Consider the following 57,671-nt stretch of genomic DNA (forward strand, 5'->3'; position numbering starts at 1 on the left):
AGGCAACAACATCAGGGTTTTAGAGGATAAAAACCTGAGCTATGAATGAATTATTTGTTGATAGATACCTTGGTTGTGACAAGAATGGATACCATAGCCCTTTTTTACAAGCACCTAGTTCGCACCCAGTATTAACCAGTTTCTTCACCCCTTATTTATACACCTAAGAATCCACCTATCATCATACATCCAATAACACCAGCACAAATAACAGTCTATAACTTTTGGATTTTTATAGTTATTTCCCCTTTGATTCCTCTAAATAGAACCATTCCTCAATTGGTTCATCGTTTTTAACTTTTAATGAAAATTCTAAACTATTGATTATAGATGAGGTAAAAGATTACTATGCATTCAATAAAGAATTTATAGAAGGAAATGGCGTTGTGAAAAGTGAATTTAAATAATAACTAAAAAGCCTACGATCCTTGCTGATCAAGGATGTAGGTTAGAGAGAAGCTTTAATGCAATTACAGGCTATAAAACATTTAGAAAGATGTAATATTTCAAAAAAGCTGATTGGCGTTAGTTGCCAATCAGCTTTTTATATATGAATGATTCTTAGTATTTCAGCTTCTTTCCCCTTGAAAAAGGCGGCTATTTTATCAGCCGTTTCTTTTGTCTTGATTCTAGAAATCGCTGTTCAGCTTCCACTTTCCTTGATATTTCTTTCCATCCATCTTGAAGTCAGCAAACACTTCCTAAAACAGTTCAGACTTGAGCTCAAAGCGAGGGTATGCGTCTGAATCCTGCCGGCTGTAAATACATCCGACACGCGCCTTTGTTTCTATAAAATACTATACGCTCTTGATGCATTCATACCACAACCCAGTCTGCACAAGCTCTCGCATAGAAGTAAATTCTTTAACCCATATATTAATGGGAACTTCTGATATACCCTATTCGCTGCTTAGTTCTCGTACCGAATTACCCGAGTGATAAAGATTTACTATGATTTTCTTGAATTTATTATTATATTTTTCACCTGTATTCTTTCGTTCCATGACGATCAACTTAACTAAAATGTGCCCATGAAACTATACAAACTCCAATTATCATTCTACAAAATTGATTAACTCTCTTATCTTTTCTAAAAATTGTTATTTTCTATGTTTAACTTATCGAAAAAACTTTATTGAAGTTAGCTGAATAAGAAAGAAGATTATGCAATTTACCCAATACCACTCGTTTATTAAAATAAATTTATCTTCCATTGTGTTTTACTTTACAATTTCTTAAACATTTTAGCCTCGGTTTTAAACTGTATTCCATTATCCACATTTGTAATTTCATTCAATTTGTTTAAACTTTTTTTAAAAAAATATTTGTTAGTCTTCTTTTTAACAACCTGTCCAAACCAATTAATACTTTCCTCATAGAATGATTAAAAGTACTTATATCGAAATGGAGGAAACAAACCATTGAGTGACACAGATTTATTACATGATTCTCCCAAGGGCCCAAAAGGAAGACTAATTACTGGCCATTCAAAGGAGTTTATTTCAGATACACTTGGCTTTCTTACCCACTTAGCAAAAGAATATGGAGATGTTGCTAAAATTCGTTTTGGACCTTTCCAAAATGTTTACTTCATTTCAAATCCAGATTTAATTAAGCAGGTACTTGTAACAAAACAAAAATCCTTCTTGAAATCTAAGGACTTCCATGCTTTAAAACCATTACTTGGAGAAGGCCTTCTTACAAGTGAAAAAGAAATTCACATGCGCCAAAGAAGGCTTATTCAACCTGCTTTCAAAAAGTCTCATATTAGCAATTATGCACAGGATATGATTGATATAACAATGAACTATATTTCCACTTGGAAAAACAGGGAAGAACGGATTATGACGGAGGATATGATGAGCCTTGCTCTCGGTATTATCAGCAAGACCATGTTCAGTATGAACCTCAAAGAAGGATATGACGAGCTCGGGGAACCTATAGAATCATCTATGAGAATTGCTGTTAAAAGGATGAGAACACTTCTTCAATTGCCACTATGGGTTCCAACTAAAAATAACCGTGAATTTAAAAATTCGATACACAGACTTGATACAGTGATTTATAACTTTATTGAAAAACGTAGGGCAGATGCAGAGAGACATGAGGATATGCTTGGGATTCTAATGGATGCTCGAGATGATGAGGATGGTTTAGCTATGACAAACCAGCAGGTACGTGATGAGCTAATGACCATTTTCCTTGCCGGTCACGAAACAACTGCAAACGTACTTTCCTGGACCTTATACTTGCTTTCACAACATCCTGATGTGGAAACTAAACTTTTCAATGAAATAGATAGCGTAATCGGTAATCGTAACCCTACACCTGGCGATTATATGAAATTAACGTACACACAAAATATTATCATGGAATCAATGCGTATATACCCGCCTGGCTATATCGTATCACGGAAAGCGGAGGAGGATGTAGTAATAGGAGGATATCATTTTAAAAAAGGCGATATGATCTTGATAAGTCAGTATGTTATGCACCACAAGCCTGAGTATTTTGATAATCCAGATTCTTTTAATCCTGAGCGATTTGAAAACAACTTTGTGAAAACTCTACCTCAGTTCGCTTACTTTCCGTTTGGCGGAGGTGCGAGAGTTTGTATCGGTAATCATTTCGCAATGATGGAAGCTGTGCTTGTCCTAGCGTGCATTGCTCAACGATATCGGATAAGGCTTGCGCCGGACCATCATGAAGTAAAACCACTTCCGTCTATTACACTTAGACCAAGGCGTGGATTGCGCATGGTAGTCGAAGATAGAAAAGAGTCTTTTCGTGAACCCTTAGTTGATGAATAGTAATATAGATTTAAATGACTTGAGGCGGCCATTTGACTTTGGAGTATTTGGGTGTGTTGGCCATTTTAGAAGATCCTATTCTTTCAGTAACCATTTTTAGCAGATTTTTCGTAGGAGACATAATATCACGTTATAGATTTCTAAGAAAACACTATTTATTTTCACCTCTGAAACAAAGAAACAAAAGGCTGCAATGTTCTTCTTCAAGAAAGCATTGCGGTCTTTTCATGTTTCTAGGCATTATGCCAAAATGATAGATACATAAGCTACAGGATAGCTATTAAATTATTGGACACATGAATTTATATTACCGGCATGAAAGATTGTATGGCTATTTTTTACACTTGCTGGTTTTGAAACAAGGATCATTTCGAATCTAGTAAATTATGTTGTTAGCTTAATTGCATGGGGTTCCACCAACATTTTGACACAAAACCTAGGCTACGACATTTTATGTCAATAAAAGCCAATTCTCTTACAAGAAAAAGAGAGAGAACATTAATTGTCTCTCTTCCTTTTTACTAAATTTCACTTAACTATTAAAGGTATATAATCTGCAGTTGCCCAATTGTTCATAGGTACTACTTTATATATTACACCAGTCTTCAATGTGTTATTTGTAACATCGAAAATACCAACCGAACCTTTACGAGAAGAGAAACGATATTGTGCTTGTACCGTGCTTCCATCTTCGCCTTGCAATTGTATGCTTCTGCCTGCAAATAACTCCATGCCTGGGTCTTTATCTAATACAATTTTAATAGTCTTGTTATCAATAGCTTCTGCCGCTTGAAGTTTAAGTGGAGCGATGTATTGTGCCTTAAACCTTTTATTTTCAAGATCTGCCCATTTTGATTTCACTGTATAGGTTACACCTGGTTTCAATTGTTGTCCTGCTGGTAATCGAAATTTTGGAGCTTGTCTTCCATCTGTTGCTTGTGTAAAAGGAACGTAATTCGCAACAAAACGTTCTCCGTTTCTGCCTGTAATCGTTACAACACGATCACGTAAGGACGAAATAATTTCGAAACGTTTCCCATTTTCGTCTTTGTTTCTGTTATCTAATTCAAATGCTAAATCACCTCGACCTGCCCGATACGCTTCGATAATATTTGCGTAGTCTGTTACACCATCTTCTAAAAATGATTCCAATTCAAATGTGTCATTTGTTACTTGTTGGGTGTTACGAATATTTATTTTCTCATCTGTTCCTTCAAAGGTTTTTACTCGTTGCCCTTTGTAGCTTATTGAGTATTTGGTGTCATCCTTTTGAATTTCAACTGGCACGATGTATGTGCTTTTTGCTCCTGTTTTCAAACGTGGTACATTGACTATGCTCATGCCATGATTAAATTCGAATTGTTTCTTAATATTCTCCAAATTGTTTGGATCCACATCTTCTGCAACTAACGGTTTATTAAAAGTGACCTATAAAGTCATCGTATTCAATTCGTTTATGTTCGTAATCCTTGCTTCTTGTTGTTTCTTCTCTTGTTCTACTAGGTGGTTACTTGAAGCCTCTACGTTTAATGTTTGGTTATATGTCGCTATTCCAGACGATATTACAGATACAACTAATACAGCTGGTACTATACGTTTTTTTATATTCATTTTTCTCTATCTCCTTTATTTTGTTATTTGTTATAAAATTTATAATACAAGTAACATCTAAACTGGCTATAAAAAAATTCTTAATAAAATATTAAATTTATTAATTTCTTTTACTATGAAAACTACATAAAATAGGGAACTCTGGACGAATAGGATCCCTCTTTTCAACCTGATATATTATTGAGTTCTTATAGATTCTCTTCTTATTTTGCTGTTAAAGTGACTGTATCTGGGTTTGCCCAGTTACCCATAGTTACTACTGAGTATTTGACGCCTGATTGAAATGTATTATCGTTTAACACATCAACGATTCCATATGGTCCTTTGCAGGGGGAGAAGCGGTATTGAGCTTCTATATTTCTGCAGTCATCACCCTTTAATTCCACTTTACGACCGGAAATAGCTCCATACCCAGAGATCTTTATCAAAAGTTATCTGGAACGATTTGTTGTCGATTGCTTCTGCAGACTTGAGTGGAGGTGAGGCAATCGCTTCAGTAATAAAGCGTGGATTTTTGATTTTTGCCCAATCAAACATTACGGTATATGTCGTATAAGATGTTAAATTTTGACCTACTGGTAAACGCAACAGTTTGATTTCACCAGTAGGAAGGCTTAGAACATCTGGTTATTTTGCCCCTTCTTTTGTCAAAATCTGTTCAATCTCTTTAAAGCCTTTCTCGCGGGCATGTTGCAAAGGGGTCACATTATTATGATCAGCTATGTTCACATCTGCCCCATGATCTATCAGTAATTGTACTGTTTGCTGCTGTTTTTCATCTCCATTACTCAATATAATTGCCTCCATTAGAGCCGTCCAACCTAGGTTATTAACATGATTTATATCAATATCAGTATTGGTAAGAAGTTCTTTTATCACATTCACATAGCCATGTTCCGAAGCAGGGATCAAAGCAGTTCCTCCATAACGATTGGTAATCTTGGGATCCACACCTACATTAATTGTAAGCTTCAGGATTTCAAGGTAACCTTCTGCACCCGCATATAGGAAGGGATTGTTTTTCATGTCATCTTGGATATTAACATCTGCACCTGCTGTAATTAGGATTTTTGCAGTCTCAACATCATTGTTATAAGTCGCAATCATAGTGGCAGTTCGCCCTTCGGAGTCCTGTGTATTAATATCTGCACCTACCTCAATCAACCTGCTTATCGTTTCTGTTTCTTTCCGTTCTGCTGCTTGAATTAGTTGTTCATTCACTCCTTCTCTCTCCTTTCCCTGTATTTTCAGGTCTTCCTTGTCATCTGAGACACACCTTTGAAGCAAGAGAATGCATCCTATGATTACTGCCAGCCACTTCCACATAAAATACACGTTCCTTTAAAATTTGTTATTATCACTGTTTTTCTTGACCCATAAATCAAAGGCCTAGATGCACTTTTCATCTCAATATTATGAAAGCGTCCTTCTTTCTAATCTCTCCAAGACACATACGGCAAGGTTCACCACTGGCTTAAATCTCTCAAACGGAGAGAAATTCGCTTCCCGAATTGCTTTCATTTCGGTGTGAATTGTCGGTTTCCTTGTTTCCAATGCATCATTAATACCAATAGCAATGATTTTCCCGTTTTGTACAATAACAGCCCCAAAGGGAAGTTCTCCTTTTTCAGGTACATTCTGATGTGCCTGAAAAATGTCTTATTCTAGTAATTATTGAGGTTCCATGAAATATTCCTCCCTTATAAATTTTCAGTTAAACTTTTTTATTCCGTCTTAAATTATGTTAGTACTTAATCCTAAACTCCCTCTAAACAATTTCTTAAAAAAAGATAAACTTATTAATAAAAATTTATTAATGTTTATAAAAAATACCCGCCACCTATGTGACGGGTCAAAACACATTATTTAAACATTAAAGCGATATCCGGCTCCCCAAACGGTTTCCAAGAATTTTGGATGTGCAGGATCTCTTTCGATTTTTTCACGTAATTTTCTGATATGGACGGTCACAGTTGAAACATCCGCAGCTGACTCCATCCCCCAAATTCTTTCATAAAGTTGCTCTTTGCTCAACACTTGGTTCGGGTGCATCACAAGAAACAGTAACAAATCGAATTCCTTTGTAGTAAACGGAATTTCCTCTCCATTAACATGAACTTTTCGCGCCGACTTATCGATCGAAATTCCATGAACGAAAACTGTATTTGTTTTGGCTTGACTTCCTGCTAAACGTTCATAACGGGCTAAATGCGCTTTCACTCTAGCAACCAGTTCATTTGGACTAAAAGGCTTTGTAATATAATCGTCTGCCCCTAAACCAAGACCTCGAATTTTATCAATATCTTCATTTTTGGCGGACACAAGCAAAATTGGAATGTCTTTGACAGCACGTATTTGTTTGCATATCTCAAATCCATTTACTCCTGGAAGCATGATATCTAGAATAATTAAATCATTATTTTCTTGAAGTGCCTGTTGAAGTCCAGCATCACCTGTATGTTGAATATTGACACTAAAATCATTAATTTCTAAATAATCTCTCTGCAATTCTGCAATGCTAACATCGTCTTCAATAAGTAATATTTTTTTCATATTTCCTCACCTTTCTTTAGGGAAAAGAAGACACTTGTGCCTTTTCCTATTTCGCTAGTAGCCCAAATATCCCCTCCATGCTCGTGAATAATTTGTTTTGCAATCGCAAGTCCTAAGCCACTTCCGCCTGTCTGAGAATTTCTTGATTGTTCTGCACGGTAAAAGCGATCAAAAATGTAAGGTAAAGCAGATGGTTCTATTCCTTGCCCGTTATCTGCTACTTGAACGACTACATCATATGGTCCTTCATGCAGAGAAATGGCAATGTTCTTTTTTTCTTTATTCGTATACTTCACACAATTACTGATCAGGTTAGCCAATACGCGTTTTAATTTCTCTCTATCTGCTGTCACGTTTATCAGTTTATACATAATATGAAGTTCAATCTGGATCCCTTGTTGAAGTAAATCCAAATGAAGCTCGTCTACGTAGTCTCTCATATATTTATCCAGTTCGACAGTTTCAAAAGTGAATGGTTCTTTTTTTAAATCCAGCTTAGAAAATAAGAACAGTTCATCTATCAATGAATCCATATCTTTAGCTTTTAAGTATACAGTTGATAAATACTTTTCCATTTTCTGCGGGGTGTTTGCTACACCGTCTTTTATACCCTCAACATATCCAATAATCGAAGTAATTGGCGTTTTCAAATCATGTGAAATATTTGATAGAAGTTCTTTTCGATTTTCCTCATACTGAAGCTGGATAGTAACGGACTCTTTTAATTTTATTCTCATTTCATCAAACGTTCTATTTAATTGTCCGATTTCATCATTCGAAGTAGCTTTGATTTCAAAGTTTAAATCTCCTGATTTTATTCGTTTGGCACCTTCTTTAAGAACTGAGATGGGCTTGATGATGCTTCGTGAAACTAAATAGTTTAAAAGCCCAATAATCATAATAAACAAAAATAGCAATAGACCAAATAAAATTGGAAACAACTCTCGAGCCAACTCGGCATAGGAACTCGCCTTTCTCAATACAAAAATACTTCCTTTGCTTTTATCCAAAAAATAAAAATCAAACTTCACATACGTGAAAAAAAGTCTTCGATTTTAATCGTATCTCGCGTATTGATGTTTGTTTCTTCAAATCCAGGAAGCGACTTAACCAATACCTGCTTATCCAAAGAGGGGGAAGCATACTCGATGTTCGTATCTTTTCTAACGACAATCTCGATATCCTTCTGTTCAATTTTCTTCAGCTGCTCTTCGTTTAGAAGCTGTGTAGGATTATTTTTAGCCAATAGCTTTAAATCGAGAAACGCACTTTCTTCTATTGTAGTCAATGGTTTTTGGACATAAGATTTTTTGTAAAAATACTCTATAGATTTTATATCGCCCGTTATCGCAATAATAATTAAAAACCCAGCCGCTAACAATAAAGTGATAGAAAAAAGTATCACTCCAACGTAAGACAACAGAAATCTCGTTTTAATTGACATGTTAATCACCTCAGTACTTACTTTCACTCTGCTTCTTAAAAGTATATTTGGCACCATATAAACCATTTTCCTTAGAATTTTTGTTTTTTATTCAGTATGGTGTATTAAACACCTTATCACTAGCTTGTGCTTAACATGGAGATTTACCATTTACAAAGAAACTAAAAGAACAATAACATACAAACCTTAAAACTTTCTAAAATATGTATGAAATATCCCTAAACATCTTAAAATATTTTGTTGAAATATCACATCAGACCGAACTTGGTCGATTTCAAAATGGGATAATTCCAACCGATTGACTGCGCTAGGTCTTCTTATTTTTTCATGAAAAGGCAGAAGTATTTTTTCAGGGAATTAAAAAGGATGAATAGGATGAGTCAGGTAAATGCCACTTCTCTAAAATTTTCTAAAAAACGGGATATTATCAGTGAGCTTACCCTATCAGGATTACACTCTGCAAGAATGGGTCGATATAGAAGAACACCTTCCAAAGACCATAAGATGGTAGAAGGTGCTTTAAAACTACATACTTCTCATCAATATAACATCAAAGAAATTACGGATATGACGGGTGTTAGTAGATTAGTATTATATCGAGATTAGGAAAAAATTTAACCTTGGGGTTAGAATAGAGGGATTATCCTGTGGACATAAGAGCAACGGAACTACTTGCAACTGATAAAAGAAAGGATTTCTTGACAATCCCTTCTACTTTAAGCAATTGAGAATCAGCATACGACTATACCCTTACACAAGATGATATGGAAGAAATACGAAAACACTACGGTTTTTCTAACTTTTCTGTCCACTCAGATCGGGTTATTTAACAATCATTACTAACATGCTGACACACGAAAAGGCGATCCTTCTTAATATAGAATCGCCCTCTTTATATTTGATTTTCAGGAATCAAATATATCACTTACAAATTATTGTACCTATTCATTTTTCACTAACAATTTTTATTAGGCTTGAGAAAATAATTAAGCGATTATCGTCAACGAGTTTATTCTATAGCTGGCACCTTTGATAATTAAGGGTATCCCCTTAATTGGTTGTTATAGGAAGTTATATGATTGACTATCAAACTACTTAATTCGTCGTATTTTCACTCCCAAACTTCCCCAAAACAAATTAACACTATTTTTTGAGAAGTACGTTTTAGGATAACTACTTAGAGTCCATATCATCCTTTTTAATACTAAAAAGAATTAGCGTGGATTTAAATGTACCCAATTAGAGGTGAAGACAACATACCTGTTAATATCGTAGTCCTCTCACTTTTTGCTTCTATCGCCTTTTACTAATTATGATAGTCGCTCCATATTCATTGTGAATTTATATCGATCTGCACGGTAGACGGATCTTACAACCTCAAGTGGTTTTTTTGTATCAAGCGTGCTTATTCGTTCAATTAGCAATACCGGGGCCCCTTCAGCTATCTCTAGCATTTCCGCCTCTTTTTTTTGAGCAATTGATGCTTCAATCACCTGTCTGCCATGCTGAATTTTTAGGCCAAACGTTTTTTCTACATAGCTATAAATGGAGGTTACGGCTATTTCTTTCGTTAGACCCAGGGCAAGATTTTTTGAAATATATAGCATCTCATATGCCATCGGCTGCTGATCAGCAAGCCTTACACGTTTCAGCTCGAAAATAGGAGTTCCTGCTTCAACCTCAAGCTTTGCAGCGAGATCATGATCTGCGTTGACCTCTGTAAAACTGATAACACGTGTACTTGGTTCAAGTCCTCTTGAACGCATATCCTCTGAAAAGCTTGTTAATCCTTGCAGGGGTTGCTCGATTTTCTTGTGGGCAACGAATGTTCCTTTTCCGCGCTGCCTGTATAAAAAACCCTCATTCACAAGATTAGAAATGGCTTGTCTCACCGTCATCCTGCTTATTTCATATTTTTCAGTGTATTCTCTTTCTGAAGGTATCATCTCGCCTGGCTCTAATTCATGGTTTTGAATCGCTTCTTTAATCGCCTCTTCAAGTTGATAATAAATCGGAAGCGGAGAATTCTTTTGGATCATTTAGCGTACATCTTCCTTTCATCGTGATGTAATTTTGAAAAGGCATCCTGATCGGGATCATCTCAAGCTAAAATAGCGTAAAATCATTCCTGATCCTACCAATGCTTTTTGAAAGTAAAAAACACACGATAAAAAATTTCGGCAGATTAGATTCACTTTTCTAAAGTATCTAGATTTCTTTTTGTGAATTTTAATACAGATTCTCTTGAACGTTCAATTTCATTTTTATTCTCATTATAGAACTTTGAAACATACGCATAGAAAATAATACTAACCGTTAGAAATTGTGCAAACAGGGAACTTGTTGCTGCGCTTCGAAATTTAGCCTCTGGTGCACGTACATGGTGTAAAGACATATCGACTTTTTTAGTTAATCCATTGTTCCCCAATCGCGATAAACCAATTGTTTTAATACCATATGCTTTAGCAATATCAACAAGTTGCAGAACTTCTTCAGTTTCGCCACTATTAGATATACAGAAAAAAACGGTATTCTTTGATGATGCAGCAAGCGCTGTGGCAGTAATATGAGGGTCTTGATTTGCACTTACAATCTTTCCTAACCGTAACCATTTCTGTGTAATATCTTCAGCAATGAGCCATGAAGCTCCTATTCCATAGACGTAAATTACATCTGCACTTTTCATGGTTTCAATTATATTGTCTAGAATGGCTTCATCCAAATAATGTGCGGTTTCTTGTATAGCTTGTACAGAGTTAGAAACTATTTTATCTTTAATGGACGCTATTGTTTCATTAGGTTCAATGTCATAGAAACCTTTTTTCTCTGGTTGCGAAATAAGAGATGATAAAGATACCTTTAGTTCTGAAAAGCTGTTAACTTTTATAGAACGACAAAATCTTGTTACAGCCGAACTGCTGGCATTGGCTTGAGCAGCTAATTCATGTATAGTCATTCTTATAATATCATTTGGATTTTCTAAGATATATTGTGCAATTTTTCTTTCTGATTTAGGCAATTGATTTAATAAACTTTCAATTCTCAATAAAACATTTTCAACGTGCATATTATTTTCTCCCTTGATCTTTAATTAACTTATATGCTTCAATGCTATGTAATAACAACCTAATGTAGAAGATACATCTTCTAAAACAAGTTTTACTTCCGGTTTTTCAAGTTTAATATGATTAATAAAAGAGCTTTGCACCAATGGTATATTAGTCAATATACTTCCTTTAATTGCAATTGTAACATTCTCACTAAAATTCAACTTCTTGCAAACATCAAGGGTATTCTTAGAAAGGTGATATCCTGCCTGTCTAAGAATATTTTGCGAGAAATCATCGCCAGTTTCTGCATGTTGGACAATTAGTGGAACAAATGCAGCAATCTCGGCTTTCGTTGCGGTATAAATAAATTTCTTCAGTTCTAATACACTGTGATAGCCAAGTTTTGTAAGTATTAACTTAGTTAAATGGCTATAATTTAATCCCTCATCTTCTTCTTTCGTCATTTTTATAAAAGTCTGCATGGCAATCCAATAGCCGCTTCCTTCATCCCCAAGAATGTGTCCCCATCCACCAGCCAATTTCTCAATACTATTATGAATTCCAATACTTACAGAACCTGTTCCTGAAATTGTCAAAATGCCATCTTTTCCTTTTAGTAAAGCAGCATGAGCAATAATTCCATCATTTACAATTGTAAATGGGGTATTAAATGCCTTGCTTAATGCACTTTTTATCCCCTGTGGATTTTCAACTCCTCCATACCCTGCTAATCCTAAGCAAATGTAGTGACAATTTCCATTATTAATAGGAGCTACGCATTGTTCAATTGCCTGAATAATGTTAGCAATGGCTTGTTTTTCATTTATAAGCAAATTTCCATATCCCGATTTGCCTTCACTTAATTTATTACCCTCTAAATCATAAGCAACTGCTTCGGTTTTAGAGCCACCACCGTCAACACCAATAATATAACTCATATCATTCTCCTATTCAGTAAAAAAGGAAGGAGTATCACTGTTCCTTCCCTTTATCTTCTTTGAAGATTCTAATTAATATTGAATTGGAATTTCCCCCATGGTTCCAAATGATCTAGCAGAAAAATTTCCTCTTCTGCTAATCGGCCAACTACATTTGTTTTCCCTGAGTTCTTCATTTCTTTCAATGCAATCTGCAATTCACCTTTATATTGTCCATAGAGCTCATTTTCAATTAAAATATCACCACGTCTAATATCAGGGGTGAATGTTGGTTTAAAATCTTCATTCTTATATTTTACGCGTGATTGTGTGGAGCGAATAAGATAATCAGATACGTCTCCACGGTAAAAATGAAATTCTTCCAATACTATTTTTTTCTCTAAATCTGTTATAGTGTCGTGAAGATTAACATTAAATGTTATCAAGCCACTGTTTAACATACTAAGATGTTTTAATTCATCTTCAGATGCGTAGGCATTTGCAATAATTACATCATCAATTAATCCAGTTGCAAATAAGTGCTTCGCTTGTGTAGTAATGGGTAATTCCCGGTGCATTTCTAATGTACATAATCCTTCAATTATAGGCCAAGGTCCATACGTCGCTGCATGTGAGCTAATGAAAGCTGCCGTGTGAATATTATGCTTTTTGAATTGTTCACAGCATTTTATAAAATGTGGATAGCTCAATCCTGCATAGCGATGAGGATAGAAGTTATGTGATCCAACTAAATTTTCTTTTTTAGGTTTGTAATCCATGATATTTTCTAAATATTTTGTTGCATTGCTCATGTTTATTTCAATTTTTAAATCATATGGATTATGTGTCATAATGGACTCTTCATTTCCTGTAAAACCCATGTCTAGCCTAATTCCATACGCACCTAACTCTGCAAAGAATGATAAATCATTATAAGATATACCTAGCGCCCCAAATACTCGAGGAGCAATATCGACCATCACTTCCATATTCAATTGATTTGCAAACAAAATCGTTTCTTTAAATTCTTTTAAAATCTTCTCTTTATCGCCTTCAACTGAAAGCAAGCAAGTAAAAATTTTTCTGAATCCATATTTGTGTGCAAGCGCAATGTATTCTATGTCTTTATCAACGGTTGAATGTTCTGGATAGATAGAAATACCAAGTTTCCCCATAGTTTAATCACCTCTATTTTTTTACTGTTGTGGGGCTAGTTTTTTTATAATACGAATCATATGTTCAATTAGTTTTTGTTCACTCATTGCCGTCATTAAGTGATCCTGAGCATGAATCATTAATAAAGTTTTTTCACTGGGAACTCCATTCAATTCAGCTTGAATTAACTTGGTTTGTGTCTTATGGGCCAAATTTAATTCTTCCTCAGCTTGTTTAATTAGGTCTACAGCTTTTTCAAAATTAAATTCTTCCGCTTCTGCCAATGCTTCAAATGCTAATCCTCTCGCATTTCCACTATGTGATATTATTTCAAAAATTTCCATTTCGTTATTGTTAATTTCAGATGACATATAATTACACTCCTATTTAAATATATTATGAAGTAATATTCTCATTAAAAAGATTGGATTATAGTATTCCAGTTTGAATTACTGGAGAAAATTCACTAAATGTTAGGTAGACCATTTTGATTGAAGAATTGTGGTAAGTATTCTTCATGCGCTTTTAACAGTTTTTGTAAAACCAATTCAGCTAGATCATCACTTGGAATAAGGGGGTTAATAGTTAAAGCTAATAATGCTTTATCATAAGAACCTGTAACTGCTGCTTCTGCACCTATTCTTTCAAATGATTTAATTTGTTGAATTAAGCCATGTACTTGTACGGGTAATTTACCCATTGTCATAGGAATTGGTCCATTTTTGGTGACGATACAGCTTACTTCGACTGCTGAATCATAATCAATTTCAGTAAGCGATCCTTTGTTTTGTACATTTAAAACTTGAATGTCTTTTTTATCATTATAAATAGAAGAAATTACATTACACGCTGCATCGCTATAGTAAGCACCGCCGCGTTGCTCTAATTGTGGAGGCTTGATGTCAAGAGTTTCATCTTTGTATAGGTCAAACAAACCTACTTCTAATTTTTTCACAATTTCAGCTCGAGTTTCTCCTGATTTGAATGCTTCTAACTCATCATCTAAAATAGTTTGTGTTTTGTAATAATAGCGATGGTAAGGACAAGGTACAACTCCTAATGATTTCAAAAATCTTCGGTTCCAAGCCAGAGGAGCAATATTCTTCATCGTCATCTGAATTTCTGGATTACCCAGCATTTCAAGCACTTTATCTGTTACTTCTTGATCATCAACGAACACATGCATCCCGAATACCATATGATTTAACCCAGCGAAATCTATGTGTACTCTCTCCATTTCAACACCCAACATTTTAGAAATAGACATATGCATATTAAATGGAACATTGCATACCCCAATTACCTTTTTATGCTTGCTGTAACGGAGAAGAGCTTCCGTTACCATTCCAGCTGGGTTTGTGAAGTTAATTAACCATGCATTGGGGCAAAGCTCTTGCATTTCTTCTGCGATTTCTAGAAGAACAGGTATGGTTCGTAGTGCCTTAAACAAACCACCTGCACCATTGGTTTCTTGACCAATTAATCCTAATTCTAATGGGATACGCTCGTCTTTGACTCGTGCATCAAGTAAACCAATTCTCATTTGCGTTGTGACAAAATCAGCATTATGCAATGCTTGACGGCGGTCTAATGTTAGATGAATTTCCATTGGAACTCCTGCTTTTTCTACCATTCTCCTTGCTAAGGTTCCTACAATCTCAAGTTTTTCTCTTCCTGCTTCAATATCCACTAACCAAAGTTCTCTAATAGGTAACTCATCAAAACGTTTAATAAAACCTTCTATTAATTCTGGTGTATAACTAGAGCCGCCTCCAATTGTGGCAATTTTTAATCCTTTTTTCATTTCCATTTTCCTAACACCTCATAGTAAGCATTTATTTAACAAAAAAAGCCTGCAATTTTTCATTTACGCATAGATAATTGCATAACAAACCAGTGCGCTTACTGCTAATAAAGACAAGAACAAAAGTGTCGCTTGTTTCTTGTTTTTAAACTTACCTTCAACCAAAATAATAACAATCGTCAATCCTGCGCTTATGGCAAAGGTATTTCCTAAGTACAGTGATAATTGTTTATCTATCCCAAAGGCATTCATTAATGTGTTAAAGATAAAATTAAAAACAAGAATAAAACTAAAAAATAGAAAGGCACTTTTGTAACTAAAAAAGTGAATTCTGGTTGTTGAATTCATGTTTATTCTCCCTCTCTCTATTATATTAAAAGGAGTTTGGAGCTTTTAGTCCCAAACTCCCTTTCAGATATTCCTTATAAAGCGATATTTTTATTATCTGTTGTTTCTACCATGTTTTCCTGTGCCAAAAGCTTTTTATCGTACATTTTAAAGAATGGCAGATAAATAACAACTGAGATTGTTAAATTCACCAGCACGAGAATAATTGCTCTCCAATCACCGCCTGTTGAAAGATAGGCACCTATTGGCGCTGGTAATGTCCAGGGAACCATTACATATGTGGGGTTTACTAGCCCAATAGACGTTGCTATATATGCAAGTGTCGCACCAATTAGTGGTGTTATTATAAATGGAATAATCAATATTGGGTTTAATACAATTGGCATCCCAAAGATAACTGGTTCATTGATGTTAAAAATGCTTGGAACAATTGTTGCTTTCCCCATGGCTTTACTATAAGTAGATTTTGCAGTTAAGAGCATAGCAATTACTAACCCCAAGGTTGCACCAGACCCACCAATCCAAATAAACCATTGGAAGAATGTTTCAGGAGCTACGTGAGGAATTGCCGTCCCAGCTGCGACTGCTGCTGAGTTATTAGCTAAGTAAACTTCCCAAACTGGACGAGCAACGGCACCTACTACTGATACGCCATGAATACCAAATGACCAGAAGAATGTAATCAAAAACACTGGGATTAATACACCTGGCAATGTATCGCCTGCACTAATAAGTGGTGCAACCGCTTTATCAACAAGTGAATGTAAATCAACAGCAAACACGACTGTAATTAAGGTCATAACAAGCAGAACAATTGTAACCGGTATTAATGCTTCAAATGATCGGGCTACTGAAGTTGGAACAGAATCCGGCATTTTTATTGTAATATTTTTGGTCTTACATAGACGTAAAGTTTCAACAGCAAAAATGGATACAAGCATTCCTACAAAAAGGCCATGGCCTCCGAGATTTGTCATTGGCAAAACAAACCCTACACCATCCATCATTTTTACACCTATTGTGAACAAAAAGGCCGCTAATGATAGTAAACCTCCTGATAGTGGATCCAATTTATAGCTTTGAGATAAACTGTACCCTATACCAAAAGTAATATATAGCGTCATAATAAACATCGTTAATCGATATGGTATTAAAATTTCAGCTATATGTTTTGCCGCCCATTCACCTAATGCAGTGTCTGCTGCAACTGGTGGAAATGCAATGATAAGGAATAAACTCCCAAAGATGATGAATGGTAAAGCAGAAACCACACCATCACGAATTGCGCGTAAATGTTTTTGTTCAGACAATTTAGCCATGGGTGTTGAAAGATTGTTTTCTAAAAAAGCAACAAACTTGTCCATTCGTGTTATCCCCTTTTAATTTTTAATAGTTAAGACATACTTGTTAGATTATTTTTTTACTAGTTCGGTTATTAGTTTTAATAGCGTAGGGCCACCAAGTGGACTGTATGCTTGAGCTGGAATGACTTGACATGGGACTCCAGCTTCATCCGCAGAAGCCTTAAAGCCATCAAAACGATGTTTGACTTGAGGAGCTACCATTGCAACATCCCAACCGTTTCGAACCTCTGAATCAAATTCTTGAGTGCCAACTGCTAATACATCTATATTTACACCCTGTTTTTCCCCTTCTTTTTTAAAGCGTTTACAACAATTGCACTTGACATTCCACCTGAACATACGAATAATACTCTCATTTTTTGTTCCTCCTATTATTTTTTTATAAAAAAGCTTTAAATAGCTTTTCTTATGAATCCTTGTGCCATTTTTAAACGATTTGATGCTTCTTCATATGAAACATTCGTTAAAATCATGACAATTGCAATTTTGGGCTGGGAATGTGCCTTTTCTAAAAATTTATTTGCAACTTCATAACTGCAGTCAGTAGCGTCCATAATAATACGTTTTGCACGTTCAACTAGCTTTTCATTAGTCAGTTGTAAATCTACCATTAAATTCCCATAAACTTTTCCAACTCCCACCATTGAAGCTGTAGAAAGCATGTTGCATACTAACTTTTGCGATGTTCCAGCTTTTAACCGTGTAGAACCAGTCAGTACTTCAGGCCCGTTTACAACTTCAATAGCAACATTGGCAATTTTCCCTATCTCTGAACCTTTGTTGCAGCTTATCGATACTGTTCCTGCTCCAACTTGATTGGCATATTCCAAACCGGCAATAACATATGGAGTGCGTCCACTAGCCGCAATGCCTACTACAACGTCTTTGTTTGTTAATTGAATCTTCTTTAAATCTTCAGGACCTAATTCAAAACTGTCTTCAGCACCTTCAACTGCTTTAATGAATGCGCTTTCTCCTCCAGCAATCAGACCTACTACTTCACTAGGAGCAGTATTAAATGTTGGCGGGCATTCTACGGCATCCAATAAACCAATTCGTCCACTTGTTCCAGCACCCATGTAGATTAATCTTCCGTTCTTATTCATTGCTGCAACGATCATCTCCACAGCTTTTGAAATTTGCGGAAGTTCTTTTTTTACACAATGAGCAACTTTTATGTCTTCATCGTTCATCACCTCTAAAAATTCAATCGTTTTCATTTCATCTAAGCACATAGTCTTTTCATTACGACACTCTGTCGTTAAATGCTCTAGCATACATATCATCCTTTTTTATCATTAGTGAAAGTTTCGAAATTTCTTAATCTATAGAGAATATAACACTATTAAAAATTAATTTCAATAATGTGTATACTTTTCTAAAAATTAATTTTAAAATAAACATAATATAAATTAATAATTTTTAATATTCTACTAAATATGTTGTTCTATCCTAAAAGCTACTAGCTATTTCATTAATCAAACCTTTGTATTTTTAAATGACCTTTTTATAGTTTAGAAATTATCCTCTATTCATTTAGATGACAAGTAAGTATATTCATCATTTGTTACCGCTTACAAATGATCATATATAAATAAATATTAAGAAATGAGGTTGTACTATTGATGAATGAAAGAATTTCAAAGAGAAAATTAGGTTCATTGGCAATAGCTGCTTTTGTGGGGGGATCGCTTCTCCTGCCATCTAATTTGATTGTAAGTGCAGAATCCGAGTCTATCCCTCAACAAACGGCTTATATAAAACAGGAACTGCGCGCAACTTGGATTGCAAGTGTGTTAAACATTGACTGGCCCTCAAAGCCCGGTTTATCAGTTTCAACTCAGAAAGAAGAATTTATAAAATATTTGGATGAACAAAAAGCAATGGGTATGAACGCTGTCGTTATGCAAATCAAACCCACTGCTGATGCTTTTTATCCTTCTGAATATGGTCTTTGGTCACAATATTTAACAGGAGTTCAGGGGAAAAATCCAGGATACAATCCTCTTTCATTCATGATTGAAGAAGCCCACAAACGAAATATGGAATTTCACGCCTGGTTCAACCCGTATCGTATTACTATGCCTTTAGGAAAAACGGCTGAACTCTCAGACCTTGATAAACTACCAGAATCTCATCCTGCTAGAGAGCACCCAGATTGGGTCATACCATATGGACAACAATTGTACTTTAACCCGGGTATTCCTGAGGTACAGCAATTTGTGATTGACGGTATTATGGAAGTTGTTGAGAATTATGATATAGATGCAGTTCACATGGACGATTATTTCTACCCTTATAAAATTGAGGGTGTCCCTTTCCCTGATCAAGCTTCATACAAAAAATATGGTGCAAGTAAATTTACAAATGTAGAAGATTGGCGGAGGGATAATGTAAACAATCTTGTTAAGCATATTAATGAAGAAATCAAAGCAGAAAAATCATATGTGAAGTTTGGTATTAGTCCATTTGGAGTTTGGCGTAACAAAGCAGTAGATCCCACTGGATCTGACACTGCTGCTGGACAAACAAATTACGATGATTTATATGCGGATACAAGAACATGGATTAATAATGGATACATTGATTATATTGCCCCACAATTATATTGGAATATTGGATTGCCAGTAGCTGACTATGCAAAGCTACTTAATTGGTGGACAAAAGAAGTCAAAGGTAAAAATGTTCAGCTCTATATTGGACAAGCTGATTATAAAATAAATACAGAGTCTAACGGTGTACAAAACTGGTTTAATCCAGAAGAAATGCCAAACCAGTTAAAATTAAATCGAACATATAAAGAATTTGATGGAAGCATGCATTTCAGTGCAAAAGATTTACGTAAAAATCCCCTTGGAGTAGCAGATCGTTTAAGCAACGACATTTATAAATATCCCGCATTAGTTCCACCAATGCCTTGGATAGATAATAATGCTCCAAAGGCTCCAAATGTTAGCAGGTCAAAACAAACAGGTGCTGGAATCCAATTTGAAATTCAAGATCACAAGCATTCAGATGCATCATATTATGCAATTTATCGTTTTGATGGGAAGAAAAAAGGAAACATAGAAGATTCAACGAACTTACTGGCTACAGTTCATAAAGAAAAGAAAAGTCAATTATTTATTGATCACACTGTACAAAAAGGAAAGACTTACACATATGTTGTGACTGCCTTAGACCGTACTCACAATGAAAGCAAACAAACAAAACAGATTAAAATAAGAATAAAATAATCATCAAAATATATTTTAAGTGTGAAATAAATGAAAAAAATCTTGTAAGCGTTTTAGAATAAGTATAAATCCTTGAGGACATTACAAAAGACGAAATTTATACATTTAAAACCATGCTAGAAGGGGCCTCAACTTTAGTATAATTTTATTCTTGAAAATTATTGATTAACTAGGATTTTAATAGACAATTAAAAGTAGGTGGAATGACAATGTACATAGTAGGATTAATGTCTGGAACATCATTAGATGGAATTGATGCAGCACTTGTTCGTGTGAATAATACTGGACTAAAAACTGAAATAGAAATGATTGAGTTCATAACATATCCTTTTCCAAAAGATATTGAAAAAGAAATTATGCAGTCTTTGTCTGTAGAAACATCAAATGTGCAGTTAATTTGTAGTTTGAATTTTAAGCTAGGAAAATTATTTTCAGATGCAACAAAGGAAGTTTGCGAGAAAGCTGGACTCCCTATTGAACAGTTGGATCTTATAGGATCCCACGGACAAACTATTTACCATCAGCCTTTGCAAGAACAAAACTGGGTACCTTCAACTTTACAAATTGGGGAACCTGCAGTAATTGCCCACGATACAAACACAATTGTAATATCTAATTTTCGTACGATGGACATGGCTGCAGGAGGACAAGGAGCTCCTCTCGTTCCTTTTACTGAATATATTCTTTATAGAAGTGAAACGAAGGGAAGATTGCTTCAAAATATAGGAGGCATTGGAAATGTAACTGTTTTACCCAAGCAAGCTTCTCTGAATGACATGTATGCTTTTGATACAGGACCTGGAAATATGATTATTGATGAAGTATGCCGCCAACTTTTTAATTTAAGATATGATGAAGGTGGTAAAATCGCTAAACAAGGACTAATTAATGAAGAGCTTTTATCATATTGTTTCAGCCACCCATATATTATGAGCCCTCCACCAAAATCAACAGGTAGAGAATTGTTTGGTAGGCAATATGTAGTAAAGCTATTAAAAATGTTTGAATCACTTCCCAGCCAAGATATTTTAGCAACTGTAACGATGTTTACAGCAAAGTCTATTGTGGAGAACTATCGCGCTTACATCTTTCCAATAACCAAAATAGAAGAAGTAATTATTGGTGGTGGTGGCAGCTACAATAAAACGTTATTGGAAATGATCCAGTCATTACTTGGAAATTCTATTCAAGTCTTGACTCAAGAAGAATTGGGATACTCTTCTGAAGCAAAAGAAGCTGTGGCATTTGCTCTCCTTGCAAATGAGACTTTTCATGGTAACCCTAGTAACGTTCCTAAGGCTACCGGTGCTAAAAATGATGTCATTCTTGGAAACATAACCTTCCCTCCTTCTAAATCATTGAATTAAGAAGAAAGCATCCTATAAAAAATGTAAAATAGTTAGATGTGATGTTTCATATTCCCCTTCGATGATATATCTTAGGGGAATTTTCATTATGATTTCCATAAGTAAACATAGAAAAAAACCGTTTTATTATGATACTTTTTGCAAAGGTCAAAGAATGGACGGAACTATGAATACACCAGATGATGATCTTATGATTCCCGCTAAGATAATGGAGAAAAAGAAAGTAATGATTAAAATAATCCAGTCCTCACCTACAATCTTTAAAACTCATTATCCGGATACCGAACTTCTATTGAGAACAAGATCATCCTTCTTATTCATATACTACGTATATTTATTCCTTCAATAAAAAAAGGACTTACTTCCAAATAGCAAATAAATTCTCCTTTGGAAATAAGCCTGATATTAGAAATTACCTATTCACGTCTTCCATAAAGGACTGCAAATCTGCTTTTGTTGCTTTAGAGAACTGTTTGATTTTTTCTACGTTTTTAACCGGGTTTCCAGATTCACCAATTAAAGGATAAAGGTTTTTCTCAATTCTCTCATACCAATCGGGGTACTGATCTTCTACTTGCTTTTCAATCGTATCCCAGCTAGAACTAATTTCTTTGCCAATTTCCTGAATTTTAGCTGAGTCAGCCCTCGCATTTACTTCTTGATCCAAGGTACTTATCGATTTAAGTACAGTATTGACTCCATTTTTAATAGCCTTGTTTGTCCCATTATTTTCTTTCATATTAGTAACTGGATTTGCTTCCTCTAATTGTTGTTTCGGCGTACTCCCAGTTTCTTCCGGTTCGACTGTATTATTGCATCCAGCCAAAAAGAGCGTTCCGAAAATGAATCCAACTACATATAAACGAAAAATTTTCAATGTTTTTCCTCCCTTATACTGTAAAATAACAGGTACCTCCCACAACGGTATACAAAATGAACCCTTCATTCAATCCATTTTGATTTACGCGGGCCAATAGCAACCTCTCCATCAGTTGGTATTTCCATCTTCCCCATTTTATAAACACCTCTTCATTAGGGAGGTAATATCTTTATGAAAAATTCAATTCTTTAAAAAAAGTTTTAACAAACGCCTTATTGAGCTTTATTGCCCGTTTGATGAATATTTGGTATGAACTTATAATCTTTCATCCTGCCGTGTATTTTTTTGTAAAAGGTCGCGGATTTCCTTTGAATATTGATCGGATGCTGGTACCTCTTCCACGTTCACTTATTTTTTTACAAAATAGAATTCGCCATCTTCATAAACAGGAAAATCACATAGAATTCCTCCTTAGTTTTGAGTTAGATTATACTCATACCTTACTAAGGAGCCCTATTTTTTTCAAAGTCGAAAAATAACGATCTATAGGAATGCTAACCTGCCAAATTAGCACAATAAGAAAAAGCTGCCACATATACAGCTCCGATTGTTAATGAATCTTTTCTCATTGATTCAGGAACTAGTTCGTGAAAGAAGATGAAATATAATCCATCTAATAAAGTATTGGATTTTATTTTGGAACAATTGTTCATACTAATATAAAATACCTGTTAAAAAAGGAGAATATATGCCAAATCAAGAAAATAATAGCCTTAATCCAGTCCCACATAAAAATCAAGTTAATCGATTAAATAAAGAGATTGATACATACGACATACTTAAACAAGCAATGGAAGTGGATACAGATGTCAATGAAGACCCAAATCGGGAAAGATTATTGGATGAATCAGTCGATTCTTTTCTAGAATCGAAAGAAGAATGGGAATATTAGAGCAGGAAATGTCGTCACACATGTCCTTTTAGGAGCACCTAATGCTTTTATATTCAATTATCCTTCCATTAATTGAATAAGAAAAAACGATACTTTAATTATCACGCCCTTTAATACAACAAATTATTGCGTAAAAAGCCCTCTTGCACGTACAAAGAGGGTTAACTATATAGGTTGAATTATTAAGAATCGTTCTTTAATTGAAAACCTGATTTTTCAAATGGTGTTCCATATGTTCAAGATAGTCTTGAATAAGCCACTCGAGAGTCTTCATTTGATTATTACCAATATCACATTGATACGCTAATTTTTCATAAGGCGTCTTAGCAATAATTTTTATTATTTTTTTATTTAAGCCACACCATAGATTTATTATTTCTTCAATTGATATATCTTGATAATCCTGTATATCCACCCACTGATCTTGATTATATGGGGTAAGGGCAAATGGTTGTTCTTCATATTGAATTTTGATAAATCTTTCAAGATTATTAATAGCAGAATCACATAAATGGCCCAAAATCTCTTTTTTTGACCATTTATCTGGCATAGGTCTTTGTGACACCTCTAATTCAGACATCCCACTGAACTCATTCGGGACCTTAATTATCCAATTATTTATTTTATCAACTACGCTCTGCATACTCTTCTCCTCTCATTGTTTAAAGTATTTCTTCATTTTATCAAGCCTCTTTAATAAAAAGAATAAACATTTAAATCATTCAGAATATATGCATTACCTTCTTCAAGTATCCTGACCCATTAGATCCCCTAGATAAAGGGTGCTGCAGCAACCTCCCTTTTCGCATTCAAGTGGAAATACCTAATATTGATTCCAATTATTTACCTGGATATTATTATAGTGGAATATAAAAAACGACTATCTTTATAAAATAGTCGTTTCAGACTGTAGACAAACTCGATGAAAATCGAGTTTGTCTACAGTTTTTTGAGGGGTTGTAAAAATTCGACGTTGATTTCCACTCCAGGCACTCGCTTTCCGCGGGCGGTCAGGGAGCCTCCTCGGCGCCTTTGCGCCTGTGGGGTCTCCCTTGGACACGCATTTTCCCGCAGGAGTCTCGCACCTTCCGTTCCAATCAACTTTGTTTTAACAATTAGATATAGCCACTTTTGCCTACAGTCCTTTTTGTTTTAATATAGAAGTATTAAAACTTGAGGTGATGACGATGCTTTCGAAACATAATTCTATTCAGCGAGATCAACTTGAAATGATTACTTTGGATCAACTGGTGCCAGCGAACCATTTGGTTCGTAAAATTGAGGGAGCCATTGACTTCACTTTCATTTATGACTTGGTGAAAGATATGTATTCAGAGATAGGGCGCCCAAGTATTGATCCAGTTATTTTAGTTAAATTGACATTCATTCAATATACCTTCGGTATTCGTTCGATGCGTAAAACGATTGAAGAAGTTGAAACGAATATGGCTTACCGTTGGTTTTTAGGTTACGGTTTCCATGATAAAGTACCTCACTTCTCAACGTTCGGGAAAAATTATGAGCGTCGCTTTAAAGATACAGACCTGTTTGAACGGATTTTTTATCGTATCTTAATGACAGCTTCAGAAAGAAAGTTAATAAGTGCCGAGCACGTATTCGTTGATTCAACACATGTGAAAGCCAGTGCGAATAAGCGAAAATTCGAAAAGAAAATCGTTCGTAAGGAAACACGAGCATATCAAGGACGCCTTCAAGAAGAAATAAATCAAGATCGTGAAAACAATGGAAAGAAGCCTTTTCCACCGGATAAATTTGATAAAGAAGAAACCAAAGAAATTAAAGAAAGTACAACTGACCCTGAGAGTGGCTACTATGTAAAAGATGAACGAACAAAACAGTTTGCCTATTCATTTCATGCGGCTGCGGACCGCAACGGTTTTGTGCTGGGGACGATTGTAACACCGGGAAATACGCATGATAGTCATATCTTAGAGCCTCTTGTTGAACAAGTGATTGAGAAAGTTGGAAAACCTGAAGCTGTTGCCGCAGATGCAGCTTACAAAACACCAGCCATTACAAGCTACCTTTTTGGGAAAGAAATCACACCAGCTTTACCCTATACACGTCCACGAACAAAAGAAGGGTTCTTTCGCAAGCATGACTATGTTTACGATGAACATTTTGATTGTTATCTCTGCCCATCGGGCGAGATTTTAAAGTACTCAACAACAAATAAAGAGGGCTATCGCGAGTACAAATCACCCAAACACACTTGTGCGACATGCTCATTTTTATCACAGTGTACAGTAAGCAAAGACCATCAAAAAGTGGTGACACGCCATATCCGGCAAAATTATATGGAAGAAGCAGATCATCTGCGTCATCACAAGGATGTAAAACCTATATATGCGAAACGTAAAGAAACAATAGAGCGTGTATTCGCAGATGCAAAAGAAAAGCATGGTATGCGTTGGACTACTTTAAGGGGACTTAAAAAATTGTCGATGCAGGCGATGCTTACTTTCGCTGCCATGAATTTAAAGAAGATAGCCAATTGGACATGGCAAGGTCCAAGAATGGCTTAATAAAGTGGGCTCGTAGAGGCCCAATCTCTTAATCTTGAGCAAAATTCAAAGGGAATTTCAAAAGGGGTCCGGAATTAAAACATTCCGAACCCCTTTTGTCTACAAACTGAAACGACTATCTTTATAAAATAGTCGTTTTTTATGAAAATATTGCATTTAAAATTTGTTCATTTAAAAATGGTAGAGATAATTTTTTCTGTCGTCATCTCACTATCTACCACATATGTTCCAGGACGTAATCCGTTGGCCTTACCTTTCTTTTCAACTTCATCAGAAAAATCCTTTGCATTCTTAATGACTTTTGCTCGTTGAAGGGTTTTACCAACGTCAATACTTGTCGAACCTTTAGACACTTTTAGAACTGTACGGTATACGACCTTTTCTGTTGTTTCTGTTTTCGCTTTATCTTTAATGGATTTCGTTTCAGCAATCTGATCTTCCCACTCTTTTTCTGAATGTATGACATATCCTTCAGAAGATAGCAAATCTTTCATATCATCTTCTGACAACTTCTCTGAAGTCTGTGTTCCGGTCGCTTCACTGGGACCAAAGAAGTATACTGCACCGCACAAACCCGCCGCAACAATAAGACCTCCTGCAAAGCTGCGCATTGATTTAGATGTCATTGGCAACGTTACTCCTTTCATTATTTGTTTTTATGTAAGGAGTAAGCAAGCGTTCTATCTCATTTTCTGACTGTTGTGTTTTCAATGCGATGCTTTCAAATGAATACCCGCGCTTATGTAAGTCGAGAACCTCACGTAACAAGAGCCGCTGTTCAGAAGAACCTGCAAAAATGCCTGTCTCTTGTGCTGTAATTTCAGCATCTATCTCGATTTTTCGTATTTTTTCTTGTAGTTGATTTACTTCATCTCCAAAAGTACTAGCAAACTGTTCTAATTGTTTATCCACTTTTATTGAATCCGTTTTAATAAACGACAAAATGAACAGTAAAACTGCTACACCAAACAAAATGACTAACGCCCATTCCATCATTCTATGTCCCTCCTTAATCTTTGAATCTAATTTCTCGCTTTCTAATTATATATTGATTCGTACGAAAACTCGATTTAAATGAATAAAATACCACAATAGTCTCGTAGTTTATACAGAAAAATACATAATTAGCCTATTTCCAAGTTTATCAACAACCAACACACTCATATCTATCATACCATATAAGGACAATGTTACCATAAAAAAAAGACTTGATGCCTATCAGAATAATAGGATGAAGATTTTTTATCATGTTAGTTTTTAGCCCACTCTAATATGAGGTAAACTCTGACAAAAAGAACAAATTGTATTAGCTCTACTTGCAACAGCTAATCAAGATGAAAACGTATTTGAACGAGCTCATTAATTTGATATTCACCGTAATCTAAATCCTCATATTGTTTTTGGACACGGTAATCATTTCTGTATCGTTGCGCCTTTTAAGCTAACATTGCCTTAACGGAATTGGTGAAAAAGTTTACTTCACTCACGGTTCCCGGAGCCATTTACTGATGCAATCGAGAAAAGTGAGGTAAAGCTTTGGAGCTATATATAAAAAGAAAATTTACTAATTAATCGAGATTAGAGGGCACGAATCTCATTTATGTACTAGATTTAAATATGGATTTTATTCTTCTACTGCAAGCAAAAAAGAACGATTCCTTTAAAAGGAATCGTTCTTTTGTTTGTGTTTAATTTTCAGTAGTTTCGCTTACTCCTGAATAGCTTTTCTTATGCTTCACGACAAAGTAAAGCAGTGTCAATATCATAAAACCAATTGTAAAGCCAAGTAAAACATAGACGTTTTGCCACATTAAACCAAAGTTACCACTTGATATTACTTCTTTAAATCCTCTTACTGAGAAAGTCATCGGTAACCAATTATTGAATATTTGTAATGGTTCTGGTATCAATTCAAGTGGGAATGTTCCAGCACTTGTCGTTAACTGCAAGATCAAGATAACTATCGCGATGAAACGACCTGGATCTCCCATTGTTGTTACAAGCAACTGAATCAATGTAATGAATACCAAACTCGTTATAATCGAGAATATTACGAATAACGGTACACTTTTCACTTCCATATCAAGCAGTACTAAAGTTAATCCTGAGGCAATAATTGCTTGGATAATACCTACTGAAGCAATAATGCCAAATTTACTTAAGAACCAAGTGAACCCGTTTTTCGGAATTCCAATCGGATCTCTTAATGGAAAGACAATTGAAAGTAATAGGGCACCAACGAACAAACCTAATGATAGGAAGTAAGGGGCAAAACCAGTTCCGTAATTTGGAACTTTATTGATACTCTCTTTTTCAACCTTAACAGGTTCTGCAACCATGTTATACGTTTCTTCACCAGCATTAATATCTGCAGAATCTTTTGCAGCTTTATTAATTTTATCCTTAAACTCTGTCGACCCTTCTGCCAACTTACTTGTTCCACTTACAATTTTACTAGATCCATCAGCTAATTGACTAGATCCTTCAGCTAATGCTGCCGATCCTGCTGTAAGTTGATTGACTCCATCTGCAAGTGTCGTTGAACCTGCAGCGAGGTTTTGGCTACCAGTTTTTGCTTCTGATAATTTCTCACCGAAAGTTACTAGTCCTACTCTTAATTGAGATTGACCTTCTTTTAATTGAGCTGCCCCTGTTGCTAATTGAACTGCTCCTTCATTTAATTGAGAAACACCTGTTTGAAGAGCTTTTTGCCCATTATTCAGTGTGGCAATATTTTCAGAAAGACTAGCTGAACCTGCTTCAATTTGACCTGCAGAACTTGCAAGCTCTTTATTCCCAGCTTCAAGCTTTGTTGCACCTTCTGACAGTTGTGCAAATGCTTGCTTCAAAGCTGCTTGCTGTTCTTCAGGTAATGCTCCCATATACGGTTCTAATTGCGATTGAAGGGTAGAAACTCCTTCTTTCAATCCTGATGCCCCATTAGCTGCGCTATTTGCACCTGTTTCAAGCTTTTGTAAGTAACCAGTAAGCTGCTTACTTCCATCATGGATTTTTTCAGTACCCGAAACAACCTCATTCATCTTCGCTTCAACTGTACCAATGCCAGAATGAGCTTTTTCTATACCTGCTTGAAGGCTTCCTGCCCCATCTTCTGCCTTTTTCGCTCCGTCAATCAATTGATTTTGAGCGTTAGATAACTGCCCTAAACCATCAGCAAGTGATTGTGCTCCTTTTTGTAACTCAACGGTACCGTCCTGAACTTTCTTAGTTCCACCTGTAAATTCAACTTGTTTCTCAGCTAATGATGTTAATTTTTCTTCTAAAGTTTTTACACCATTATCAACGTCCAGGATTCCATCTTTCAGTTTCCCAGCTGCTTCATCCGTTGACTGAAACCCTTCGCCCATTTCTGTTATGATGTCAAACATCGTTTCTGCATATGTCTCAGTTACTTTTTCTGCTAGAGCCATTTGGATTTTTTGAACAGCTGTTTCTCCTATTTGAGCTGATAAGAAGTTAAAGCTTTCATTTGGAACATACTTTAATTCAAGTTTTTGCGGCTTATCATCCATTAACGTCGTCGCGTTTTTCGAAAAATTCTCTGGAACTTCTACTAGTAAGTAATATTTTTGATCCTCTAAGTTTTTGTAGCCCGTTTTACGATCAACAAACTGAAAATTAAAATCCTTACTTTTCTTCAGTTTTTCTACAAATTCATCACCGAGTTTTAATTCTTCTCCCTCTAACTTAGCACCAGTGTCGTTATTTACAATGGCAACTGGTAAATCTTCTAGGCGATCATATGGATCCCAAAAAGCCCATAAAAACATACCACTATACAAGATAGGAATAAATAGAATTGCGATAATTGGGATAAGCAGTTTTTTATTTTTAAACAGGCCAAGTAACTCCTGTTTTATTAAACTAGATTTCAAAGAATTTCCCCCTAAGAATAATTGACCGATTAATTCATTTGGTCATTTTTTTGTAAATAATAAGGACTATCAGGAGTGACAGCCAATCCGTTAAACAAATATAACTGAAATAGTTCTGCTATTTCTTCTTTTTCAAGTGGTTTATGATTTCTTTCCCAATCGAATATAAGTGCTAAATAAATCTTCAACATGATAAAAGCTGTTATTTCAGGATTACATGGAGAAATATCTTTCTTTTCGATAGCTATTTTAATTTTCCCCTTAATATAGGAAATGATTTCTATTTCTAATTCATTTAACATTTGTAAAACTGCTGGCGTTCCCATTTCTTTTTCTTCCTGAAATAGCTTCAGTGATAATTGATGCTCCTTTCTGAATTCTAAGATTCGATATAGTGCACTATGCAGGTTTTCATAAAAGGTTAAGTTTGGTTTAATTGACTGCTCAGCCTCATATTTCATTTCTTCAATCATTCGTAACACAATTTCTTTAAACAATTGCTCTTTATTGGCATAAAAAGTATAGATGGTCCCCTTGCCGACATTTGCTATTTTCGCTACTTGTTCCATAGTTGTAGCTTTATAACCAAAGAGTGAAAAAGACTTTGTCGCAGCCTCTAATATTAACTTTTTCCTGTCAATTGACATATATCACCTCGAACTGACCGTTTGAACAAATCGGTCATTAAGTTATTTTATGATATTAACAAATTTTTTTTATAATAACAAGACTTCTTTTTTAAAGTTTAGGAACATCATATCTTTCTATCATCTCTTTTTGCTTTATTACCCATATTGATTACTTACTATTAAAGTATAATAAATGACAAATAAGGATCTAAGCGATAAGATATAGACAATTAGGTTCCTTTTCCTGATTTCTTAAATAGGTTGGTGTAAAGATAAAGACCATGAAATTAAACAAAAGGTAACCAATACAAATATGCATAGTATGCATATTAAGGAGGACACCATGATTATTAAGATAAATAATATACCGCGTTTCATGCAGGCCGAAATCGAAAAACTTCAATCAAAACTGTCTCCATTATTGAAGAAAAATATGAAATACGGTTTTTTTTCAACCGTGATGATAGGGTTTTCCATCATAAATCTATTTTTTCTTCTATTTAAAAATGACTCATATCCAATCTCTAAAATTGCCCTTGCAATATATGCATTAGTGGGTGCTATAGGATTTGCCCTTTTAAAGGAAAACAAACACAACCAAAAAGAAATAGTGAAAATGAGCCAAAAATATATGCTGGAGAGAATGAAAGAAAGCAACTATTTAACCGATGCCAGGAAAAGTAATTACTATAAAAAGGTAAATGAGCAGCCGCTATCTGCAATGAATGTCTTTTTGGAGTTTCTCGCAGAAGAGGAACAAAGGAAGAACCAACCCTTCCAAAATGAATAAATATAAAATGGAAGTTCGCAAATTTTTATAACTTTATCGGTCGTTGAAATAAGTCAACAAACGATTAGCGCTTTTAAAAAATATAAGGTTAAAAAAACAACTCAACCAGTATGCTCCGGTAGACTACCGATTCATACTGGTTGTTTGCTTAGGCTTTTAAACTGTCTACTTAACGAGGTAAGACCACTTTACGATAGATCTATTCCAAAAAAGGTTGAATAAAATTTCTTGGCATTCACAAATTCTTTGTATTCTCGTTTCTTTTTAATGCTGTGTATTTCTATTAGCAGAAAAGTAATTAGTCATGGAGGGCCTTATCAATTAGTTCATGAAAATAGACTGCTGCATGTTCTGTTGGAGAAAAGATACCATTTGTAAACGCCTGGGAATTTAATCCTTTTTGCAATTTTTCCACCAGTTCAAAATCTTCCTGCCGTACTTGATCAACAAATTTAAAATAGTCTTCTTTTTCTATTGTTGTTTTTTCATTGAGGGAGTAATCACGATAAATACCTAGCGACGTCTCTGCATCAACAGGAATTACTTGAATGGTATTCACATTCCCGTCTCCTGGATATACGTTAATCATCATATTGGGCCAAATCCAATAAAAACGTGCTTGGTCACCTTCAGCATTCTTACTTGCTGACATATATTGATAGGTAAATTTATCGTGTGTCGTTGTGCAAAAGTTCGATATATCAAAAGATTTTGCAAAGCCAGGATGAGCAATGGAACAATGATCACATTCAAGGTAGTTGTCAACAACAGCTTTCCAATTAGCTTTAACTACTCGACGAGTTTCCCTAACTAGTTTTAGAGAATCAAAGAAGGGATACTCTTTCATTTCCTCTAAAAATTCCTGATATGCTTCTGCCAGAGAAGGAGCATTTTTGTCTAGATTGACAAAAATCATAGCATTCTGAACTTCTAAGCGAATGGATTTCATACAGCTGTGTGCTCCCAGTTCATTCGTTTTAAAATTAGGAGCTCTATTAACATTTCCATCTAATTTAAATGTCCATCCATGGTATCCACATTGTAAAACTTTTTTATTTCCTTTATCAGATTGTTCTACTTTCATTCCGCGATGCGGACAAATATTGTAAAAAGCACGCAGTTCACCATCAGTACCGTGAGAAACGATAATAGGCTCCCCAGCGACATCTAATGTCAAGAAATCGCCTACTTTTTCAACTTGGCTGGCATGCCCCACCAATATCCAACTTTTTCTAAATATCTTATTTCTTTCTTCATTAAATACCTCTGGATCGACATACCGTGAATAAGGTAGTGTTGGGCTAAACTGTACATTTTCTTTCGTACTCATATTGAAAATCCCTCCTGATAATCATCTAATTTTAAAGTTCAAAAAACAGCTTAGTACAATTTTTATTTTCTAGTTATACCCGATCCATATATACTGTCTTGATTTCAGTATAAAATTCAACAGCACTCTTCCCTTGTTCACGGCTGCCTGCACTTGAATTTTTACATCCGCCAAATGGCATTTGCGGTTCGGTTCCTGCTGTTTCCGAATTGACATGGACAAGACCCACTTCGACATCTTCAATAAACCGTTGAGCCGCCGTTAAATTATTCGTGCAAATTGCTGCGCTCAATCCATACTCTGTATCATTCGCCATCTTAACTGCTTCCTCATAATTTCCGGCCTTAAAAAGGGCGATGACTGGTCCAAAGATTTCTTCACGTGCAATGCGGGCATGTTGAGGAACATTTTCAAAGATAGCCGGTTGGACATAAAAACCGTTCGCCAATTCCTCTTCAGTCGGAATCTCTCCTCCACACAAAAGCGTTGCTTCTGATTTCCCAGCATCAATCATTTCAAGCACGCCATCGCGTTGTGATCTAGATACAGCGGGACCGATATATGTTTCTTCGTTAAGCGGGTCGCCCACTTTTAATTCTTTCGTACGCGCGACAAGACGTTCACGGAACGCTTCGTAAATTCCTTCTTCGACAATCACCCTGCTAGTGGCTGTGCATTTTTGCCCTGTGGATTTAAAAGCTCCGCCTACAGCGATTTCCACTGCTTTTTCAAGATCAGCATCTGCGAGAACGACGAGCGGGTTTTTCCCTCCCATTTCCACTTGCACTTTCTTCCCATGTTCAATGGCTTGTTTTTGAATTTGCTGACCTACTTGATTCGAACCTGTAAAAGATATAGCCTTTACATCCGGATGTTCCACTAATTCAGCACCAATGACAGAACCCCTTCCGAATACACAATTAATGACACCAGCCGGAAGACCCGCTTCATCTAATGCTTTTATCACATGATAGACCGACTTAGGTGTAAGATCAGCCGGTTTAATCACGACTGTATTTCCATAAATAAGGGCTGGCGCCAATTTCCACACAGGGATAGCAATTGGAAAGTTCCATGGTGTAATCAACCCCACCGGACCGAGCGGAGTACGAGTAGTGTACAAAAATGTATTTGCATTCGCTGAAGGAATTACTTCTCCAAGTGGCTGCCGAGCTTCAGCAGCATAATATTCAAGTATGCTAGCAGCACGATTGGCTTCCCCCATCCCTTCCAAGAATGTTTTCCCTTCTTCCTTTATCAAATCCTGACCTACTTCCTGCACATTCATTTTCAAAATATCAGCTGCTTTCTGCAAATATGAAGCCCGTTGCTGAAACGAAAGTTTTTTCCAAGCAGGAAATGAATTTTTTGCGGCTGCCACTGCATCATGTAAATCAGCCGCAGCACTAGATGGAAATTCCCCTAAATTTTCTCCATTATGGGGACTAAGATTTTCCCTATACTCCCCTGTAGTTGGTTCTTTCCATTTTCCATTAATATAATTTAAGTAACGCATATGATTTCCTCCCGTATTCTATTTTTCTACTTCTAGATGATAGATTTGCTTATTACTGGAAACTTCTAAAATAGATTCTTCCACCATTCGTGTATACTCGAATGGTTGCACGTTTTCATTTGTCGGCATATTAAGAATAATTTCTATTGAACGAAATCATTAGGCTGTTCATTTGTAAAGGTAGGCACATCTACCTTCCTTCTCGTATACCTAAAATAGTAAAATATATAGCAAGCAGCGACGAAACCTAATCCCCAATACAACGAAGTGCGCTGTGTCGAATCATAAGCGGTGAACACGAAAATACCTAGACACATAAGGATGCAGAGAATCGGGGCAAACGGGAAGAAAGGTACTCTATACTTCAGATCTTCAACCTTTCCTCCTTCTCTGATATACTGCTTACGGAATCTGTACTGTGCGAACGCAATCGCCATCCAAGTAAGTACACCTCCAACCCCGCTTATAGAAAGTAACACCACAAATAGCGTTTCTTCTGCTACTACACTTGTAAGTAACGACAGCAAGGCAAAGACCAAGGTGACGAGTAAGGCATTAATAGGTACACCGCGCCGATTTAGCTTTCCAAATGAAGGATGCGCCATTCCGTTTTGAGAAAGGGAGAAAAGGACCCTTGTACAAGCAAACAGACCCGTGTTCCCTACAGAGAGGACCGCCGTCAAAATTACGAAATTCATAATGTCAGCGGCATAAGGAATACCTACCATTTCAAACACGGTAACAAATGGGCTTTCCAGCACCCCAACTTCTTGCCACGGAACGATAGCCGACAAGATAAAGATTGCTAGAACATAGAAAAGCAGCACACGTATTACGATGTTTCGAATCGCTCTCGGAATACTTTGTTGGGGGTTTTCCGTCTCGCCTGCTGCAACCCCCATGATTTCTGATCCCTGAAATGCGTATACGACCGTCATCATCGATATAAACACACCCGTGAATCCTGTAGGAAATAGTCCATCACCCATAAAATTAGAAAAAAACGGAGCAGGTTGTGCATCCATACGAATCAATCCAAACATCGCTGCCGCACCGATAATTATGAACAGAATAACAGCAAGTACTTTAATCCCTGAGAACCAATACTCAGTCTCAGCAAAACTTCTCGTTGTTAAGGCATTTATAGTGAACAAAAGTACGGTAAATATCATACACCATACCCATACTGGTATATCAGGAAACCATCTAGTCATAAGCAAACCAGCCGCTACAAATTCTAAGCCTACGTAAAGAGCCCAACTCAGCCAGTAAATCCATCCAATGACAAATCCAGTAGCGGGTCCAATAAATTTCGTTGCATGGACCTGAAAGGAACCGGACACCGGCATCACTACCGATAATTCACCGAGACAAATCATCGCCAAGTACATTAATAAACCACCGAACAAATAGGCAATAATCGCTCCTGCGGGTCCGGCTTCACCGATCGCATAACCTGATCCCAGGAAAAGACCTGTTCCAATAACCCCACCTAAGGAGAGCATAAATAAATGTCTGCTCTTCATCGAACGCTGTAATTCTTTTGGCTGATTTTCATGTCCTGTTTGCATTAATTCCCCCCCGTTTCTAATCGATAAACTGCTCTATACACTTTTATGATTAACACAAGATAACGAGAGTTCCCATTATTCTGAAATTAAACCACATTATTGTGCAGGTAACGCTTCGGAGGGTTCTGCATATTCTAGCAAGTCGCTGATTGTCGGTTTAAATATTTCATAAGCTACTTCTCTTTGATATTTATTTTGGTTTTTTGCTTCTGTAAACAACTGATACGTATTTTTCCTACAAAGTTTTTCAATATCATCAACTACAGCTTGCGGATTTGGTTTAACTAGTCCGAAAATAACCACTTCATAAAATCTTATCGCCCCCAGGTTGGCAACGAAATCATTGACAACATCAATTCCTCTTTGTTTTATGATTTCGTCTCCCTCAGAAGAAAGGGGAATGTTTGCCGCTTCCACAATTAAGCTTGCTTTTACACTTTTAGCATTAGATTTGTGGATGACATCCTCTAGTGCGCACGGAATTAAAATATCGCAATCTATATCGAGCCATTCCGTGTTTGACCTTACATTATAATGCGGTTCAAAAAAGTCTTTATCCATTTCTCCGTACAAATTCTTATGATCAATAAGCTTTTGGACATCTAATCCTTCTTCACACGTTACTAAAAGGGTTGCATCAGAAATTCCAACAACTTTATAACCTAACTGGGACATTTTCAATGCGCAGCTTGCTCCTACACAGCCGAATCCCTGAATGACAACTCTCGCTCCATCTTTTCCGCTTTTAAATTTCCAGGCCTCATCAGCCGAAAATGCTACACCATAGCCTGTTACGACATCGTTTAAATACAACCCGTCAATTTTTGTTTTCAACAATTCTTCAAAGTCCTTTATCCCTTGTAGAACATTCGGATTCTGCTTCATTGATTTCGTAAGAGGGATATCAATACCAAATTCATTAAATATTTTGAGGACATCTTCATATTTGGTACCTAAATCACTGCCTAAAGATACCCCGATGTCTATATAAGGCATCATCGCAATTAGAAATCTTCTTAATACTGCATACGCGTCTGGCGCTTTATAGTCATAGGCAATGCCTGCTTTACATCCGCCAGTCGTCTCAGATTCACCGGCTACATACTTATAAGCCATCGCCTCAGCTAACCTTTGGACCTCTTCTTTTGTGACCGTTGGATGCATTCTTGTACCGCCGCCTGCGTAGCCTTTGACAAAGTTATGCACGACCAGCCAACCTTTTGCATCTGTTTCCGTATCATTCCATTCCACAACTAAATATGGTTTGAACATCTGTGAAACCTCCCCAAAATCTTTTATTATTCCTACTAACTTCTAATGCAAAAACAATGCCACAGCATATATGCCCCGCAACTATTTGTTGGACAATAGCTTTTGGTGCACTTCCTTCTTGTCTTGGCCAACAGATAGAATCTTTGGATTGACTGCAACTTCAATTACAGCCGGAAGCCCTGAAGCAATCGCCCTTTGCAGTGCTGGCGCAAAATCACTATTTTTTTCAACCTTTTCACCATGCGCTCCAAATAAGCGGGCCAATTCGGCAAAATTAGGATTGGACAAGTCAGTTCCAACGACCCGATTTGGAAAATGCCTTTCTTGATGTACACGGATTGTTCCGTAAATATTGTTGTTCACCACAATTGATATGGTCGGAATTTTATATCGTACAGCCGTTTCAATCTCTTGGAGAGTCATCATAAAGCCGCCATCTCCTGAAAAAGAAACAACATGTTTGTGAGGCTGTGCCAGCTTTGCCCCAATTGCCGCAGGCAGTCCATATCCCATGGCTCCCGACGTTGGCCCCACGTATGTGTTTTCATGTTCAAAACGATAATATCTGGATAGCCATCCAAAAAAGTTGCCGGCATCATTTGTAATAATGGCATCTTTCGGAAGACAGACAGTAATGTCATGCATTAATCCGTCCATATCCACGAAATTTTCTGTGTAGTCGGCCTTTGGTTCAGAAAATTCCATATATTTATCGTGCAATTCTTTCATATTATCTTCGCTTGAAATAGAAGAATTTGATCCTGACGCTTGCAGCGCTTGTTCTAAGAAACTCTTGACATCTGATTCTATGGCTAGAGAAGGAGCATACACTTTACCAAAAATATCGGGACAAATATCCACATGGATCAGTTTTGTATTTTCAGAAAGCAAGGTGTAATCTTGTGTTCCTACTTGAGAGAATCGCGTCCCTATCGCCAAAACTACATCTGCATCTCGAATTGCATCAAGTAAATATTGAGGTGTCCCAAACCCAAGCCATCCTGCATAGCAAGGGTGTGAGTTCGGAAACGCGTCGAATCGACGGAAAGCGGTAACAACAGGAAGTTTCATCGCCTCGACAAACTGTACAAGCAGCCTGTTAGACTTACCATGAATCACACCGCCACCGGCAATCAATACGGGGCGCTCCGCGTTTTGTATCGTCTCTATCACCTGCTTCACCACTTCCATATGTGGCTGAGGAGGAAGCGAGCGATAAGAAGGATAGATGTTCAACTCTGCCTCATCTTCTAACATGTCATGCGGCAAAGCCACTAATACAGGGCCAGGACGTCCCGATCTCGCCATATGAAACGCCCGTTGCAATAATTCTGGGATTCTTTCCACACGATCAATCTCTACCGTCCATTTACATAAATGACTGAAAAAACCCGTCAAATTTACTTCCTGAAATGCTTCCTTTTCTTTAAAAGGGCGTTCAACTTGGCCAATAAGCGCAACCATTGGGGTTGAATCTTGAGCAGCAGTATGAATACCGATAGCTAAGTTTGTAGCACCCACTCCACGCGTTGCCATACAAACTCCTACCTCACCTGATGCCTTCGCATACCCTTCCGCCATAAAAGAGGCACCTCCTTCATGCCTGGCGGAAATAAGTTCTATTTCAGGATGTTGATATAATGCATCCATTACACTAAGATAACTTTCACCTGGTACACAAAAAGCTTTTTTTACCCCTTCTTTAGCCATTACTTCTACGACTGCCCTACCTCCACTGACTATCATAAATAAGCCTCCCGCTTTCAAGAACGTGTTTTCGTTCTAGTAATTTATGTTTAAATTAATCTTGAACTCATTTTTAATATTATTTTACAAGTTTTCCTATACCGGAAACTTGTTTATTATCTTCTTCCATCTCAATTGAAGTTTTTCTTGTAATAGCACTTACTCCTAAAGTCACTGCAATGTTGATAAATAGTACAGCTAACCCCACATCAAGATCCTGTATTGCTTGTGGTAGAGATGGAAATAATGTGGCAAGTGTCGTACCTGAAGTAGTCGAGTATATGACAATTAGAATTCCAACGATCATTCCGAAAAAAGCTCCTTGAACGGTAACAGGATTTTTTTTCCACAGACTGAAAAATAGTGCTGGGAACAACTGTGCCATAAAGCTATATGCCATAAGATACAAAGTAAAAATCGACTCCCCGCCATTGAACGTAAAGTATAGTGTCACTAAAGCAATCACAGGTACTAACATCCTACTCAATCTCCGAAGTTGGTCATCTGATGTATTCGGTTTCCACACCTTATATACATTTTTTGAAAGTATCGTGGCCGTAGCCGTCAACACGAGTGAACTAGGTATAAGGGCGGCCATCGCCCCTGATGCTCCAATAACTCCAACAAACCAGGGATCAAATGACATCTTCGCCATTTTAAATAAAGCTAAGTCTGCTTCTGCTCCTTGTAAATTCGGAACTTGAAGAATCGCAGAAAAACCAATAAAAAGCGAAAAAATGATGATTACTTGATAAATTGGCATAACTCCAGCATTCCAACGAAGTGATTTTGGACTTTTTGCAGAAAACACTCCCGCTAACATATGAGGAAACATATAGAATGCCAGTGCTGTCATAATCGTAGCTGAAATAAACCAAGAGATACTCAATCCTTGTTCAGGGAATATCAATAATCCTTGTTTTGCTGTATCGATTGCTTCAAACATCGGCTGCAAACCACCGTAATAATGAAGTGGAAAATAAATCCCCATAAAGACGACAACTGCCAAAATCATGATATCTTTAATAACCGCCGTCCACGCTACTCCATGCATCCCTGAAGCAGTTACATAAATTGTGATCGCAATTACACTTACAACTATGGCCACATTAGGAGAGATGGACCCATAGGAGGCTTCCGATACGATAATTCCTAACCCTTTTAATTGCATGATCAGATAAGGAATAATTGAAATAACGCTAATTACCGCCACAAGCACACCTAAAGCCGGACTATTGTACTTTTTGTCATAAAAATCAGATTGAGATATGACATTGTTTTTTTTGGCATATTTCCAAATTGGCGGCAACAGCCAATAGGCGATTACGAAATAGAAGCAATTGAAAGCGTATAAGGCAGGAGGCATACCAGATCTATAAGCGCCGCCGCTTGCCCCCAAAAACGTATATGTCGTAAACATTTCACCGGCAATCAAAAAGAAGAGTAAAAAACTGCCGAAACCTCGTCCACCTATAGCCCATTGTTCCAAACTCATATTTTTACCTTTTCGTGCTTGTAGCCCTAACCAAATACACAGAACTAGAAAGAAAAGGATAACAAGAAGGGCTGCATTCATTACTCTTCTTCCTCCTTGGTTGAAGGATCAAGTTTATTAGCAATTATCAAAAACAATGATGTAAGACAAACCCATAATATGGCCCAAAAAAGAACAAATGGCATTCCTAAAACATAAGGTTCAATTCGGTTGATAACAACAAGCGAGCCAAGTGCCGGTACCACACTTATCACAAAGATTATTTTTTTCTTCATTTATTCACCATCCTTATCAACAAATACGCCAACTCGACCTTTTAATATCTTACTATTCTAAAAAAACAAATAATTAAACTTGTATTATTACATTGACAACCCTTTAGTTAAGGGCTCATTTACAGCCCATTTAGGATTCACACCATTCAGAACTTGATCCACTTGCATTGCTGCATGTACAGCCATGCGTATCGAACCTTCCTTGGTCAATGCTGCATTATGAGGACTGACAATCACATTATCCAATTTAAAAAGAGGATTCCATTTATCAGGAGGCTCAACTTCAAATACGTCTATTCCAGCACCGGCAATTTCGCCCGCTTGCAAAGCATTTACTAAATCACTTTCCTTCACTACACCTCCCCTGGAAGCGTTTACAAAATAGGATGAAGGTTTCATCCAGGAAAACTCACGGCTTCCTATTATACCTTTTGTTGTGTTCGTTAACGGCAGATGCAGACTGATAACATCAGAGTTTCTGAATACCCATTCTAAATCTGTTGCTATCTCTAACTCCAAGTTCGTGCTAGCTGTAACATATGGGTCGTAGCCAATTACTTTCATATCGAAGCCTTTAGAAGCCTTTTTTGCCAGAATTCTACCGATTCTCCCTAGTCCAATAATCCCCAAAGTCTTGCCTTCCAAGTCCATGCCAAAAAGTTGATTACGGATAGCAAAATTCCCATTGCGTAGCTCTTTATCCGCCAAGCTTAAGTTTTTGGACAAAGATAAAATTAATGCCATTACATGTTCAGCTACAGCATTCGCATTTGCCTCTGGCGTATTTGTTACATAAATGCCACGCTCAGTAGCGGCCTCGATATCAATATTGTCCAAGCCCACTCCATACTTAGCAATTACTTTGAGATTTTCAGCTGCTTGAATAACTTCTTTATTTATAACAGCCGTTGATCTCGTTAATACTGCATCACAATCCTTGATTTCTTCCATAAGAATTTCTTGCGCCAGATCAGACCCTACTTTAATCTTATAGCCTTTCTCTACTAAATAACTTTTCCCCTCTTTCTCAATATCTTGAGGAATATACACTAAATGACTCATATGCCCACACCCTTTCATGTTAACCTGGAAAGAAGTATCTTTCCTACTCCATTGTATATATACAATAATCGTGCCAACATAAAAAACATCAGTTTATCCAAGAAAGAAGCCAATTAGTTCTCTAATTAATAAATAAATAAAGTTAACAAATTGTTTCAAATTGAATTAAATAGTTTCATTCTGTTTCAATTTGTTTCAATATTCAAATTTTTCAACTTTCTCCATAAAGTCGTGCGACTCATCCCTAACTCAGAGGCAGCTTTTCCTTTATTATAGTTAACCTTTTTTAACGTTTGAACAATTCTTTCACGCTCAGATAAATGTATCCCTGGTGACATATCCCTTTCTTCCTCTTGATTCGACAGTATTTTCTTTTTACTCTTATTCGGAAAGTACATTTCGATATCGTACACATCAATTAACTTGTCTTTATAAAGAACGCTTAATCGCTCACAAAAATTTTGCAATTGACGAATGTTCCCTTCCCAATTTCCTTCACTCAGCTTTTTCTTTGCAGCATCCGTAATCTTAATTTGTTTTTGATCCGAAAGACCTTTCTGAATAAAAGCATTCACCAATAACGGAATATCTTCTCTTCGTTCCCGAAGTGGAGGCAATACAAGGTCCAGTACACTCAAGCGATAATACAGATCCTCCCGAAAGTCATTACTTTTAACCATTTGCATGAGGTCTTTGTTCGTTGCCGACAAAATTCTCACATCAACCGGAATTACTTTATCATCACCGATGCGCATGATTTCCCGCTCTTGCAGGACACGTAGCAGCCGGCTCTGCATTTTTGGAGAGATTTCTCCTATTTCATCTAAAAAGATCGTACCTCTATGTGCCAGTTCAAAAAATCCTTGCTTTCCGCCTTTCATAGCCCCTGTGAAAGCTCCTTCTGCATACCCAAATAGCTCACTTTCCAATAAATTTTCGGGAAGCGCAGCGCAATTAATGGCTACAAACGGGTTATTTTTCCGGTTGCTATGATTATGTATGCTTTGGGCGAATATTTCCTTGCCCGTTCCGGTTTCTCCAATTATAAGAATATTTGAATCTACTTCACTATAACGTTGAGCTGTTTCAATCGTCCTCTTAATTTCGGAACTCTGAAACAATATATCATCAAATGTGTACTTAGCCACATGTCCGCGTAAATGAATCTTCCTATAGAACTTCCCTTCCATTTCCTGAATGCGTGTAACATCTTGAAAGGCGACCATATCTCCTACTTTTTTACCTTTTAAAAATATCCCAACTTTTTTACCGATAATTGAATAGATTGGTAAGCAACAATATCTTTTTCGTATTCATCGTCACTTAACAGCATATTACGAAATTTTCCCTGTTTTATTATATCGTATATAGAATTTCCAATTAAGCTCCCCTTGTAAATGGATAATATCTCCTGAGCGGCAGTATTAAATACAGATATTTGTCCTTTTAAATCTACAGCAATAACTCCTTCATAGGCATAATTAAGAATCGTTTGGTAACGCTTGGTCTTCTCCTGTTCCCTTCTACTGACTAGAGCTACTCTTTTCGCCTCAATCAACGCCTGCCGGAATGATTCCTTTCCAGTGTCAACTAGAATGGCTCCCAATCCTATCTCTTCAGCATATTTACAGGTACTTAAACCACTTAGCACCACCTCACAGCCATCACTGGCAGCTAAATCTACTAAACTGGCTGAGGACTCGATATCATTTAATATATAGGACTGAATTGGCAAATCAACGATATCCGAAAGGTTTTCCACTCCATAAATCATATTTAGCGCTCCTATAACGGCCACTTTTTTACTGCCAAAACGTGCCTTGCAATCATACAGACAACGAATGAGATCAATACCTTGTACAGGTATATCAATGATAGGAATAAATTCATTGCTTTCTTTTAAAAGTTTCGTGATTAATCCCCTTGAGATGACTACATCAGCATCAAGCTTCAACTTCACAATCTGATCAGCATCCACAACTACCTCCTCTAACACAAACTTCACTGAACCATTATCTTTATTTTCCAACTCTTCCAACTGGTTGAATTCCTCAAATCTTTCAAACGCATCCGTAATATACCCTTTTCGAGGAACAACGAGTTTAATTTTTATCAACACACACACCTCCAGCGTAAAATTCATTTTGGTTTATTGAATATTATAACTCAGCAACCTCTTATTAAAGCTCTAGTCAAACCAGGACTTGATATAATCGAGATAGCTAAGAATGCCAAGCAAAAATTTTCGTTCAAAACCGCAAAAGAATTTATTTAGAAATTAGATATTTTATTTTTAAAAATCACTTTTGAAAAATAAAAAACCCTGTTATCGTGGGTTTTTTCAATACACAGCCTTTTCACTTTTAATTCTAAACCCTAGTATTAAGATTGGTTTTGATTATCATCAAATACGTTATTCACCTTCTTAAAGGGGGATGGGTATCACATTCAAAGTATCTCATTAAAACTTTTTAAAGTCTCTTTACTTACATTACGCCACTAACCTTTTTCTTTTTCGAATGTTTATGTTCTCCTGCTTTTCATCACTAGAATACGCTTTTAACATTAACTTCTTATAGGCGTAAAATCATTATGAGTAAAATTTTCACCTTAATTTCTTAAAGTATTCATTATTTGGTGACTCAATGAAATCAAAAACTGAACTAAAAATGGGTGATCCCCCTGCTCTTCATATAACCAATTACTTGGTAAGGACATTTCATTTAATACCTATTTTTTTCCAAAATTTTCATTCATTTCACACTAATAGGACAATATTCCTTATATTCTTCATACAAATGTGGAATTCCTTTTGATTTTAAAGTTACTGACAATAAAATTGATGTACAAACACAAAAACCCCGTTTAAGAAATTCTGAACGGGGTTTTTCTATAAACACTACCTGTTTCATATTGAGCATTTGAGACCAAGGAGCTCAGTTGTCCATCATCGTAGATCTGTTCAATTCAAGGAGGTTTTACTTACGACTTACTTAAAATAGGATCTGCTATGACAAGAATTTTCCCAGCCTTGATATCCTCCACATACCGATCGATTTCTGCTTCATCTAGACCAATATCCAATAATGGCTTCTTCAATCCTCCGGCACCTGATGCTGCACCAGCTGCCGCTCCTCCAAATGTGGTGAAAATAGGGCCTGCAGCTAATATCGGGCCGATTCCAGGTACAGCCAATGCACTCATCCCAATAACTAAACCAGTTAAACCAAGAGCGCCACCTGCTGCTGCACCGGCTACGAATCCATCAGTCTTTGTAGGACTCACTTCTTCGGCTTCATTTGGTAATTTATCAATATTTTTAGCAACTAATGATATTTGATTGGATGAATATCCTTTTTTCTTTAAATTTTCAACTGCTAAGGTTGCTTCATTTTCATTATCATAAATTGCTATAAATCTATTGTCCATGGTATCTTCTCCTTTAAAAGTAATGTACTGTACAATACCCTTAAGTGAGTTTTGATAACCATCTATTAAAAAATGGAATTACTCCCGGATTTGTCCCTCGCCATAAATAAAATATTTGCTTGAAGTTAATGCCGGCAAGCCCATTGGTCCACGCGCATGAAGCTTTTGTGTAGAAATGCCTATTTCAGCGCCATAACCGAATTCAAATCCGTCAGTAAAACGTGTGGAAGCATTATGATAAACTGCTGCTGCATCTACTTTATTCAAGAAGACAGCCGCATTTTGTTCATCTTTTGTCAGGATTGCTTCGGAATGATTTGTACCATATCGATTAATATGTTCAATAGCATCTGAAACACAACTGACGGTTTTCACGCTGATTTTCAATGCTAAATACTCTGTTGACCAATCTTCTTCCGTAGCAGTTTTGGCTTCAGGAAAAGCGTTACAAACCGCTTCATCACCGTATATTTCAATGCCCTTTTCGTTCAGGACTGCCAAAAGACTCTTCCCATTTTCTTCGAACCATTTTTCATGAATAAGCAGGCTTTCAATTGCGTTACAAACGGAAGGACGCTGTGTTTTACCGTTTAAGACAATATTCTCTACCATGGTTAAATCTGCCGTCTCATCGATGAAGATATGACAATTACCTGCCCCCGTTTCAAGGACGGGGACGGTAGACTCCCTAATTACTGTTTCAATTAAATTCTTTCCACCGCGCGGAATCAAAACATCTAAATAATCTTTAAGGTGAAAAAGTTCCTTAGCTGTCTCACGACTTGTATCTTCAATTAATTGAACAGCATCTACAGGAATTTTCGTATTCTTCAATGCTTCGTGAATAGAAGAGACTAGCGCCATATTGGAATACTTTGCTGAAGAGCTTCCCCGTAATATGACCGCATTCCCTGTTTTTAAAGATAATGTAGCTGCATCAATAGTCACATTCGGTCTTGCTTCATAGATCATTCCAATAACACCGATTGGGACACGTAATTTTTTAATTAATAAACCGTTTTCTTTTTCTATCATTTCCAATTTTTCACCTATTGGATCTTTTAATTCAATCAATAGCCGTATCGCCGCGGCAATGTCATCAATACGTTTAGGGTTTAACATAATTCGGTCTAACGTAGACTCACTAAAACCTTTTAGCCGGCCTTGTTCGAGATCCTTTTGGTTTTCTATTAACAAACTTTCTCTATCAATAACTAGTTGCATGGCGATTTTCTCAAGCGCCTCATTTTTCTGTTCGGTAGACAGTCCGATTAGCTGATAACTTGCTATTTTCGCTGCCTTTCCTTTCGCAATCACTTCACTCATTTTATAAGCCCCCCTTACCTTCGATAAAATTGATATACTACTATGCCTTCACCCATTTATCACGATGGATTACTTCAATGGAAGTTAGTACAAGCTCCGTTGTTCGTTTGCCCATCGCCTGTTTTAACTCCGCTTCGGAATATAGAACCTCTCCACGTCCTAATAATCCATTTGCCCCGAAGACCTCGACGACATCTCCCTTATTGAAAACTCCTTTAATATCATAAATCCCAGCCGGTAATAGACTGCTGCCATTTGAAACTAGTGCCTTTTCTGCACCTGCATCGACATAGATTTTCCCGGATACTTTTGAATGAAGGGAAATCCACTGTTTGTTTTTTGTAACAGTTGTTAAGACATCATTGCCAATATACGTGCCATCACCATTTCCTGAAAGTATTGTAAGAAGTTTTTCACTGCCCTCTCCTGAACCGATAAATACTTTGACTCCAAGAGACAGTGCTGTTTGCGCTGCAATCAGCTTGGATTTCATTCCCCCCGTACCAACACTTGAACCCGCTCCTTCAGCCATTTGTAATAACTCTTCGGTAACTTCGGAAAGCTTATCAAATCTGTTAGCCTCTGGATTTGTTTGGGGATTGGAATCATAGAGCCCATTAATATCAGTTAAAATAATCAGGTTGTTGGCATGGACAAGCCCGCTTACAAGAGCAGATAGCATATCATTATCACCGAAAGTCAACTCTTCTACCGATACGGTGTCGTTTTCATTTATTATCGGGAGAATGCCCCGCTCAAGCAATTCCATTAATGTAGCATAGGCATTTTTATACCGATCTTTTTTTGAGAAATCTTTTCTTGTAAGTAAAATTTGTGCTGGAACAATTCCAAAGTGCCCCAATTGTTCCATATAAGACTGGATCAACAGGCTTTGCCCGACGGCTGCAGCTGCCTGTTTTCCTTTTAGAGTAACAGGTCTTGAAGGGTATCCGAGCTTGCGAAAACCGGTTGCTACAGCCCCTGATGAAACAAGAACAACTTCATGTCCAGCCTTCCTTAATGCTGCCACTGCCTGGATATGATCGGAAAATTTCTTTTGGTCGATTTCACCTTGTGTGTTGGTTAAAGAACTACTTCCTATCTTTACAACGATGCGCTTCTTTTCCATCGATTTTTTCCTCCAATTAATATCTTAGACATGAAAAAAAGCCCTTTTCGTCCTCGAAACAAGGACGAAAAGGGCTTCTCTCCGTGGTACCACCTTCATTGAATGCAAATTTATGCATCCCACTTTGCCTGATAACGCCAGGATTTGCGCCTATGTTTCGCATAGGACTCAAGAAGCAGGTTCTGCGCTTTTCTGTCGCGGGTCTTCCAGCAATTAACACCGCTCTCTGTCACAGTAAATTTTCGCATACTAATCTTCCTTCAACGTTCATGGTTTTAATATAGTATGCAAAATTATCTTCTTGATGTCAACACCATTCAAAAACCTTTATTAAATCTTAAAGCGCTATCGCTGGGCCGAAGAACTCATAGTGGATTTTTTCTGGATCTATCCCAAGCTCTTTCAGACAAGTAATAATAGCTTTCATAAACGGGACCGGACCACATACATAATAATCTGCTTCAGGTTTTACATGTCTGCTTAATAGTTCCGCATCCATATAACCTTGCTTGTCAAAATTCGGTAAGTTCTTATCTTCTTCGCTCGGATTTTTATAAACAAAGGATAATTGATAATTAGTCAATTTTCGAGAAAGTTCTGTCAACTCACTTCTAAACGGCTGCAATGCACCATTTTCAGATGCATGAATGAATTGTACATCACGTTCGGGCTTTTGATCAGCAACCGCATGTACCATGCTCATGAAAGGAGTTATTCCAACGCCGCCGCTAAGAAATACTAGAGGTGTTTGTTTTTCCATGTTGATAGTGAAATCTCCAGCAGGAGCGGTTACGTCTATCATGTCTCCCACCTGAATAACTTCATGCAGATAGTTTGAGACTCTACCATCTGGAGAGATTCCCGGCTTTTCTTTTTTGACAGAAATCCGGAAGTAATCTTTTCCAGGTGAAGCTGATAAACTATACTGACGGTTGAATAAGTAACGTTCACCATGTATCTCCATACGTATGGTCACATATTGTCCAGGTAAAAAAGATGGAACCGCATCACCATTTGCTGGCTTTAAATAAAAGGAAGTAATTACATCGCTTTCCTGTACTTTTTCCACTACAGTGAATGGTTTGAAATCAGACCATCCTCCGTCCTGATTGGAAGCTTGATCGTACATTTCCTTTTCTATGCTAATAAATACACCGGCAATGACTCCATATGCTTCTCCCCACGCATGGATGATTTCCTCGGTAGCCGCATCTTTTAATACTTCTTTAATTGCTCCTAATAAGAATTCTCCTACAATAGGGTAATGTTCCGGTTTAACAGCCAGACTTCTATGTTTTTGTGCTATTTGTTTCACAGCTGGTAAAATCGTTTCAAGTTGATCTATATATTTAGCTGCGGCTAATACTGTGTTAGCAAGTGCATTTTGTTGGCGTCCTTTTTTCTGATTGGCGTGATTGAAAACATTCAATAGTTCAGGATGCGCTTCGAAAAGATTTTCATAAAATACAGTTGTAATAGTTGTACCATGTACTTCTAAAACAGGTACAGTGGATTTGATGATGTCGATAGTTTTTTGGGATAGCATGTGTAAACCCCTCTTCTTAAACAAGTATTTTAAATACATGTTTATCTTAGAACTTAATGACTTGAAAAGCAATATATAAAATACATCTTTTTATACTATTAGTATTAATGTTTAAAAAATGTTCACATTTATGATATAGTCAAATAGGGATAGAATGTGAGGCGATAAACATGAGGTTAACGAGTTATTCCGATTACTCACTAAGAGTGTTGATTTACCTGGCTTCCCAAGATCAAAGCAAATTGTCAAATATTAAAGAGATTTCTGAGGTTTATCAACTATCAAAAAATCATCTCATGAAGATTGTTTATAATCTCGGTAAATTAGGTTATATTGAGACAATACGCGGACGAAATGGCGGTTTCCGGCTCGCAAAACCTCCTGCTGAAATAAATGTAGGGGAATTAGTTCGGAAAACTGAAGAGGATTTTTATTTAGTGGAATGTTTTAAAGATCACGATAACTGTGTGATTTCTCCCGTTTGTTCATTAAAATTCGTACTTAATAATGCCTTAGATGCTTTTCTAAAGGTCCTTGACCAATATACTATTGCTGACTTCAGCGAAAATAAAGCAATGCTCAAAGCCTATTTCGATTCGGTAAAGCATAGTGAGAAAGAGCCCGATTTATAATAATCGGGCTCTTTCCTCATTTACCTATAATCCGTTCAATCTGCAATTCTTTTTCTAACCTTAAATCTAAGATACCTGAATTAGTTTTCATTAAAACTTTAAGAGGCTCGTAAGGATTTATCATGATAATTGTTCCGATTTGTTGATTAGTAAGCATGACTTCTTTCCCAACTAAGGTACCCATCAATTGGTTAATGAATACTAGCAACATTTTCGGATTGAATTTCCCAAAAACATCGCGGTTCATTTGCTCAATCACCTTATAAAATGGCATAGCCTGATGATAAACACGATCTGATGACATAGCATGAAATACATCAGCTATTGCCACGATCTTCGAAAGATAGTAAATATTACTTCCTTTCAATTTATGGGGATAGCCTTGCCCATCTTCCCTTTCATGGTGCTGAAGAGCCGTTAAAGCAATCGAGGGTGGAATGCCAGGGATACTTTTAAGGAGCTCGTATCCATAAATTGTATGGCGTTTTATTTCATCATACTCTTTCGCAGTCAGTTTCCCCGGTTTTTCTAATAATCTCTCAGGAATCCTCGTTTTACCTACGTCATGCAGAATAGCTGCCAATGTCAGATTTGAAAGACTTTCCTTCGATAAACCAAGCTTTGTTCCCAAATAAGTGGCAATGATTCCTACACCAATATTATGCTTATACGTATATTCATTTTTTGCCTGCATCTCTTCGAACAGGTAATAAATATCAGGGTTCTTTGCAGCCTCCTCGATGATAGGTACAATTTCAGCTTTAATTCCTTCAACAGTTTCAAGCTGAATATTTTCTTCTTTACGGATGTCTTCAAATAAATTTTTAATTTGCTCAGAAGCGCCGTTAATTTTTTCATGAATTCTTACGTTGGGTTGTACATGTTGTTTAACTGATTCGCTTTCTTTCCCTTTATTCATTTCTTCCATTATGAAATCAATTTCAGGAATTGTAAGAGGGGAAATCTCATTATTTAGCTTCCCTTTTCTATATTTCATTTCTCTCACACTTTTCTCTATTTTTTACCTATAATACCATATTATTCATTGGTTTTGTGTGAAAATGAAAGCTATTTTCTTTGCCTAAGAACGGTCGTTAAGTTCATTGCCGAGCTGTTTTAATTTCTCACCAACTGTACACTGAGAAATGCAGAATTGGTGAGCATATGAACGACCATATTCTTTTCGAAAATGTTTTTGTAAAAAACATTCATGGCAAAATGAGGAAATTACATCTTCTACTTCTTCATATATTTTTTTCCTGTTCATTTTTGTTACGACTCCTTTAACTCAGCAATTTCCGATTTGCTAAATATGACTTCTCCCTGAAGAGCAAGTGTTGCCAGACGATCGGCTTCCTGATTCTCTTTCCGTGAAATTGGCTTATAGACCGGGATAATCTTTAATTTTTCTAACTTCGCTTCTATACGGTCCAGCCATTTATTTAAGTTTTCCTCCATACAGGGCCATTCTCCAGAAAGTTGGTTTAATACAACAAGAGAATCACCTTTAAATAAACAGCTTTGGTGGTGGACTCCAAGTTCCTCCATCTGCCTCACTGCTTCATAAAAGGCAGCATACTCTGCTTCATTATTGGATTCAAATTGCTCAAGCCTTAGGTTAGTCCGTATACGCCAGTGTTTTTTCCCTTGTCGATAATATATAGCTGCACCAATTCCGGCTACTCTTTGCTCTTTTTGAAAACCACCATCAAAAAAAACCGTCACATCCTGAGGTTCCTCCTCTACCTCTGTTAAGAGTTTCTTTAACTCTTTTTTTGTCCAAATTGTATCGAATTCATCCTTGAATTCCACTTCCTTCAAACGTCCCGCCTTTTCAAGATCTTCTGTAATGACTAAGGCAGTACCAGCATCCAACCAATCGGAAACAAAATCGGCAGTTGGTTTTTTTGAAGCATGATATGTCCATTGCATAATTACCTTCAATGATTTCCAGCTCCTTGTCATCTATTCCATGATAAAGTTTGTCAATTTTCATACCTATTTTTCGTAATACCATTTATAATATAATTTAAACAATCAAATATTCTTTTAATTATTTCTTTATAGTTCCCATAACAGCCTGAAATTCTCTTGTTGAATTAGAATCTTTTTAATTTCATGATTCACATCTATCAGTCTTTAATTATTATATGAAACAACTACTAATCATAGCATATGAACAGTGTAAACTCGAGGAGGAACATCATGATTGAAGTGTATATTGATGGAGCCAGTGCGGGCAATCCGGGGCCGAGCGGCGCAGGAATTTTCATTAATAATAACGGTGTAGTCGAGCGTCATTCCATCCCACTTGGAAATATGGAAAATCATGAGGCGGAATACCATGCTTTAATCAAGGCATTGGAGATATGTATATCCAGTCATTATCAAGTCGTTTCTTTTCGGACCGATTCCCAGGCCATCAACCAGGCCATTGAAAAAAGGTTTGCTAAAAAAAAATACGCCACCTTGCTTGATCAAGCACTTAAGTTATCAGACCAGCTTGAGTTATTTTTTGTGAAATGGATTCCAAATCTCGAAAATAAGAGAGCGGATGAGCTAGCACGACGGGCCATTCGTTTAAACAAAGTTGAGGAAAATAATGAAAAAGACAGCTGATGTTTCATTATTGTTTGTTGTATTCATTTGGGGTGTCACATTTGTTATGGTGCAGAATGCCCTTTCTTTTCTTGAACCTTTCACATTTAATGCTATCCGGTTTTTTATGGCCTTTGTTTTCTTGTTTATACCTTACTTATTAACCTTACATAAAAGGGGAAAAACCTGGAACAAGAAATTGTTAATTGCAGGACTTCATATCGGGGTATGGCTTTTCTTGGGTTATGGCTTTCAAACAATAGGCTTGAATTATACTACCCCTGCCAAAACTGGCTTCATAACAGGCTTAAGTGTTGTCATGGTACCAGTTTTTTCTTTGTTGCTATTAAAACTGAGGCTATCACGTAATACAGTATTGGGTGTCGTTGCCGCAACGATTGGGCTTTATTTAATGACTTTCGCCGACCGCTCTAACTTGAATGTTGGTGATTTTCTAGTATTTTTATGTGCGATCAGTTTTGCCATGCAGATTATTACGACTGCTAGGTATGCTAAAACCCTTCCTGCCTTACCGTTAACTCTGATTCAAATTTTCACGGTTTCTTTTTTATCCTTAGGTTCAGCCATATTATTTAATGAAGATTATTCTGTAATCTTTAAGTCGGAAGTCATGTTACAGCCAGAGGTCTGGACCGCCTTATTGGTTACGGCTGCTCTTGCAACGGCATTTGCCTTTTTCGCACAAACCTTCTTCCAGGCTTATACGACACCTACAAGGGTCGCATTAATCTTTTCAATGGAACCGGTTTTTGCGGCGTTTTCCTCATTCATATTGATTGGGGAAAAATTGACTTCTGCTTCAATCATCGGCTGCGTATTCATTTTCCTTGGCATGATTCTCGCTGAGTTGCCATCGAAGAAAAAGAAATCGATAGCAACTCAAGATTTTTCTTAAAAGATTAAATAAAAATAAATCGGACTTCTAATTTACGAAGTCCGATTTATTTTAGCAGTCCCTGCTTTTTTGCAAATGATAACGCTGCACTGCGAGTTTCAATGCCATTTTGTTTTAAGTTTTCTAAAAAGGAAATATAAAAGCTACCATCAAAATTCTTTTGAACTTTCAATGTCAATTCGATTGCTACATTGACTAAAATATCACTTGCGTTTGTATAGCGTTTGCCAAAATAAATAAAACCAATAGCGTCATTCCCAAAAGTGAATCCCTTTCCTTCTAAAAAACTCACATACTCTTCAGTTGATTGCCCCACTTCTGCATCCACTCCATAATACTTGCCTTAATTTCATCTTACCGTAAATATAAGATTTTGCCTATCCATTTTTCGACAAAATACTTCCTATAAAAATAAACGGAGCTCCCAAGGGAACCCCGCTTCATTTATTTTACAGCATTCGCAGTAAAGTCCTAAATTCATGGTCTCTGGCCAGATTTTTCACTTTTTCACGGTCATACTGATACACCGCTTCATCTAAGGAGCATGAAACAGGTACGTCACACTTGATTTCGGCAAGTTTTCTCGATAGGTGAAGCATATCGACAGCCGATTCAATCTTAGATCGCTGCCCCTTGGTTAATGAAGCAACATTTTCAAGAATACCCTCTATATTTTGATACTGAATCAACAATTTCAAAGCTGTCTTTTCCCCAATTCCTTTGACGCCGGGGTAGTTATCAGCTGTATCTCCCATTAAAGCTTTTAAATCAATCATTTGTCTTGGTGTAATCCCTTTCCATTCAAAAAAGCTATCGGGATTATGCACTTCATAATTACCATACCCTTTTCTCAATAAAAGTACAGAAATGTTTTCTTCAATTAACTGAAGCATATCTTGATCTCCTGTCAATATGCCTACTCGACTATGTTTAGCAGATGCTTTTGCTATTGTCCCAATACAATCATCAGCTTCGTATCCGGAAAGCCCAATGTTCGGGATATCAAAGGCTTCAACAGCTTTTTTCGCTAAATCGAATTGAGGAATCATTTCAACTGGTGCTTCTGAACGATTAGCCTTGTATCCATCAAATAGTTCATTGCGGAAAGTTTTGCTTCCCATATCCCAACATACTGCTACATGACTAGGAGAAAAATGATTCACCGCTGTCAGCATATGCTTTAAGAAACCCTGTACGGCATTTGTTGGAATACCTTTTGAGTTAATCATAAATTGACCTGTAACGGCTGTTGCATAAAAAGCTCTAAATAAAAGCGCCATCCCGTCGACAAGCATAAAGGAAGGATGCTGTTCGTTTTCTTTCATTAACACATTTATCACCTCTATCATGATGTATATCTATTTTAACATAGCTGTCCACCTTTTTGAGGATCGTTAATTGGAAAACCTAATCATTCAATAGGATTATCAGAATAGGAAATCCAGTCACTAAAACTACCGACATATACCTTCACATCTTTAAAACCAGCTTCTTTTAAGGCTATATAATTGGGAGAAGCCGTCACACCTGATCCACAGTAAACGATAATCTCCTTATCTCGGCTAATGTCTGTGAAACTTAATTGAAGTTCTTCCGATTTTTTATAAAATCCATTTTCAAGAACCTTTGTCCATACCTTGTTGACTGCCCCAGGTATATGTCCCGCTTTTTTATCAATCGGCTCTTCAATCCCTTGGTACCGTTTAGACTCCCTTGAATCAATTAAAACAACATCAGTGGGTCTTTTTACTGTATATTCCTTCACTTTTTGATAAGAAGCCAAAACAGATTCATTTAAATCTATATTATAATCGGCTGAAGCATATTTCGACTGATTCGTTTCGAGCGGATAGCCCGCATCCTTCCATGCCCTAAAGCCGCCGTTAAGTACAAACACTTTCTGATGACCAAGATAGCTCAGCAGCCAGACAAACCTAGAAGCAAAGGAACCTTCCCCCGTGTCATAAGCAATAAGTACCGTTTCATTGGTAATACCATTTGATTCAAGCTTCTCTTTTAATGCATTAAGGTCAGGAAGCGGATGTCTTCCGCCGTGTTTTTCAACCTGGCCGGATAAGTCTTTTTCAAGATCAAAATAGACAGCACCCGTAATATGTTCTTTCTCGTATTCAATATAACCCACTTCAGGGGCTCCTAACTTAAAACGACAGTCACAGATTCTAATATCTCTAGAATTCAACAGCGACAACAGCTCTTCTTTTTCCATTATATAACCCATCTACACATCTCCCTATTTCAAAATGGACCAAATTAATTGATTAAGATCCTCTTCCATGTGCTCCCCCATAGGAAGCTTAGTTATTTCATTCTTTATAGAAGGTAATTTCCCTTCCAAAAACTCAAGACTTTTTATACTTTCATGTTTTGAAAATTCTTCTTTTTGTTTTGCTGTAAATATTCGCGTCATTCTGCTTTTCATTTCCTCATCAATTAATACAGAATCGAGTAATTCCCAAACGCATAAAGGTGGAAGAGCTCTAAACAGGATTAAATATTGCAGTACTAAATAGGAACGATAAACCTGTACCCATGTTTTCAGCACTTTTTTTTCGGAACTACTTGTTTTTGTCAATTGCTGAAGATTGCCTGTCATCATCCGGTAGTAATGATGTCCTAGAGCCTTTTTGGAATAGCATTCTTCGATTAACCCCTTCATCACGCGATAATAATCCGGTTGAGCAATCAGTTGGATGGGCGACTGAAATAATTCAAATAGTGCGGGGTTGCTCTTTAACGTTAGCCGTGATGTTTTAAATAGATCCCAGCCTTCCACGTCACAAAAGCCTTCATTCAATTGAATCACTTCGTCGGGTTGACTAAGTGAGAGATAGGACCGCCTATCATTATGAACATATATAAACCGGACATCACTATCTGAATTGGCTGATGATAAACCAAAAGAATGGCTGCCAGTTACAGCAGCCATTAATATTGTGATATTCTTTTTCTTTTCTAGGTTTCTCAAAATTGAAATAAGGTTTTCTTTCATAAACGAACCTCGTTTCTATTACAAATGCATTTTTTCCAATTCAATTACAGCCTTTTCATAATACGGTAAATCAACCTTTTCTTCTAAGGCTGCACGTAAGCCTGCGAAAATATCCGATATTTCCGTTTTATATTCTTTTTGAATGGAAAGTAACTCTTGATCAAGAATTTTCGTATACATTTCGAATATTCTCCCACCTTGCTCTTTTACATATATAAGGGCAGGTTCATCCAAACGCTGCTGAAGTCCCTCGCTCATTTTCACTTTCTCATTTTTTTCAAAGAAAGCCTTTGGATTTTTAAACAACGCCAATTCTTTTTTGAATTCACTCGTGTCTAATTGGACAAAAGCACCCGAAAATTCAAGGGAATCCCTCTCATTTGGTTCATATGGCTGTAACGAAAGAGTCTTTCTTACTTTCTGTATCTGCTGAAGCAATCCGACTTGTTTCTCATTCAATAATTTATTAACGAACATTTCAGTCCTTAACGCCGTAGCACGCATTTCCTGTGCAAGGTCAAAGCCTAGTGCTTCTAATAAATTCTTTAATGCTTGTTTAAGGACCAGCTTCAAATCCTGCCCATCGTCTTTAATGACAGCCGGATTAAAAGATTCCTTGAAGAAATCATTAAACCGGAAAAATACGCGTTGTTTACTATAGAAAGTCAATTCATCAATCTCTTTTTTCAAACGTTGTTTTTCGGCGTCCCCTTTAATGACTTCCAGAAGACCAGAAATAGACTGTGCCTCAAGAGCGAGAGTCTCGAGCGCTTTTTGTTTCGCTTTTTCATCCTGCTTGGACGCTGTTATAACATCTCGAAGCAGTTCTTCTGTTCTTTTTACAGCAGCTTGCGCTGATTCAATTGCCAGTCCTGTTAAGTCGTTCTCGATGAAAGAATCAAATTGTAATTGGAATTCCGAAATTCCACTATTAGGAAGGAAAGAGTGTATAAATGAACCTGGAATTTGTTTTTCTATTAATGCTCCCTTACTTGTAAGCGGGAACAGCTTTGGAAAACGGATTCCGAATCCATTTAATTGATCTTTCACATAATCCATAACTTCGTCCAGTTCGTCAGTAGTTTGAGCAAGATCGACCGCATTGACAATAAAGAACATCTTATCCATAGCAAAGGAATCTTTCACTCGCCCAAGTTGGATTAGGAACTCCCGATCTGCCCGAGAGAATGGGTGATTATAATAGGTCACAAAAAGAATGGCATCAGAATTCTTAATATATTCGAAAGCAGCACCAGTATGCCGAGCATTTATTGAATCCGCTCCAGGAGTGTCAACAAGTACCATTCCCTGCTTTGTCATTTCACAGTCATAACGCAATTCAATCAAATCAACGAGACACGATTTGGACTCTTCGGCAGCAAAACGTTTAAACCCTTCAAGGTCCACTGTAATGACATTTCCTAAATCACTTTTGTGAGGAGGCAATCCTTGATAAAAAGCCCTTAGGAAAGATAGATGCGTTTTCCCTTTATCCACTTCCCCTGCGGTTTCAATGATCTGTCCAG

Annotated in this window: 53 protein-coding genes, 3 pseudogenes and 1 other annotated feature (1 of these 57 only partly in view); of the genes and pseudogenes, 11 read left to right on the forward strand and 45 right to left on the reverse strand. The window is 36.7% G+C overall.

The genetic code is table 11. The annotated features are described in order from the left end of the window. Nucleotides 1-1,421: 1,421 nt before the first annotated feature. Nucleotides 1,422-2,810 (forward strand): cytochrome P450, encoded by a 1,389-nt coding sequence (locus tag JFV29_RS17580; RefSeq protein WP_201185529.1) that lies wholly within the window; start codon nt 1,422-1,424, stop codon nt 2,808-2,810. Nucleotides 2,811-3,338: 528 nt separating this feature from the next. Here JFV29_RS17580 and JFV29_RS17585 read toward each other — a convergent pair. The 7 genes and pseudogenes from JFV29_RS17585 to JFV29_RS17615 all read right to left on the reverse strand — a co-directional run bounded on the left by JFV29_RS17585 (nt 3,339) and on the right by JFV29_RS17615 (nt 8,418). Then, complete coding sequence (locus JFV29_RS17585) at nt 3,339-4,190, reverse strand: hypothetical protein (protein WP_242486911.1); 852 nt, start codon at nt 4,188-4,190, stop codon at nt 3,339-3,341. Between the two features lie 48 nt (nt 4,191-4,238). Then, nucleotides 4,239-4,421 carry a hypothetical protein gene (locus JFV29_RS30665; protein ID WP_242486912.1) on the reverse strand — a complete coding sequence of 61 codons (183 nt, stop codon included), beginning with the start codon at nt 4,419-4,421 and terminating at the stop codon, nt 4,239-4,241. A gap of 203 nt (nt 4,422-4,624) precedes the next feature. Next, on the reverse strand, nt 4,625-4,849 hold the full coding sequence (locus JFV29_RS17590) for a hypothetical protein (protein ID WP_201185531.1): 225 nt from the start codon (nt 4,847-4,849) through the stop codon (nt 4,625-4,627). A 199-nt stretch (nt 4,850-5,048) separates the two neighbouring features. Next, nucleotides 5,049-5,747 (reverse strand): ankyrin repeat domain-containing protein, encoded by a 699-nt coding sequence (locus tag JFV29_RS17600; protein WP_201185535.1) that lies wholly within the window; start codon nt 5,745-5,747, stop codon nt 5,049-5,051. A gap of 87 nt (nt 5,748-5,834) precedes the next feature. Next, nucleotides 5,835-6,077: a deaminase gene (locus tag JFV29_RS31745; protein ID WP_309559287.1), complete on the reverse strand. Its 243-nt coding sequence runs from the start codon at nt 6,075-6,077 to the stop codon at nt 5,835-5,837. Between the two features lie 210 nt (nt 6,078-6,287). Further along, nucleotides 6,288-6,974: a response regulator transcription factor gene (locus JFV29_RS17610; RefSeq protein ID WP_053346696.1), complete on the reverse strand. Its 687-nt coding sequence runs from the start codon at nt 6,972-6,974 to the stop codon at nt 6,288-6,290. After that, nucleotides 6,971-8,418: pseudogene (locus JFV29_RS17615) on the reverse strand (ATP-binding protein). The gene JFV29_RS17610 and the pseudogene JFV29_RS17615 overlap by 4 nt, the downstream one beginning before the upstream one ends. Before the next feature lie 375 nt (nt 8,419-8,793). Here JFV29_RS17615 and JFV29_RS17620 point away from each other — a divergent pair. Beyond that, nucleotides 8,794-9,024, forward strand: a complete 231-nt coding sequence (locus tag JFV29_RS17620; protein WP_242486913.1) for a hypothetical protein — start codon at nt 8,794-8,796, stop codon at nt 9,022-9,024. Between the two features lie 704 nt (nt 9,025-9,728). Here JFV29_RS17620 and JFV29_RS17625 read toward each other — a convergent pair. From JFV29_RS17625 to murQ, 10 genes and pseudogenes are all read right to left on the reverse strand, one after another. Beyond that, nucleotides 9,729-10,457: a GntR family transcriptional regulator gene (locus tag JFV29_RS17625; RefSeq protein ID WP_201185537.1), complete on the reverse strand. Its 729-nt coding sequence runs from the start codon at nt 10,455-10,457 to the stop codon at nt 9,729-9,731. 152 nt (nt 10,458-10,609) lie between these two features. Then, nucleotides 10,610-11,485, reverse strand: a complete 876-nt coding sequence (locus tag JFV29_RS17630) for a MurR/RpiR family transcriptional regulator (RefSeq protein WP_201185539.1) — start codon at nt 11,483-11,485, stop codon at nt 10,610-10,612. 24 nt (nt 11,486-11,509) lie between these two features. Continuing rightward, a complete protein-coding gene (locus JFV29_RS17635) occupies nt 11,510-12,406 on the reverse strand; it encodes an N-acetylglucosamine kinase (protein WP_056524843.1) in 897 nt (298 codons plus the stop codon). Between the two features lie 68 nt (nt 12,407-12,474). Then, nucleotides 12,475-13,560: a DUF871 domain-containing protein gene (locus JFV29_RS17640; RefSeq protein WP_201185541.1), complete on the reverse strand. Its 1,086-nt coding sequence runs from the start codon at nt 13,558-13,560 to the stop codon at nt 12,475-12,477. 21 nt (nt 13,561-13,581) lie between these two features. Beyond that, nucleotides 13,582-13,911: a PTS lactose/cellobiose transporter subunit IIA gene (locus tag JFV29_RS17645; RefSeq protein WP_056524848.1), complete on the reverse strand. Its 330-nt coding sequence runs from the start codon at nt 13,909-13,911 to the stop codon at nt 13,582-13,584. Nucleotides 13,912-14,006: 95 nt separating this feature from the next. Further along, nucleotides 14,007-15,350: a 6-phospho-beta-glucosidase gene (locus tag JFV29_RS17650; protein WP_201185543.1), complete on the reverse strand. Its 1,344-nt coding sequence runs from the start codon at nt 15,348-15,350 to the stop codon at nt 14,007-14,009. A gap of 57 nt (nt 15,351-15,407) precedes the next feature. Further along, on the reverse strand, nt 15,408-15,692 hold the full coding sequence (locus JFV29_RS17655; protein WP_056524851.1) for a hypothetical protein: 285 nt from the start codon (nt 15,690-15,692) through the stop codon (nt 15,408-15,410). Between the two features lie 74 nt (nt 15,693-15,766). After that, nucleotides 15,767-17,056, reverse strand: coding sequence for a PTS sugar transporter subunit IIC (locus JFV29_RS17660; RefSeq protein ID WP_201185545.1), 1,290 nt, complete (start codon nt 17,054-17,056; stop codon nt 15,767-15,769). A 48-nt stretch (nt 17,057-17,104) separates the two neighbouring features. Continuing rightward, nucleotides 17,105-17,412, reverse strand: a pseudogene (locus tag JFV29_RS17665) (PTS sugar transporter subunit IIB). Between the two features lie 36 nt (nt 17,413-17,448). Beyond that, a complete protein-coding gene (murQ, locus tag JFV29_RS17670; RefSeq protein ID WP_201185547.1) occupies nt 17,449-18,333 on the reverse strand; it encodes an N-acetylmuramic acid 6-phosphate etherase in 885 nt (294 codons plus the stop codon). 348 nt (nt 18,334-18,681) lie between these two features. Here murQ and JFV29_RS17675 point away from each other — a divergent pair, with 348 nt between their 5' ends. Beyond that, nucleotides 18,682-20,292, forward strand: coding sequence for a glycoside hydrolase family 10 protein (locus JFV29_RS17675; protein WP_201185549.1), 1,611 nt, complete (start codon nt 18,682-18,684; stop codon nt 20,290-20,292). Nucleotides 20,293-20,501: 209 nt separating this feature from the next. After that, entirely contained in the window at nt 20,502-21,659 is a 1,158-nt protein-coding gene (gene anmK / locus JFV29_RS17680) for an anhydro-N-acetylmuramic acid kinase AnmK (RefSeq protein ID WP_201185551.1), read from the forward strand. Between the two features lie 412 nt (nt 21,660-22,071). Here anmK and JFV29_RS17685 read toward each other — a convergent pair whose 3' ends face one another. After that, entirely contained in the window at nt 22,072-22,536 is a 465-nt protein-coding gene (locus JFV29_RS17685) for a hypothetical protein (RefSeq protein WP_201185553.1), read from the reverse strand. 691 nt (nt 22,537-23,227) lie between these two features. On the opposite strand from JFV29_RS17685, the gene JFV29_RS17690 reads away from it, so the two are divergent. Then, nucleotides 23,228-23,431 (forward strand): hypothetical protein, encoded by a 204-nt coding sequence (locus JFV29_RS17690; protein ID WP_201185555.1) that lies wholly within the window; start codon nt 23,228-23,230, stop codon nt 23,429-23,431. A gap of 196 nt (nt 23,432-23,627) precedes the next feature. Here JFV29_RS17690 and JFV29_RS17695 read toward each other — a convergent pair whose 3' ends face one another. Beyond that, the gene (locus JFV29_RS17695) at nt 23,628-24,011 is read right to left on the reverse strand and encodes a DinB family protein (protein ID WP_242486914.1); all 384 of its coding nucleotides are present in this window, start codon (nt 24,009-24,011) and stop codon (nt 23,628-23,630) included. Between the two features lie 607 nt (nt 24,012-24,618). Between JFV29_RS17695 and JFV29_RS17700 the strand changes: the two genes are divergently transcribed. Further along, a complete protein-coding gene (locus JFV29_RS17700; RefSeq protein WP_201185558.1) occupies nt 24,619-25,977 on the forward strand; it encodes an IS1182 family transposase in 1,359 nt (452 codons plus the stop codon). Nucleotides 25,978-26,144: 167 nt separating this feature from the next. Here JFV29_RS17700 and JFV29_RS17705 read toward each other — a convergent pair whose 3' ends face one another. Together JFV29_RS17705 and JFV29_RS17710 are read right to left on the reverse strand one after the other, a co-directional pair. Further along, nucleotides 26,145-26,603 carry a hypothetical protein gene (locus JFV29_RS17705; RefSeq protein ID WP_056524882.1) on the reverse strand — a complete coding sequence of 153 codons (459 nt, stop codon included), beginning with the start codon at nt 26,601-26,603 and terminating at the stop codon, nt 26,145-26,147. Further along, on the reverse strand, nt 26,593-26,973 hold the full coding sequence (locus JFV29_RS17710; protein ID WP_242486915.1) for a hypothetical protein: 381 nt from the start codon (nt 26,971-26,973) through the stop codon (nt 26,593-26,595). Before JFV29_RS17710 ends, JFV29_RS17705 begins: the two co-directional genes overlap by 11 nt. A 307-nt stretch (nt 26,974-27,280) precedes the next feature. Between JFV29_RS17710 and JFV29_RS31750 the strand changes: the two are divergent. Beyond that, nucleotides 27,281-27,412, forward strand: a pseudogene (locus JFV29_RS31750) (cytochrome P450); the annotation flags it as partial. 253 nt (nt 27,413-27,665) lie between these two features. Here JFV29_RS31750 and JFV29_RS17715 read toward each other — a convergent pair. Both JFV29_RS17715 and JFV29_RS17720 read right to left on the reverse strand, forming a co-directional pair. After that, the gene (locus tag JFV29_RS17715) at nt 27,666-29,873 is read right to left on the reverse strand and encodes a YhgE/Pip domain-containing protein (protein ID WP_201185560.1); all 2,208 of its coding nucleotides are present in this window, start codon (nt 29,871-29,873) and stop codon (nt 27,666-27,668) included. Between the two features lie 29 nt (nt 29,874-29,902). Beyond that, complete coding sequence (locus JFV29_RS17720; protein WP_116820647.1) at nt 29,903-30,520, reverse strand: TetR/AcrR family transcriptional regulator; 618 nt, start codon at nt 30,518-30,520, stop codon at nt 29,903-29,905. A gap of 325 nt (nt 30,521-30,845) precedes the next feature. Here JFV29_RS17720 and JFV29_RS17725 point away from each other — a divergent pair, with 325 nt between their 5' ends. Next, nucleotides 30,846-31,292: a DUF5392 family protein gene (locus tag JFV29_RS17725; RefSeq protein WP_201185561.1), complete on the forward strand. Its 447-nt coding sequence runs from the start codon at nt 30,846-30,848 to the stop codon at nt 31,290-31,292. 298 nt (nt 31,293-31,590) lie between these two features. On the opposite strand, the gene JFV29_RS17730 is transcribed toward JFV29_RS17725, so the two are convergent. From JFV29_RS17730 to hmpA, 14 genes are all read right to left on the reverse strand, one after another. Beyond that, a complete protein-coding gene (locus JFV29_RS17730; RefSeq protein WP_201185562.1) occupies nt 31,591-32,622 on the reverse strand; it encodes an aromatic ring-hydroxylating oxygenase subunit alpha in 1,032 nt (343 codons plus the stop codon). Nucleotides 32,623-32,695: 73 nt separating this feature from the next. After that, the gene (locus tag JFV29_RS17735; protein WP_201185563.1) at nt 32,696-34,138 is read right to left on the reverse strand and encodes an aldehyde dehydrogenase family protein; all 1,443 of its coding nucleotides are present in this window, start codon (nt 34,136-34,138) and stop codon (nt 32,696-32,698) included. A gap of 143 nt (nt 34,139-34,281) precedes the next feature. After that, the gene (locus JFV29_RS17740; RefSeq protein WP_201185564.1) at nt 34,282-35,709 is read right to left on the reverse strand and encodes an amino acid permease; all 1,428 of its coding nucleotides are present in this window, start codon (nt 35,707-35,709) and stop codon (nt 34,282-34,284) included. Nucleotides 35,710-35,805: 96 nt separating this feature from the next. Then, the gene (locus JFV29_RS17745) at nt 35,806-36,981 is read right to left on the reverse strand and encodes a Glu/Leu/Phe/Val family dehydrogenase (protein WP_201185565.1); all 1,176 of its coding nucleotides are present in this window, start codon (nt 36,979-36,981) and stop codon (nt 35,806-35,808) included. An 81-nt stretch (nt 36,982-37,062) separates the two neighbouring features. Further along, complete coding sequence (locus JFV29_RS17750; protein ID WP_201185566.1) at nt 37,063-38,727, reverse strand: thiamine pyrophosphate-dependent enzyme; 1,665 nt, start codon at nt 38,725-38,727, stop codon at nt 37,063-37,065. Between the two features lie 79 nt (nt 38,728-38,806). Beyond that, nucleotides 38,807-40,303: a sodium:solute symporter family protein gene (locus tag JFV29_RS17755; RefSeq protein WP_201185567.1), complete on the reverse strand. Its 1,497-nt coding sequence runs from the start codon at nt 40,301-40,303 to the stop codon at nt 38,807-38,809. Continuing rightward, on the reverse strand, nt 40,303-40,497 hold the full coding sequence (locus JFV29_RS17760; RefSeq protein WP_201185568.1) for a DUF3311 domain-containing protein: 195 nt from the start codon (nt 40,495-40,497) through the stop codon (nt 40,303-40,305). Before JFV29_RS17760 ends, JFV29_RS17755 begins: the two co-directional genes overlap by 1 nt. 87 nt (nt 40,498-40,584) lie before the next feature. Next, the gene (locus JFV29_RS17765; protein ID WP_201185570.1) at nt 40,585-41,559 is read right to left on the reverse strand and encodes a hydroxyacid dehydrogenase; all 975 of its coding nucleotides are present in this window, start codon (nt 41,557-41,559) and stop codon (nt 40,585-40,587) included. Between the two features lie 185 nt (nt 41,560-41,744). Beyond that, nucleotides 41,745-42,785, reverse strand: coding sequence for a sigma-54 interaction domain-containing protein (locus tag JFV29_RS17770; protein WP_201185572.1), 1,041 nt, complete (start codon nt 42,783-42,785; stop codon nt 41,745-41,747). Nucleotides 42,786-42,805: 20 nt separating this feature from the next. After that, nucleotides 42,806-43,675: a PrpR N-terminal domain-containing protein gene (locus tag JFV29_RS17775; RefSeq protein ID WP_201185574.1), complete on the reverse strand. Its 870-nt coding sequence runs from the start codon at nt 43,673-43,675 to the stop codon at nt 42,806-42,808. A gap of 866 nt (nt 43,676-44,541) precedes the next feature. Then, nucleotides 44,542-44,988 carry a general stress protein gene (locus JFV29_RS17780; RefSeq protein WP_201185576.1) on the reverse strand — a complete coding sequence of 149 codons (447 nt, stop codon included), beginning with the start codon at nt 44,986-44,988 and terminating at the stop codon, nt 44,542-44,544. Nucleotides 44,989-45,066: 78 nt separating this feature from the next. Continuing rightward, on the reverse strand, nt 45,067-46,314 hold the full coding sequence (locus JFV29_RS17785; RefSeq protein WP_201185578.1) for a glutamate-5-semialdehyde dehydrogenase: 1,248 nt from the start codon (nt 46,312-46,314) through the stop codon (nt 45,067-45,069). 40 nt (nt 46,315-46,354) lie between these two features. After that, nucleotides 46,355-47,443 (reverse strand): glutamate 5-kinase, encoded by a 1,089-nt coding sequence (gene proB / locus JFV29_RS17790; protein WP_201185579.1) that lies wholly within the window; start codon nt 47,441-47,443, stop codon nt 46,355-46,357. A gap of 57 nt (nt 47,444-47,500) precedes the next feature. Continuing rightward, nucleotides 47,501-47,716 (reverse strand) — a binding site (T-box leader). A 64-nt stretch (nt 47,717-47,780) separates the two neighbouring features. Continuing rightward, nucleotides 47,781-48,989 (reverse strand): NO-inducible flavohemoprotein, encoded by a 1,209-nt coding sequence (hmpA, locus tag JFV29_RS17795; protein WP_201185580.1) that lies wholly within the window; start codon nt 48,987-48,989, stop codon nt 47,781-47,783. Nucleotides 48,990-49,159: 170 nt separating this feature from the next. Here hmpA and JFV29_RS17800 point away from each other — a divergent pair, with 170 nt between their 5' ends. After that, entirely contained in the window at nt 49,160-49,621 is a 462-nt protein-coding gene (locus tag JFV29_RS17800) for an RrF2 family transcriptional regulator (protein ID WP_053346712.1), read from the forward strand. Between the two features lie 16 nt (nt 49,622-49,637). On the opposite strand, the gene JFV29_RS17805 is transcribed toward JFV29_RS17800, so the two are convergent. The 3 genes from JFV29_RS17805 to JFV29_RS17815 form a co-directional block, all read right to left on the reverse strand. Beyond that, on the reverse strand, nt 49,638-50,618 hold the full coding sequence (locus JFV29_RS17805) for an HD-GYP domain-containing protein (RefSeq protein WP_201185581.1): 981 nt from the start codon (nt 50,616-50,618) through the stop codon (nt 49,638-49,640). A gap of 84 nt (nt 50,619-50,702) precedes the next feature. After that, nucleotides 50,703-50,888 carry a zinc-finger domain-containing protein gene (locus JFV29_RS17810; protein WP_201185582.1) on the reverse strand — a complete coding sequence of 62 codons (186 nt, stop codon included), beginning with the start codon at nt 50,886-50,888 and terminating at the stop codon, nt 50,703-50,705. Nucleotides 50,889-50,893: 5 nt separating this feature from the next. Continuing rightward, entirely contained in the window at nt 50,894-51,565 is a 672-nt protein-coding gene (locus tag JFV29_RS17815) for a reverse transcriptase-like protein (protein WP_309446286.1), read from the reverse strand. 261 nt (nt 51,566-51,826) lie between these two features. On the opposite strand from JFV29_RS17815, the gene JFV29_RS17820 reads away from it, so the two are divergent. Together JFV29_RS17820 and JFV29_RS17825 are read left to right on the forward strand one after the other, a co-directional pair. Continuing rightward, nucleotides 51,827-52,240, forward strand: coding sequence for a reverse transcriptase-like protein (locus tag JFV29_RS17820; RefSeq protein ID WP_053346715.1), 414 nt, complete (start codon nt 51,827-51,829; stop codon nt 52,238-52,240). Then, nucleotides 52,224-53,135: a DMT family transporter gene (locus JFV29_RS17825; protein ID WP_201185583.1), complete on the forward strand. Its 912-nt coding sequence runs from the start codon at nt 52,224-52,226 to the stop codon at nt 53,133-53,135. The genes JFV29_RS17820 and JFV29_RS17825 overlap by 17 nt, the downstream gene beginning before the upstream one ends. A 46-nt stretch (nt 53,136-53,181) precedes the next feature. Here the strand turns inward: JFV29_RS17825 and JFV29_RS17830 are convergent, their stop codons facing one another. From JFV29_RS17830 to JFV29_RS17850, 5 genes are all read right to left on the reverse strand, one after another. Next, complete coding sequence (locus tag JFV29_RS17830; protein WP_201185585.1) at nt 53,182-53,463, reverse strand: DUF6123 family protein; 282 nt, start codon at nt 53,461-53,463, stop codon at nt 53,182-53,184. A 121-nt stretch (nt 53,464-53,584) separates the two neighbouring features. Then, nucleotides 53,585-54,484 carry a 5'-3' exonuclease gene (locus JFV29_RS17835; protein ID WP_242486916.1) on the reverse strand — a complete coding sequence of 300 codons (900 nt, stop codon included), beginning with the start codon at nt 54,482-54,484 and terminating at the stop codon, nt 53,585-53,587. Between the two features lie 62 nt (nt 54,485-54,546). Then, nucleotides 54,547-55,374, reverse strand: a complete 828-nt coding sequence (locus tag JFV29_RS17840; RefSeq protein ID WP_201185589.1) for a sulfurtransferase — start codon at nt 55,372-55,374, stop codon at nt 54,547-54,549. A gap of 12 nt (nt 55,375-55,386) precedes the next feature. Then, entirely contained in the window at nt 55,387-56,145 is a 759-nt protein-coding gene (locus JFV29_RS17845; RefSeq protein ID WP_201185591.1) for a DNA polymerase beta superfamily protein, read from the reverse strand. A gap of 18 nt (nt 56,146-56,163) precedes the next feature. Further along, nucleotides 56,164-57,671, reverse strand: partial view of a dynamin family protein gene (locus JFV29_RS17850; RefSeq protein WP_201185593.1) — the 3' end only. The gene runs 2,203 nt beyond the window's last position; only the last 1,508 of its 3,711 coding nucleotides appear in the window; its start codon lies off the right edge, out of view; the stop codon is at nt 56,164-56,166.

The organism is Peribacillus sp. TH16, assembly GCF_016651095.1.
Taxonomy (GTDB): domain Bacteria; phylum Bacillota; class Bacilli; order Bacillales; family DSM-1321; genus Peribacillus; species Peribacillus butanolivorans.

Bases quoted from the DNA above. Each gene is read 5' to 3' on its own strand.
- JFV29_RS17635 (WP_056524843.1), bottom strand. From the start codon at position 12,406: ATGAGTTATATTATTGGTGTTGACGGTGGTGGCTCTAAAACCGAAGCA.
- JFV29_RS17630 (WP_201185539.1), bottom strand. From the start codon at position 11,485: ATGCACGTTGAAAATGTTTTATTGAGAATTGAAAGTTTATTAAATCAA.
- JFV29_RS17620 (WP_242486913.1), top strand. From the start codon at position 8,794: ATGAGTCAGGTAAATGCCACTTCTCTAAAATTTTCTAAAAAACGGGAT.
- JFV29_RS17745 (WP_201185565.1), bottom strand. From the start codon at position 36,981: ATGTTCAAACCATATTTAGTTGTGGAATGGAATGATACGGAAACAGAT.
- JFV29_RS17710 (WP_242486915.1), bottom strand. From the start codon at position 26,973: ATGATGGAATGGGCGTTAGTCATTTTGTTTGGTGTAGCAGTTTTACTG.
- JFV29_RS17700 (WP_201185558.1), top strand. From the start codon at position 24,619: ATGCTTTCGAAACATAATTCTATTCAGCGAGATCAACTTGAAATGATT.
- JFV29_RS17755 (WP_201185567.1), bottom strand. From the start codon at position 40,303: ATGAATGCAGCCCTTCTTGTTATCCTTTTCTTTCTAGTTCTGTGTATT.
- JFV29_RS17610 (WP_053346696.1), bottom strand. From the start codon at position 6,974: ATGAAAAAAATATTACTTATTGAAGACGATGTTAGCATTGCAGAATTG.
- JFV29_RS17730 (WP_201185562.1), bottom strand. From the start codon at position 32,622: ATGAGTACGAAAGAAAATGTACAGTTTAGCCCAACACTACCTTATTCA.
- hmpA (WP_201185580.1), bottom strand. From the start codon at position 48,989: ATGCTATCCCAAAAAACTATCGACATCATCAAATCCACTGTACCTGTT.
- JFV29_RS17640 (WP_201185541.1), bottom strand. From the start codon at position 13,560: ATGGGGAAACTTGGTATTTCTATCTATCCAGAACATTCAACCGTTGAT.
- JFV29_RS17660 (WP_201185545.1), bottom strand. From the start codon at position 17,056: ATGGACAAGTTTGTTGCTTTTTTAGAAAACAATCTTTCAACACCCATG.
- JFV29_RS17845 (WP_201185591.1), bottom strand. From the start codon at position 56,145: ATGAAAGAAAACCTTATTTCAATTTTGAGAAACCTAGAAAAGAAAAAG.
- JFV29_RS17840 (WP_201185589.1), bottom strand. From the start codon at position 55,374: ATGGGTTATATAATGGAAAAAGAAGAGCTGTTGTCGCTGTTGAATTCT.
- JFV29_RS17800 (WP_053346712.1), top strand. From the start codon at position 49,160: ATGAGGTTAACGAGTTATTCCGATTACTCACTAAGAGTGTTGATTTAC.
- JFV29_RS17675 (WP_201185549.1), top strand. From the start codon at position 18,682: ATGAATGAAAGAATTTCAAAGAGAAAATTAGGTTCATTGGCAATAGCT.
- JFV29_RS17720 (WP_116820647.1), bottom strand. From the start codon at position 30,520: ATGTCAATTGACAGGAAAAAGTTAATATTAGAGGCTGCGACAAAGTCT.
- JFV29_RS17705 (WP_056524882.1), bottom strand. From the start codon at position 26,603: ATGACATCTAAATCAATGCGCAGCTTTGCAGGAGGTCTTATTGTTGCG.
- proB (WP_201185579.1), bottom strand. From the start codon at position 47,443: ATGGAAAAGAAGCGCATCGTTGTAAAGATAGGAAGTAGTTCTTTAACC.
- JFV29_RS17600 (WP_201185535.1), bottom strand. From the start codon at position 5,747: ATGTGGAAGTGGCTGGCAGTAATCATAGGATGCATTCTCTTGCTTCAA.
- JFV29_RS17625 (WP_201185537.1), bottom strand. From the start codon at position 10,457: ATGATCCAAAAGAATTCTCCGCTTCCGATTTATTATCAACTTGAAGAG.
- JFV29_RS17805 (WP_201185581.1), bottom strand. From the start codon at position 50,618: ATGAAATATAGAAAAGGGAAGCTAAATAATGAGATTTCCCCTCTTACA.
- JFV29_RS17770 (WP_201185572.1), bottom strand. From the start codon at position 42,785: ATGGTCGCCTTTCAAGATGTTACACGCATTCAGGAAATGGAAGGGAAG.
- JFV29_RS17785 (WP_201185578.1), bottom strand. From the start codon at position 46,314: ATGAGTGAAGTGATTGCGAAAGGAAAGGCAGCGAAAATAGCAAGTTAT.
- JFV29_RS17810 (WP_201185582.1), bottom strand. From the start codon at position 50,888: ATGAACAGGAAAAAAATATATGAAGAAGTAGAAGATGTAATTTCCTCA.
- JFV29_RS17765 (WP_201185570.1), bottom strand. From the start codon at position 41,559: ATGAGTCATTTAGTGTATATTCCTCAAGATATTGAGAAAGAGGGGAAA.
- JFV29_RS17835 (WP_242486916.1), bottom strand. From the start codon at position 54,484: ATGATAGAGGTGATAAATGTGTTAATGAAAGAAAACGAACAGCATCCT.
- anmK (WP_201185551.1), top strand. From the start codon at position 20,502: ATGTACATAGTAGGATTAATGTCTGGAACATCATTAGATGGAATTGAT.
- JFV29_RS30665 (WP_242486912.1), bottom strand. From the start codon at position 4,421: ATGAATATAAAAAAACGTATAGTACCAGCTGTATTAGTTGTATCTGTA.
- JFV29_RS17750 (WP_201185566.1), bottom strand. From the start codon at position 38,727: ATGATAGTCAGTGGAGGTAGGGCAGTCGTAGAAGTAATGGCTAAAGAA.
- JFV29_RS17690 (WP_201185555.1), top strand. From the start codon at position 23,228: ATGCCAAATCAAGAAAATAATAGCCTTAATCCAGTCCCACATAAAAAT.
- JFV29_RS17650 (WP_201185543.1), bottom strand. From the start codon at position 15,350: ATGGAAATGAAAAAAGGATTAAAAATTGCCACAATTGGAGGCGGCTCT.
- JFV29_RS17645 (WP_056524848.1), bottom strand. From the start codon at position 13,911: ATGTCATCTGAAATTAACAATAACGAAATGGAAATTTTTGAAATAATA.
- JFV29_RS17820 (WP_053346715.1), top strand. From the start codon at position 51,827: ATGATTGAAGTGTATATTGATGGAGCCAGTGCGGGCAATCCGGGGCCG.
- JFV29_RS17825 (WP_201185583.1), top strand. From the start codon at position 52,224: ATGAAAAAGACAGCTGATGTTTCATTATTGTTTGTTGTATTCATTTGG.
- JFV29_RS17760 (WP_201185568.1), bottom strand. From the start codon at position 40,497: ATGAAGAAAAAAATAATCTTTGTGATAAGTGTGGTACCGGCACTTGGC.
- JFV29_RS17695 (WP_242486914.1), bottom strand. From the start codon at position 24,011: ATGTCTGAATTAGAGGTGTCACAAAGACCTATGCCAGATAAATGGTCA.
- JFV29_RS17780 (WP_201185576.1), bottom strand. From the start codon at position 44,988: ATGGACAATAGATTTATAGCAATTTATGATAATGAAAATGAAGCAACC.
- murQ (WP_201185547.1), bottom strand. From the start codon at position 18,333: ATGCTAGAGCATTTAACGACAGAGTGTCGTAATGAAAAGACTATGTGC.
- JFV29_RS17655 (WP_056524851.1), bottom strand. From the start codon at position 15,692: ATGAATTCAACAACCAGAATTCACTTTTTTAGTTACAAAAGTGCCTTT.
- JFV29_RS17725 (WP_201185561.1), top strand. From the start codon at position 30,846: ATGATTATTAAGATAAATAATATACCGCGTTTCATGCAGGCCGAAATC.
- JFV29_RS17735 (WP_201185563.1), bottom strand. From the start codon at position 34,138: ATGCGTTACTTAAATTATATTAATGGAAAATGGAAAGAACCAACTACA.
- JFV29_RS17740 (WP_201185564.1), bottom strand. From the start codon at position 35,709: ATGCAAACAGGACATGAAAATCAGCCAAAAGAATTACAGCGTTCGATG.